Origin of the sequence: Lebetimonas natsushimae, from assembly GCF_002335445.1 — a bacterium.
GTDB lineage: Bacteria > Campylobacterota > Campylobacteria > Campylobacterales > Nautiliaceae > Lebetimonas > Lebetimonas natsushimae.
In genome coordinates this window covers 57,672-110,943 of sequence record NZ_BDME01000007.1, presented here as the reverse complement: position 1 = coordinate 110,943, position 53,272 = coordinate 57,672, and the positions used below count along the sequence as shown (strand labels likewise).

Sequence of the window (53,272 nt, the reverse complement as noted above, 5' to 3'; positions counted from 1 at the left end):
ACCAGGAAGTTAAGCCCTCCAGCGCTGATGATACTGCACCTTTCGGGTGTGGGAAAGTAGGTCCCCGCTAAGCTTTTATATGTTAACTTTATTATTAATTAAAGGTGTCTGGCGCTAATATCTACATTTTTTTATTTTTATCTGTTTTTAAACTTTTTTATTTTATTGTTTGGTTTTTAAATTATTTTTCAATTTAATTTTTGTTTTACTAAATTAAATCTATTTGGTTAAACTTTTTTAAATGTTTAGGAAAAACTGAAGTGTTTATTAAATATTTTAGAAAACAAACGTTATTAAAACATTTTTATTTGTTAAAAGACTTATTATAATTAGGAAAGTTTGAATTATTTCAAAAGAGAAAAAAATTAACGTTAACTATAATTCTTATTAAAAAATTTACCCAATGTATTGCAGGGGAGTTTTACGTAGCTTCTCTTTTATAAAATCCTGAATATTCATATGTGTAATGATTAAAAATAAATTTTTTTAAGATTTTCAATTTTTCTTGTGGCATTTAACATAAGCATATCAGCAATTACACAGGCAGCCATTGATTCAGCAACTACAGCCCCTCTTATTGCTACAATTGGGTCGTGTCTTCCTTTTAAGTTTACTTCTACTTCATTACCTTTAATATCTATTGATTTTTGTGTTTGAAAAATAGAAGGGGTTGGTTTAAAATAAATTTCAAGTTCAATATCTTCTCCGTTACTGATACCGCCTAAAACTCCGCCTGAATTGTTGCTTAGAAACCCGTTTTTGCCAATTTGGTCATTATTTTCACTGCCTTTTAACTTATGGGCATTTGTATTTCCAATATAAACACCTTTTACAGCATTAATGCTTATCATTGCACTTGCCATAATGTTATCCAGTTTGTAATAAATTGGTTCTCCAAGTCCAATTGGAGCGTTTTTTATTTTAAGTTTTACAACTCCTCCAAGGGAATCATGACTTTTTCTTGCTTCATCAATCAAATCCATCCATATTTTTTCTTTTTCTTTATCAAGTGCTAAAATAGGGGAGTTTTTTGCAAAATCAAAATCCAAATTTTGTGCTCTTATTCCCCCAATTTCAACAATTCCAGCTTCTATTTCAATATTGAATTCTTTTAATATCATTTTTGCAACAGCTCCGGCAGCAACTCTTGCTGCAGTTTCCCTGGCAGAGCTTCTTCCTCCACCTCTGTAATCCCTTATTCCGTATTTATTAAAATATGTAAAATCAGCATGTCCCGGACGGAATATATCTTTTATATTTGAATAGTCTTTGCTTTTTTGGTCTTTATTGAAAATTACTATTGAAATAGGGGTGCCTGTTGTTTTTCCCTCAAACACACCGCTTAAAACTTCAGGAAAATCATCTTCTTTTCTCTGGGTTGCAAATCTGTTTTGTCCGGGCCTTCTTCTTTTTAGCTCCTGAATTAAAAATTCTTCGTCAAAATCAACTCCCGCAGGAACCCCGTCAATTACAACCCCTATTGCTTTTCCGTGGGATTCTCCAAAAGTTGTAAATCTGAAGATTTCTCCAAAACTGTTATACATGAATTTCCTTTTATTTTAAATTAAGTTCTTTTTTTAAGATTTCAATAGTTTTTTTAGCACCTTCCTGCTGGGCTACTTTTTTACTTTTACCTTTTGCACTTGCATATTTTTTTCCCTGAATATATACTGCTATTTCAAACTGTTTTTTATGGTCCGGTCCGGTAGTATTTATAACCCTGTATTCAGGGACTTCCCCGAAATATGCCTGAGTAATTTCCTGAAGATTTGTTTTATAGTCTTTAAGTAATTCATCGGGATTGATTTCGGGATATACTTTTTTTAACAGATTAAGTGCAATTTCTTTGGTTTTATCAAATCCTGCTTCCAAATAGAGTGCTCCTATTAACGCTTCAAATGCGCTTGAGATAATAGAAGGTTTTTCCCTACCTCCGTTGTTTTCTTCTGCATTAGAAAGTTTTAGATACTTTCCTAAATCTAGTTTTTTTGCAAGTTTTGTAAAAGATTCCTCATTTACAAGAGCAGCCCTTAGTTTTGATAAAAATCCTTCTTCAGCCTCAGGAAAAAGAAAAAAAAGATATTCTCCTACTATTAAATCCATTACGGCATCGCCTAAGAATTCCAGTCTTTCGTTATTAAAATCTTTTGAGTAACTTCTGTGGGTAAGAGCCTCGGTTATCAATTTTTCATTTTTAAACTGATATCCCAAGCTCTTTTGCAGTTCTTCAGCTATCATTATTTATCCTTTCGTATGTTTTAGGTATATATTCAATACATTTTGGATTAAATTCAATTAAAGAATTTAAATCCATAAAAGTTGGTTTGCTTACCAAATAGAAAAAAATAAAATGAGTCAAAGCTGAAATTGGATTGTCACAAATTTCACATTCGCTTTTTTTTATTATTTCGCATTTTTCTTTCTCAAGTTCCCAAAGTTCCGCAATTGTTGCAGCTATACCAAATAAACTCTCTCCCGTTAATCTTTTAAGTAGTGTTCCATATTCCAATGGGGCCGAGTTTAATATAATATTTAGTTTTTCTTTTTTATCTCCAAGGAGGCTGTCGCAAACACAAACACTTGCCGGAATTATTGCTCCGATTTCAGAATATTTTTTGTAAGTTTCTTGACCAAATTCCAATGAGGCAAATTTTTTATAATAATTTAAAAAATCTTTTTGAAATTCACCAAAGTCTAATTTAAATATTTTCCATTCTTTTGGTTGCAGTAATGAAACTAAATATGAATAGACTATTGCTCTAACATTTTCCAAACCAAGCAAAGTAAATAATTGGAGAGTATTATCTACCTTGTTTCGGAGTGAAAATGCAGCAGAATTTACTATTTTTTCTATCTGTTTTTTTAATATCAAATCATTTTCAGCCGCATCAGCTGCTTTTTTTAAATCACCAATTTTAAGAGCATTTAAACATTCAAATGCATATTTTGGAATAGGAGGTATATTATCTAAGTATTTTTTGATTTCATCTTTGCTAATTAGCATTAATTTTCCTTTTTTCAGCTTCCTCTTTTGCAATTTTATCACAAATTTCATTTTCCCTATGGCCTGAGTGCCCTTTTATCCAATTGGTTTTTATAATATGATTTTGTTTTAGTTGGTATAATTCCTGCCACATTTCTTTATTTTTTACATTTTTAAAATTTTTTTTAATCCATCCTTCAAGCCAATTTTCAATACCTTTTAATACATAAGTGGAGTCGGAATATAAATTTATTATACAAGGTTCTTTTAGTAATTTTAAAGCTTCAATTACCGCTTTTAATTCCATTTTATTGTTTGTAGTTAAACTTTCTCCCCCGCTTATTATTTTTTCATGATTTTTATATCTTAAAATTGCACACCATCCGCCAGGTCCAGGGTTTCCAAGTGAACTTCCGTCTGTATAGATATCAACTTGTTTCATTAAGTAGCCTTCGATAATTTTTTTTAAGTAATAAAATACTAATTTTGTCTTTTTTTATTTTTTGTGTTATAATTTATTACAAATTTTAACAAAAGGAGGGCAAAATGCCAAAAATTCATCAAGTAGACGATTTATCAAAAGATTTGGTAAATAAGCACGCGCCATTTGTTATCTGTGAAGATAATGCAAAAAAAGGTGAACCGTTTAAAGTTACAGTAAAAGTAGGTCAAGATTTATGTCATCCCGCTGACGCCGACCATTATATCGCATATGTTCAGTTATGGGATGGGGAAGTGTTACTTGCGCAAACTAATTTGACTCCAAACTATGCTGGTGGGCAGTGTGAAAAAGTTCAAGTAGATTTTTACATTGTGCCTACAAAATCTAAATTAAAACTTACAGCTATGTCTTACTGCACAAAACACGGTCTTTGGGAGAGTGAAGCAAAAGAAGTCATTGTTAGCGAATAACTCTTCTTTCTTTTTTTCTTTTTAATAAAATTTACAATCAGGTTGTTGACTGAAGATTCATTTGTATAAAAAGAGTATTTTTGTTTGAAATTTTATTAAATTTTTATTAAAAACTATTGACACGATTTATTTTTTGATTTATAATTTTTATTAGCCTCGAAGGAGGGCTTTATGTTTAAACGCATCTTGTTTTTTTACATAGACGGGTTTAAAAACCTGTCGGACCTGGGGAAAAAACTCTGGGTCATAATTATTATCAAACTTGTTGTAATTTTTGTAGTGCTGAAAGTTTTCTTTTTCCCCACTGTTGATTCAAAAATAAAAGGGGAGAAAGGAAAAGCAAATTTATATGTAAATCAGCTTACAAAAATTACAAAGCAAAAAAAGGAGGAATAGAATGGATTATGCAATGTTAGAATGGGCGAGAGCCCAGTTCGCAATGACTGCAATATTCCACTTTTTCTTTGTACCGTTTACTTTAGGTATGTCATTTTTAGTGGCATTTTTTGAAACTATTTATGTAAAAACGGGCAAAGAAGAATGGAAAAATATTACACAATTTTGGCAAACTATTTTTGGAATTAACTTTGCTTTAGGGTTATCAACAGGTATTATTCACGAGTTTGAATTTGGGACTAACTGGTCTACTTATTCATGGGTTGTAGGTGACTTATTTGGAGCACCTCTTGCAGTTGAAGGTATTGTTGCATTCTTTATGGAAGCGACATTTGCTGCAATTTCTTTCTTCGGATGGAAAAGAGTTAGCAAAGGTGTTCACTTAGCATCATCTTGGTTACTTGCTATCGGATCTAATCTTTCAGCACTTTGGATTTTAATTGCAAACGGATTTATGCAACATCCAAGCAGTGAATTTTTAAGATTTTCACTAGATAATGCAAGAGCTGAAATGACTAATTTCTGGGCATTAATTACTCAACCGGTTGCTCAGGTTAAATTCTTACATGTTGTAAGTGCCGGTTATACCCTTGCTTCTGTGTTTGTACTTGGTATTTCAGCATTTTATTTACTTAGAAAAAAACATGTTGAATTTGCTAAAAAATCAGCTGCAGTCGCAGCAGCATTTGGTTTAGTAACTTCAATTTTTGTTGTAGTAATAGGTGATGAACATGCTTATGAAGTTGCTAATACTCAACCAACTAAAATAGCTTCAGCAGAAGGACTTTACGTTGGTGAAAAAGGCGCACCTATTGTAGCTATAGGAATTCCAAAAGATGTAGATGCAAGAAATGTAAGTTCAAATGAAGAAACATGGAGTTTTAAAATTGAACTTCCAGGACTTTTATCACTTCTTGGAAAAAGATCTTCAGATGCATTTGTTCCAGGATTAAAAGATTTAGTTAATGGAAATCCTGCATACGGAATTTGGTCTTTTGCAAAATTACATCAAGTAGGTAAAGAAGCGATTGAAGATTTAAAAGCTTATCATGCTGCAAAAGCTAAAGGTGATAAAGCTGCAATGGAAAAAGCTAAAGCAGATTTTTATGCACCAGTTGCAACAGTTGACGGATGGACAGTTACAAAAGCAGATTTAATGGGATACGGATATCTTGAAGATCCGACAAAAATTTATCCACCAGTATCACCTGTGTTTTATTCATTCCATATTATGGTTGCTTTAGGATTCTGGTTCATTATTCTATTTGCATGGGCTTATATTGCTATTCTTAAAGGTACATTTGAAAATAATGCTTTACTTCAAAAATTGGCGGTACTTTCAGTACCACTACCATGGATTGCAACAAGCTTTGGTTGGATTACAGCAGAAGTTGGAAGACAACCTTGGACAGTATTTGGATTGTTACCAACAAAAATTTCAGCAACACCTATTGCTTTGCAAAATGTTCAGGCAACATTTTTCTTATTCTTAGCAGCATTCGTTATTTTAGGTATTGCTGAACTTAAAATCCTATTTACGGTCGTTAAATCAGGACCAAAAGGAGCGCACTAATGACTTGGGCACCAATTACAGTGGACGCGACACACTTTTATTTACAAGTATATTTTTGGATTATTGTCGCGGTTTTAGGAGGACTTTTCTTATTTATGACATTTGTTCAAGGTGGACAAAGTTTAATGCATGTTGCTAAAGATGAAATGGAAGAGAGAGGTATTGTAAACTCTCTTGGTAGAAAATGGGAACTAACATTTACAACATTGGTTCTTTTTGGTGGTGCTTTATATGCAGCATTCCCATTGTTTTATTCAGTTAGTTTTGGTGGAGCTTATTGGGTATGGATGTTAATTCTTTTTGGATTCGTACTTCAAGCAGTTTCATATGAATATATGAATAGACCAAATAACTTAATTGGTAAAAATACTTACAAATTATTCTTATATTTTAACGGTATTGTTACAATGATTTTAGTTGGAGCAGCGGTTGGAACTTTCTTTACAGGAAGTAATTTTACATATGATCCTGTTACAAGAGTACTTCATTGGGGTACAGCGGCTGACGGGTTTAATTTAAGAGGTCTTGAAGCTGCGATTGATTTCAAACATGGTGCTTGGTTTAACTTGGCATTGGGTGTGGTTTTATTTACTGCAGCAAGAATTTTAGGTGCTTTATGGTTAATGAACGATTTAGATCAAAACGAATTTGCAGCTGTTCATGAAAGATTAAGAGGAATTTTAAAAAGATGTTTTGTATTGTTATTAATATCTTTAGGTATAGTACTTTTTGGTCTTTTAACAATGAAAGGATATTCTTACGATATACATGACCCAGCTGGAAAAGTAACATTAGTAGATGGTAAATATTTACAGAATTTACTTGCATTTGCAGCAATTCCTTTGATTTTATTCTTAGTAGGTGTAGTACTTTTTGTAATTGGTATTTTCCAAGGGATTAAAGGTTCAACAAAAGGTATTTGGCCAGCAGGTTTAGGGATTGTATTAATCGGGATTATTGTATTTGTTATTGCAGGGCTTAATGGTACACCGTTTTATCCAAGCTATGCGGACTTACAGAGCAGTTTAACTATTCAAAACAGCTCAGGTAGTAAATATACTCTTGAAGTTATGGCATGGGTTAGTGTTGCTGTACCATTTGTTTTAGGATACATTATTTATGTTTGGTATCAAATGAAAAAAAGTGGTCCTATTACTATTGAAGAAATTCAGGATCCAGAATCTCACGCATATTAAGGAGCGGATATGAAAAAATTTATAGCATTAATTACAGTTTTATTTACTTCTTTTCTTTTCGCTTCTGATAAATTATTACCAAATGGTATTAATCCAGAAGCGCAACATATAAACACAACATGGGGTACTATTCTATTTTTTATGTGGCCTGTTTTAATTATTATAGGATACAAATTTGTAGAATTTACGCTTAAAAAAACAGGTCTAGAAGAAGACCTTTAATCTCCTCTTTTTTTTCTTCATTTTTGTTATAATTACAATCCGTAAACCACACTTATTAGGAGAATGTTATGTTAAATTTAGAAGGTATTGATACCAGTAATAAAACAATTATTCATAATCCAAGTTATGATAAAATAATTGAAGATACTTTAAAAAAAGGTGAAGTTGTTTTAACTAAAAGTGGGGCGACAGCTGTTGATACGGGCGAATTTACAGGAAGAAGTCCGAATGATAAATTTTTTGTAAAACAGCCGCCGAGTGAACAGTATATTGCATGGGGGGAGATTAATCATCCAATAACTCTTGAAACTTTTAAAAATTTAGAAGCTTTTACCAAAGAAGAATTAAATAAAAAAAATGAAATTTATGTTATTGATGTATTTGTAGGCGCCAGTAAAAGCAGTAGAAGGGCTATCAGATTTGTAACACCAATAGCATGGCAGGCACATTTTGTAATGAATATGTTTATACTGCCTTCTGAAGAGGAATTAAAAAATTTTAAACCTGATTTTACATTTTTAGTAGCAGGGGAAGCAAGATATCCTAAATGGAAAGAAAATAATTTAAATAGTGATATTTTTGTTGCATTTAATATTGAAGAAAACAAAGCTGTAATGACAGGTACACTATATGGCGGTGAGCTTAAAAAAGGAATATTTACTATGATGAATTATTGGCTGCCGCTTGAGGGTAAACTTTCAATGCACTGTTCTGCAAATGTAGGAGAAAAAGGTGATGTAGCATTATTTTTTGGACTTTCTGGTACTGGAAAAACTACGCTTTCAACGGATCCAAATAGAAAACTTATAGGTGATGATGAACATGGATGGGATGATGAAGGTGTATTTAACTTTGAAGGCGGATGTTATGCAAAAGTTATAAATCTTGACAAAAACAGTGAACCTGAAATTTACAATGCTATTAAAAGAAATGCATTACTTGAAAATGTAAAAGTTTTAGAAAATGGAGAAGTAGATTTTACCGACAGTTCAAAAACAGAAAATACAAGAGTAAGCTATCCGATAGAACATATTGAGAATCATGAATGTACACTTAGGGGCGGACATCCTAAAAATATTATCTTTTTAAGTGCTGATGCTTTCGGTGTGTTGCCGCCTGTAAGCAAACTTACAAAAGAACAGGCAATGTATTATTTCCTAAGCGGGTATACTGCAAAAGTTGCTGGAACTGAGAGAGGAATTACAGAACCGGTTGCAACATTTAGCGCATGTTTTGGTGAGCCTTTCTTACCGCTTCATCCAACTGTTTATGCAAAACTTCTTGGAGAAAAAATCGATAAACACGGAGTTAATGTTTATTTGGTGAACACAGGTTGGACAGGTGGACCTTATGGTGTAGGTAAAAGAATGAGTATCAAAGATACAAGAGCATGTATTAATGCAATTCTTGATGGAAGCATTGAAAACGCCGAATTTGAAATTTTACCAGTGTTTGATTTAGCAATTCCAAAAGAACTTCCGGGAGTGAACACAGAAGTTTTAAATCCAAGAAATACCTGGGCTGACAAAGAGGCATATGATAAACAACTTAGAAAATTGGCTCAAATGTTTATTGAAAACTTTAAAAGATATGAAGATGTAAAAGAAGGAAAAGAATACGAAAAAGCAGGTCCTAAAATTTAATTCTTGCTTTTTTTTTCTTTTTTTTATATAATTTCAGTCCCTAAGCGGGCTTAGCTCAGTTGGCTAGAGCGCCACCTTGCCAAGGTGGAGGTCGCGGGTTCGAGTCCCGTAGCCCGCTCCAGTCGGCGCCATAGCCAAGTGGCTAAGGCAGGGGCCTGCAAAGCCCTGATCCCCGGTTCGAATCCGGGTGGCGCCTCCACTTGACTTTGTTTTTTAAATTTACTATAATTCCTCTCACATTGCCCGGGTGGCGGAAATGGTAGACGCAAGGGACTTAAAATCCCTCGGGAGTTTTTCCCGTGCCGGTTCAAGTCCGGCCCCGGGCACCACTTATAAAAATCAACTATCTTAATAATGTCTGGAGAGGTGGCCGAGTGGTTGAAGGCGGCGGCCTTGAAAGCCGTTGTACGGGCAACCGTACCGTGGGTTCGAATCCCACCCTCTCCGCCATTTTGATAATCTTCTAAATTTAAATAGCTTCTAAATGGGATTTCATTATTTTTCCTTGTGTTTTTTAAGAGAATATGTCAAATAAAAATTGAATAAGTACAAGCATTTTTAAAAATTATTTGAAATTAGATATAATAATATCAATGAATCAGTATTTACTAAAAGGTTTTTATGAAAAAAAAGATACTTATATTTTATTCTTCTATCGGGTATGGGCATATTAGCGCTGCATTAGCGGTAAAAGAATTTATTTTAAAAAAAAATCCTGATACTGTTGTTGTTTTAAAAGACATAAGAGATTTTATGAATCCTTTGTGGCGTAAAATAGATGAAAAATTATATTGGTATATTGCGGGAAATACAAATAAATTTTTTGATTTAATATTTTTTAATTTTATAAAAAAAGGTATAGGTACAGATTTTTTGTCATTACCTAATGATTATCCAGAAAAAAAAGTTTTAAAATTTATAAATGAAATGTCCCCTGATTCCATTTTGGCTACCCATTACGGGTCTGCACAAATTCTTGCAATGTTAAGGGAAAAAGGTTATTTAAAAGGAATCAAGATTGGATGGCTGCACACGGATTTTTTCAAAGGATATTTTCCACGTATATCTAAAAGGATAGATAAAACTTTTTTAGGGCATAACAAATTAGAAAATATGTGGCTTCTTTCAAATATCCCTAACACAAAAATAGAAACAACCGGTATTCCTGTAAATATTGAAAAAACTTCGATAAAAAAAATTATAAATAAATATAAATTAGATGAAACTTTGCCTACTGTATTAATTATTTCCGGGAAAGAAGGTGTTGGAAATTATGTTGAATTAATAAAAAACATTGTTGAAATTTGTGATTTTCCAATGCAGATAATAGCAGTATGTGGAAAAAACAAAATTCAACAGTTGAAATTAGAAGGATATAAATGTAATTTATCTAAAAATATAAAATTAAAAATTCTGGGATTAATACCTCATAGTGAATTGATGGGAATAATGTCTTTTAGTAATGTTTTAATTACGAAAGCGGGAGGAGTTACGCCAATAGAGGCTATTAAAGTAGGAATTCCTTTAATTCTTTTAAATGTAATTGCTGGACATGAGAAAAAAAATGCTCTTTTTTTAAAACGTTTGGGAGTTGCAAAACTCTCTGATAATATCAATGATACAGGTAAGTATGTGAAATCTATTTTATCTTCTGAGGAAGAAAAAGAAAAAATGTATAAAGCCCAGGAAAAATTTAGAAAAAATTTTAATGAGGATAAAATTGTCGATTTTCTATTGAATGAAAAAAAAGAGATATTACCCACAGATTTCGGGGCGGAATATGGTAAACCTGTAAGAAATATACATGTTATTCTGTCCAAATTAGATAATATATACCCATCAGATATAGAAATACTACTTTCATATTCCACTTCGATAATTCCACAGAGGATTATATGGGAAAATCCTTTCGGTCATATCGCAATACGTATAAATAAAACTGTTTACAGTGCTAATTATATTGCAAACCCTGAAGTTGATTCTAATTTTTTACAGCATATAAGTTTAAGTGAATATTTGTATGGGGTTTTACCGTTTTCCCCTTCACAAATTCATACAAATACGTATGGTATGGCTTATGGCAGAGAGACAATTGGATTAAGGGTACAAGGAATTTCTAATGAAAAAATTAATTTAATGTTAAAAGAAATTATTGAAATAGAAAATGAATTTAAATTAAAAAAAATAAAATGGGATAAAATAAAATTCAATTGTGCTGATGTGGTAGATAGAATTTTATCTGCGGGAGGCTATGGTGAATATAAACCAAAGAAAATAAAAATACCTGCAATGCCTCTAGATTCCTTTGAAAAAGCTAAAAAAATTTTTGAAAATGATAAATCTATAAAAACCGTTTTAATTAATTACCGTAAAATAACAGGTAGCAATGCTTTATATTCTTATTGTAAATTTCCACTTTCATTAAAACAGCCAATTAGGTCTATCGGATATATAATTACTGATTCCAAAACCAAGTTGGAATTATCTGTAAACAATTATGTACAAGTTTATTTTGATAATGATAGACTAGATTTAGAACGTTTAAGAAAAATTAATTTTTCAAGAAAATCGGTAAATTTATTAAATTATAAAATTTTAACTGAAAGTTTTAAATATAAAATACAACTTCCTAAAATGGATTTGTTAAAAATAAATATGTTAAATTTTATAAAAAGAGGATAGAGCATTTATTAAAATATTAGTTATATCAGGATGTTCATAAATAAAACCGTGTTTTACCCCATCTATATAAATAATTTTTTTAAGATTTTTAATATTTTTCAATAAATTTTGAAGAGACGTGTTTGGAATCATGTCGTCATTTTTGAGAGCTATAATAATTACAGGGGCATCTGTTTGTGATATAAATTTGGCTTCTTTAAATTTATGTTTTAAAAGCAATGAGATTGGAAAAATAGGATATCTCTTTTTTGCAATATTTTCAATGCTGTCAAACGGAGTAATTAAAATGATGCCTTTAACTTTTCTTTTGCTTGCCACATAACTAGCAACGGCAGTTCCTAAGCTTCTCCCTATTATTATATCCGGTTTGTATTTATCAAATATTTCAAGAGCGTATTTTTCAATACATTTTTCACAAGGTTTACCTTCACTTCCGGCGTATCCAGGATAATTAAATCCTATGAAATTAAAATTTTTTATTTTAGAAGCGATTTTATCTAAAAATTCAACGGCATTATTTGCATTTCCGCTGAAATATAAAACTAAAGGTAAGTTTTCGCCATTTTTTGTGATTGCACCTTCAAGTTTAATTCTGTCGCTTGTTGTAAAATAAATTTTTTTTGCAATACGCGGTTCATAAGGTTTGGCCCAAATTCTGTTAAATATTTTTTTATCTTGCATAAAATAAAGGTAAATACAAGAGAAAATATAAATAAAAAGAAAAAAAAGAAAGGAATATTTTAATAGATTCAAAATTCGATAAGCCCTTCAAGAGGTGAAGAGGCAGTTGCATAAGGTTTTTTCGGAATTCTGCCTGCCTTATAAGCCATTCTTCCTGCAATTACAGCATGTTTCATAGCCTCAGCCATAGCAATTGGATTGGAAGCCTTGGCAATAGCTGTATTTGTCAAAACACCATCTGCTCCAAGTTCCATTGCAACTGCGGCGTCGCTTGCAGTTCCAATCCCCGCATCTACAATTACAGGTACATTTACAGCGTCTTTTATAAATACAACATTATATCTGTTTTGAATTCCAAGACCGCTTCCAATTGGTGCAGCAAGAGGCATTACTGCGGCAGCTCCGGCATTTTCAAGCCTTTTTGCCATGATTGGATCGTCATTTGTATAAGCCATTACAGTAAAATCTTCTTTTGCCAAAGTTTCACATGCTTTTAAAGTTTCCATTACATCAGGATAAAGTGTTTTTGCAGTATCCCCAATGATTTCAAGTTTAATAATATCAATTCCTGTGGCTTCTTTTACCAGTCTAAACAATGTTATAGCTTCTTCCGCTGTTGTGCATCCTGCAGAGTTTGGCAGAATTTTTACGTCTGTATCTTTAAAATAATCGAGTAGATTCTCTTCATTCGGGTCGAGTATATTTACTCTTCTGACCGCAACTGTAATCATTTCAGCCCCGCTTGCAAGAGTCGCATCTCTTGTAGTTTTAAAATCCGGATATTTTCCGCTTCCTACTATTAGTCTGCTTGTAAATTCGTATTTACCTATTTTTAAAATATCGCTCATTTATTTCTCCTTATTTTTATATAATCCCAAATTTCTTTATCCCCTAAAATACCACGTCTTGCAAAAAGCATAATTAAAAGTAATATTAAACTAAATACAACCATTCTAAGACCAGGGATTCCATGAACCGGCCCCAATTGCCAGTTTGCATCATCAAGCGGTCTTAGTACTTCCATACCACCTATTAAAAGCAGTGTTCCAATAATTGCTCCGCTCATACTTCCAAGTCCGCCTAAAACGATAATAATCAGTAATTGGAATGTAAGCATAAACGTAAACTGGTCAGGACTGATTGATCCTATCGAACTTGCCAGAAGTCCTCCACCAACCCCTTCAAAAAATGCACTTGTCATAAAAGCGATGGTTTTTGTTTTAAAAGTATTAATCCCCATGGCAAGGGCAGCATCTTCATCGTCTCTTACCGCTTTCATTGCCCGGCCGTGTTTAGAATAAACAATATTATATACCAGAATTACGGTAATTAAGCAAACAACACCTATCCAGAAATAACTTGCAAATCCCGGGATAGAATCAAGTCCCATAGAACCGTTTGAAATAGACGGGTTGTTGATTAAGAAAATTCTAATAATAAAACCAAATCCCAGTGTTACGATTGCCAAATAATCCCCTCTTACCCTAAATACGGGGAATGCAAGGGTTAAAGCCACAAGAGCCGAAACAATTCCGCTTATTATTAAAGCTAAAAAAGGATTTGGCAGATAAATGTCTCTGATTATTGGGAGAGGATCCGCTATCATATACATATCTGCTTTTATATCGGGGCTTAGCATAAGCAAAGCGGTAACATAAGCACCGATCGCCACAAATCCGTTTGGCTCTAATGAAAACTGACCGGTAACTCCGTTTATAAGGTTATAGCTAATTGCTAAAATTATAAAAATATATACATTTCCCAAAACTGTGGTAGTGTAGTCACTGAATATTTTTGGTGAAACGTATAAAAATCCTATAAATATTAGTGTCACAATTCCTATTAATGTAAAATATTTTGCAGGTGTCAAATTTTTCATATTAAAACCTTTGTCTTTCAAAATCTATTCCCATAATTCCGGTTGGTTTAAACAATAATACAAAAATTAGGAAAATAAATGCAAATGCGTCTTTCCAGCCTCCAAGTTCCGGGAAAAATCCGGGAATAGCAACTTCGGCAAACCCTAGAATAAATCCTCCGATTACAGCACCTGTTACACTTCCGATACCTCCGACAACTGCAGCTGCAAATGCTTTAAGTCCTACCAGCATACCCATGTATGGATCGATACTCGGATACGCCATAGCATAGGAAATTCCACCTATTGCCGCAAGTGCAGAGCCAAGAGCAAATACAAAAGCAATAATTTTGTTCGCATCAGCCCCCATTAATTTAACTGTATTTATATCAAAAGCTATTGCCCTGATGGCAATTCCTATTTTTGTTTTATATAAAATCCATAATACAAGCAATAAAAGTAAAATTGTCATAATAGGAACTATTAATGTTAAAACAGGAATAGTGATTGAATCTATATGAATGATTTTAGAGAACCATTTTGGGAAATAAAAAGCCTGATATGTACCACCGAGATATTGATTAGCTATTACATTAAAAAGACTTTCAAGAAAAAATGAAATACCGATTGCAGTAATCAATAATGAAATTTTAGGAGCCCCTTTATCAAGTAAAGGTTTATATGCGGTTACATATGTGAGTATTCCCACAATAGCAGTTACTATTATAGATAAAGTGACAGCTACATAAAAATTTAGTCCAAGTATTTTGAAAAAAATAAAGGCCATAAATGCTCCGACCATCATAATGTCGCCGTGAGCGAAGTTAATTAATCTTAAAACACCATATACCAATGTGTATCCAATAGCAATTAAAGCATACATACTCCCGAGTGAAAATCCGTTTATTATCTGCTGTAAAATAAAACTAATGCTCATTTTATTTCCTTTTATAAAGATTGCCCTAATTATAACAAATGCATAATAAAAAATGACGGATTGTCAGAGATAAAAAACAGATTATTTATCATTTTTTATTATGCATTATTATTAATGAAAAATCCCAAAAAGGGATAAAAATTAAGGTTGTACTAATTCTTTAAACACTGTTTTACCGTCAACAATTTGTTCTACAACGGCCGGTTTGTTTACAGGGTTTCCTGTTTTAGGATCAATTGTAAGTTTTCCTGTTACCGCTTCAAGGTTTTTAGTGTGTCTGATTGCATTATTTACACATTGTTTGAATTGAAGGAAGTTTTTAGTGTTTGCAGGAGTGTCGCATTCTTTAATTCCATTGTAAATTAATAGATAACCGTCAGCTCCGGTTGCCGCAAATGCACTTGGAAGTCTTCCGTATTTAGTTTTGAATTCTTTAATAAATTCTTCAGATAATTTAGTTGGAGCTTTTGCAGGGTCAAAATGGTCTGTATACATTACACCATTTGCCGCTTTTCCGGCAAGTTTCATTAAAAGTCCTGGATCTGCAATACCATCTCCACCCATTACAGGAGATTTTACTCCAGCAGCTCTTAATTGTCTTAAGAATAGTCCTTCTTCCGGTGCATAAATTGGTGTATAAATAAATGCAGGATTTAATCTTTTAATTTGTGCTACTTGAGCGTTGAAATCTTTGTCACCTGAATTTATAAATAATTTTTTAAGAACTTTTCCTCCACCTTGTTTATAAGCTTTTTCAAACGCTTTTGCAAGACCTACTGAATAATCCTGTTTCATGTCAAATACAATTACAGCATTTTTAAGCCCATGTTTTAGAGCATATTTTGCGGCAACTGTTCCTTGAAAATCGTCTGTAAAACAAGCCCTTGTTATATATTTACTTCCTTTTGTAACTCTTGGGTTTGTTGCAATTTGAGTTACAGTAGGAGTTTTAGTAGCTCCGGCAAATCTTTTAATAGAAAGTGCCATTGATGATGCAAGAGGTCCTTCAATTGCAATAACTTTTTCACCACTAGCAAGTCTTTTGTAACCGTTTACAGTCTGAACTTTGTCAAATTGGTTATCTACAATTACGAGTTTAATTGTGTCTCCATTTGGCAGTTTGCTGTATTTTGAATGAATAAGTTTTATTCCATCAAGTGTTTTTTGACCGAAACTTGCAATCGGTCCAGTTAAAGGTTGAAGCACACCTACTTTAATTTCTTTTGCAAAAAGTGTTGAAGCAACTAATGCACTAAGCCCTATCGCCATAATTTTTTTCATTTATCCTCCTTTTTATGTTAAAATTCTTTTAATTATAACAAAAAATAACAAATTAATAATAAGTTAAAGGAATTTAATGATAGATTTGAAACTCCTTGAGAAAAATTTTGACACAGTTTCTCAAAAACTTAAATTAAAAGGTGTTGATGAGAATGTTTTAAATGAAATTAAATATCTGTTTTTAAAGAAAAAAGAACTAAAAACAAAACTTGACAAATTACTTGAGCAAAGAAATAAATTATCAAAAGAAATAGGAAAAGTTATAAAAACCGACAGGGAAAAAGCGGAGGAATTAAAAAAAGAAGTTTCTCTGTTAAAAGAGGAAATTGATAAATTGAACAATGAATTAAAAGCAGTGGAAGATGAATTAAATCAAAAAGCAATGGTTATTCCCAATATTCCTGACGATGATGTGCCTGTGGGAAAAGATGAAAATGATAATGTTGAAATTAAAAGATGGGGTGAAATTCCAAAATTTGATTTTGAAATTAAACCGCATGACGAGCTTGGAGAAAAACTGAACTGGTTGGATTTTGTAAGAGGAGTAAAACTTGCCAAAAGCCGTTTTACTGTGTTAAAAAGCGATGCTGCGAGGCTTGAGAGAGCTTTAATTAATTTCTTCTTGGAACACAACAGGGAGTATGGTTTTGAAGAAGTTTATGTGCCTTTTATAGTAAACAGGGAAACTATGACTGCAACAGGACAGCTTCCAAAATTTGAAGAGGATTTGTTTAAGATTGAAGGGGAAGAGCTGTTTTTAATTCCAACGGCTGAGGTTCCGTTAACAAATCTTTTTAGAGATGAAATTATTGAAAATTTGGATAAACCGATTAAACTTACGGCATATACCCCTTGTTTTAGAAAAGAGGCTGGAAGTTACGGAAAAGATACAAAAGGGATTATCCGTCAGCATCAGTTTGATAAAGTAGAACTTGTTGCTATTACTAAACCTGAAGAGAGTGACAGAGTTTTTGAAGAAATGGTAGAATGTGCAAGCAGGGCACTTGAAAAATTAAATCTTCCATACAGACAGGTAATGCTTTGTACAGGTGACCTTGGGTTTAGTGCGGCAAAAACAATAGATTTAGAGGTTTGGATTCCGTCTCAAAATAAATACAGAGAAATCAGCTCTGTATCAAACACTAGAGATTTTCAGGCAAGAAGAGGAAAAATCAGATTTAAAGACGGTAAAAAAAATAGACTTGTACATACTTTAAACGGCAGTAGTTTGGCTGTTGGCAGGACACTTGTAGCTATAATGGAAAATTATCAAACAAAAGATGGAAAAATTAAGATACCCGATGTATTAAAAAAATATTTGTAAATAAAGGCAATGGGTGGCTGAAGAAGAAAATGTTATTGTAATTGAAGAAGATGAAAATAACGATAAAAAGAAAAATAAACTTTTTTTAATTATCATAATTCTTCTTTTAATTGCTTTAATTTTACTGTTGGTACTTGTTTTTGCAGTTATAAAAAAGAAAAAAGAATCTTCAAATATAGAAAATAAAGAAATCACAGAAATTGCCAAAAAATTGGAAAAAAAACATATTCAAAAAGACACACTTCAGGCAATTATAAAAAAAGCCGCCATTCTTTATAAAAACGGACAGAAAGAAAAAGCACTCCAGCTTTTAAACAAAATTTCAGTTTTTTCCGAATCTCTTTCATATTATAATCTCGGCGTTATTAAAATGAAAGAAAAAAAATATAAAAAAGCGTTGGAATATTTTCAAAAAGCAATTAGCAATAAAGAAAACAGAGTTGTAAGTGCCATAAATGCTGCGGTCTGTGCATTAAAACTGAAAAATAAAAAACTTTTTGATTATTATATAAATCTTGCATATATTACCCTGCCTGAAATTGCCAATTCCAAGAGTTATCCTTATTATTATGCGCTTGTAATGTATTATATGGGTTATGAAAAAGAAGCCGGTTTTGCTTTAAACATTGATACGCCTTATAAAGATAAATCAAAAGAGCTTTTAAGCGCTATTTATGAATATTATAACAATTTTGTAAAAGCCCAGGAGATTGAACAAAATCCTTTTTATAAAGGAATGGATTTAGCCGAAATTGGAGAATTTTCTTTAGCAAAAAATTATTTATCCAAATCAGACAGAAAAGAGGCTCAGTTTGCACTTTCATTAGTTGATTTAAAACTTTCAAACTTTAAAGAGGCATCAATTATTTTAAAAAAATTTGAAGAAAATAATATTTATCCAATTAAAATTTATTTAAAACCTAGTCTTTTTGATATAAAGATTGCCCAGAGAGAATTTAAAGAAAGCTTTTTAAAGAAAAAAAGCGATTTTTATGATCTGTTTTTTTATTTCGCCCCGTATAAAGTTTACAGTCTGAATCAGACTATTGCATATTTAAAAAAGGGAATTGCCGGAATTCCGATAGGCGCTATTGAAGAGTCACATTCATATCTTTCAAAAAGTGCCGTTTATTCAGGTCTTAATATAAAAATTTCAAAAGCCATAAAACTGGCTTTAAACGGACATATATATTTGGCAAATAAACAATTTAAACAATTAATAAAAAAAAGAGACACTTCTTATATTCTGCATTATAATCTGGCCCTGACTTATGCTCAGCTCGGTGAATATAAAAACGCATATTTTCATTTTTTAAGGGCATATCATCTGAATCCTTCTGATATGTTAAGCGGTATTTATGCATTAATGGCTATTCAAAAACTTGGAAAAAATGATGATAAACTTTTAGCTTCCATCAAAGAAGATTTGAATGATAAAACTATTTTAGAATATGGTCTTGTCTCTCTAATTACAGATAATACCGTGGGAATGGCAGCATTTATTGAGAAAAGTGAGAAATCAAATCCTATTTGGATTTTAGCAAAATTAACTTCTAAAGCCGTATTAAATAAAGATTATTTGGACGAGGCTTTAAAATTAAAAAGTATGTTTAACAGGGATATTGTTGCAAATCTTTTGTATTTTTACGCAGAAAATAAAGATTTGGATGTAAAAAAATTAGCTCTTAATTTTCAGAGTCTCTTTTTGGAAAAAAACTGGAATATGAATGATTTTTATTACGGGGCAAAAATTGTAAGGGACTGGTATTTTGAATTTACTAAAATTTCAGGACTTTTAAACAAAGTAAGATTTGATTTAGAAAAAAAAGCTAAAACTGAAAATTTTGACATTATCCCGGTACTGAAAAGATTTGCTTTTTCTAATTTATATACCAAACATTTTGAAGAGGCATATATAATATATAATGATTTGATAAACAATAAAAAAGTTGAAGATCCGTTTACTCTCTATCAGGCGGCTGTTTCGGCAATAGGTGCGGGTCATCATTCAAATGCGGTGGCTTTAATGGAACTTGCCAAACTCAAAAATCCTTCATTTTACGAGGCGAGATATGGTTTGGGACTGCTTTGGCAGGAAGCCAATAATTTAAGGGCCGCAAGAATACAGTATTCTAAAATTCCTGATGGATTTGAAAGTAAATATTTTGATTTTAATATCAAATCTCCCAATTCATACTAAATTCATTTTATTATAATAAAATCTTATAAAATAAAAAACCTGAGGAGGTAAAATGAAATTTAGTTCTAATGATTTCAAAAATTCATATGTAAATAAAACTTATACAAATGAAGCATATAATTCTCATTCAATAGAAAATATTAATGTATTTGTTAAAAAAACATATCAATTATTGGCTGGCAGTTTGATTGCCGGGGCGGTAGGTGCTTATGTTGGAATGGGCTTTGTAAGTAATATGATTAATCCTGTGACAGGAGGACTTACATTTACATACTGGGGTGCGGTAATACTTGAATTTATTTTGCTTTTTGGATTATTTGCAGCAAAAGACAAAACACCGCTTAATCTAGTGCTTTTATTTGCATTTACTTTTATGACAGGATTTACTCTTGCCCCGACTTTAGCTGTTTTTGTCGCCAGAAATATGGGATATGTAATCGGTGAGGCGTTTGGACTTACAGCTGTAGCATTTGGTGCTTTGACAATTTTTGCAATGAATACAAAAAAAGATTTCACTACAATGGGTAAAATGCTTTTTATTACATTAATTGTCTTAATTGTTGCAAGTATTGCAAATATTTTTTTACATTTGCCGATGCTTCAGTTAATTATCGCATCAGTGGGGGCGGTGTTATTTAGTATGTTTATTTTATTTGATACTCAAAATATCATAAGAGGAAATGTAAGCAGTGAAATTGAAGCCGCAGTTGCTCTTTATTTAGATTTTCTAAATCTATTTATTTCACTTCTTCAAATTTTAGGCTTTTTAAATAATGAAGAATAATTTATATCGAACAATAGATGCAAATATAAACAGATTTAAAGAAGGTATCAGGGTAGTAGAAGATATTTTAAGATATGAATTTTCTTCTCCTCTTGCTTTTAAGCTCAAAGAACTCAGACATATTAAACTTCCAGAATATGAAAAATATTTAAAATACAGAGATTCAATAAAAGATATTTTAAAAAAATCCATAAAGGACGAATTGACAAGAGGAGATTTGAAAGATATTATCATTTCTAATTTAAAAAGAGCTCAGGAAAGTGCAAGGGTTTTAGAGGAAATTTTTAAATTAATGGATGTTAATCTTTCAGAAAAATTTAAAAAAGCAAGATATTTATTGTATAATTACGAAAAAGAAATACTTTCTTTAATTGATAATGAAAAATTAAAAATGGATAATTAAATAAGAAATAAAATTATCCATTATATATTTTCAATTTTACATTAAATATGGGGACATAGCTCAGCTGGTAGAGCACTACGCTGGCAGCGTAGGGGTCACGGGTTCGAGTCCCGTTGTCTCCACCAATTCTCCATAATCGCTGAAAATTCCGTAAACTCCCGTTGAAAACAATTTGTCGGCTTCTTTTTTAGAATTTACTGTATAAACTAAAACTCTGTAATCTTTTAATTTTTTTAAAAATTTTTTTGTGGCTATTTTTTTTGAAATATGAACGGAATTAATATTTAATATTTTTAGATAATCTATTTCAAAAGGTTTGTCAAAAAGAGCGGCAATGGATATAGTGTTTTCTTTAAAAAAATTTAAATAACTGTGCTCAAAACTAGAAATTAAAACTTTATTTTCTAATTTAAATTTTTTTACTGTTTTTAATACTTTTTCCAAAAAAATTTTTTCATTTTTAAACACTTTTTTAAGTTCAATATTTACAGGCATATTTATTTCTTTGCATAAAGTTAAAGTTTCTTCAAGGGTCGGTATTTTTTCATTTGGGTAAATAGTGAAATTTTTTAATTCTTTTAATGTAAAATTATTTACTTTTCCTTCTCCGTTTGTGGTTCTGTCTATCGTGTCATCATGAATTACAACTATTTCATTGTCTTTTGTAAGGGTCACATCAAATTCTATAAAATCGGCTTTTGCATTTTTAAATGCGGTGAGGGTGTTTTCCGGGTATTTTGCGCTGTAACCTCTGTGGGCGCCGATTATATGGGGTTTATCGAAATTGTCGAAAAAATTCATTATAATTCCTTAAAAAAGGTTTGGATTGCTCACTTTTAAAAAACTTTTAAAAGAAATACAAAAATACAAAAAAGAATTTATAACCGCTCAAATTATAGCACTAATTGCCACCATTATTTCTATACCTATTCCACTTTTAATGCCTTTGCTCATAGATGAGGTGTTGTTAAATAAAGGCGGACGGTGGATAGATTTTATTAACTTTATTTTTGGAAATTGCAGTGCTTTTTGTTATGTGGCAGTTACCTTAAGTGTAGTTATTGCTTTAAGGGGTCTGTTTATTTTGTTAAATGTTTCCCAAACTTATTTTTTTGAAAAAATAACAAAAGATATAACCTATAAAATAAGAATCAGGGTGATTGAACATCTAAAAAGAATATCTCTTAATGAATACGAAAATTTAAAAACGGGGGATATTGCAAGCAGGCTTATAAGCGATGTGAATACGGTTGAAGAATTTTTAATAAAATCCGTTTCAAAATTTGTTATCTCTTTTTTGACGTTAATTGGAGTTGCAATAGTATTGCTTAGTATTAATTTAAAACTTGGGCTTTTTATACTTTTGCTTAATCCTTTTGTGGTAGTTCTTTCAGGAAAGCTGGCCAGAAAAGTTAAAAAATATAAACTTTCTCAAAATAAAACTATTTCTATTTTTCAGGAAGCGTTAATTGAGACATTAGAACTATTTGATCAGATAAAAGCATATAATAAAGAAAGTTTTTTCTTTAAAAGGCTGTTTTTATTAGCGCAGGAACTTAAAGAAAAATCATTTGAGTTTAGTTACAAAAGCGAAGCTTTTAATAAAGTCAGTTTTTTAATGTTTTTGATTGGTTATGAAGTTTTCAGAGCCGCCGGAATTTTGGCGGTTGCATATGATAATCTCAGTATCGGTATGATGATAGCAGTTTTCAGTTATCTCTGGTTTATGATGACCCCTATACAGGAGATTATAAATATTCAATATTCATTTTTCAGTGCAAAGGCTGCACTTGAGAGAATAAATAAACTCTTTGAGCTTAAAAAAGAACCGATTTACCCCCATAAGAAAAATCCTTTTAATAAAGAAGTGGAGATTGAAACTAAAAATTTATATTTTAAATATAAAGATGAATGGATTTTAGAAGATGTGAATGTAAAAATAGAGCCTTTTAAAATTACTGCGTTAATTGGTGCAAGCGGTGGGGGAAAAACAACGTTTGCAAAGCTTATTGCAGGGCTTTTGGTGGTTGATAAGGGGGTTATTTTATATAATGGGGTCAGTTTCAGGGAAATAGGACTAAATGAAATAAGAAATCATGTTGCTTTGATTTTGCAGGAAACCAAGCTTTTTAATGATACTTTGTACTTTAATCTGACTCTTGGCGAAAATTTCACTGAAAAAGAGATAATGGAGGCTTTAAAAAAAGCGGAACTCGTGAAAGTAGTGGAAAAACTTCCAGACGGTCTTGATACTTATATAGGCAAAAACGGAGTAAAACTGAGCGGTGGAGAAAGACAGAGGGTTGCAATTGCAAGGGCACTTTTATTTAAACCGAAAGTCGTAATTTTGGATGAATCAACTTCAGCCCTTGATATAGATACAGAAGACAGGGTATTTAAAAATATTGAAGATTTTCTGAAATCCAGAACTTCAATTATTATTGCCCACAGGGCTGAAACTATTGCAAAAGCGAATGAAATTTTGATGGTTAAGAATAGGAAAATCTTAAAAATATCATAAATCCAGAAATTTTTTTGCCCCCTTGAGTCTTGCTGTGTGCTGTTTTATCCATTCATCAAAAAAGTCTTCCCCTTTTTTCTTGCAGGTTGCAAGAAGCTCATAATAAGGATGGTTGGCTAATTCTTTTTTAAATTCTTTTTTAGTCAGTTTCAAGGCTTTTTTTAAATCTTTTTTTAAAGAATTGTATTTTTTTAAAAATTTATTTTCAATTTCAGTGAAATATTGGTATTTTTCACTCTCTTTATTTAAAATATTTTTATATTCGTTTGCTTTATTATTTAAAATTGCATAAATAATATTATGGGGCTCTATTTTTCCAAGCAGTTTGTGTTTTTTTAAATAACTTTGGGTTTTTAATTTTAAAAACTGCATATCTTCAAAAATCACCACCCATCCTTCAACATCTTCTTTTGTTTTGGCTAAGTTTAATAATTTTTCAAATGAATAATTAAAAATTTTCGGAGTTTTAATTCCGTAATTTTCAGCTTCTTTTTCAAAATTAAGTTCATATTTTCCTGTTTTTAAATCCCTTATCTGAGTTAAATATAGCAGTTCTTCTTTATAATCCATTACAACCTGTGTTTTTGGAGAAAAATATTCAAAGAAAGGGATTTTCCCCTTTTTAAATGTTTTAATAATAAATTCTTTTAGTTTTTTGTTTTCTTTTAAAATTTCATTGCATCTTTTAGCCTGATATGAATCAAAATTAAGTTTTGTTTTAAAATAAATTTCCCCCTCAATTAATACCGGTTGGATAAAAGTCCCGTCTATTTTTTCCGTAATTTTTATTATTTTTTTGTTTTTTACATCATCATACATAAAGCCCGGGGCCTGATTTAATTCAAAAAATTTGTGAATTCCAAGAAAGCGTGTATTTTCTACAAATGTAAGGCTTCTTAGTTCATACGCTTTAAATTTTTCAAATTCTTCATAATTCCCCTGTTTATAATGATAAATTGAAATTTTATTATTTAAAAATTCTAAATCTTTTCTAAAAAATTGTTTCGAATTTTTAATAATATAATTACATTCATCCATGCTTGGTATGTCAAACATTAACTAAACCTTTTTTAGTGTTATTATATCAAATTTTGTTTTTGCTTTTTTTGTTTTAAAGTGCTAAAATACAGCAAAAAAAGGAAAAAAATGAGAAGTGATGAAGTAAAAAAAGGATGGCATAGAGCGCCTCACAGAAGTTTGTTTAGAGCTACAGGTCTTAAAGATGAAGATTTTGACAAACCTTTTATTGCGGTTGCAAACTCTTTTGTGGAGGTGGTACCGGGACACTTCTTTTTAAATAAATATGCGGAAATTGTAAAAGATGAAATTAGAAAAAACGGATGCGTGCCTTTTGAATTTAATACAATCGGTGTGGATGATGGTATTGCAATGGGGCATGATGGTATGCTTTATTCTCTGCCAAGTAGAGAAATTATTGCAAACAGTGTTGAAACAATGATGAATGCCCATAAATTTGATGCACTTATCTGTATTCCAAACTGTGATAAAATAACTCCCGGTATGATTATGGGAGCACTCAGGGTAAATGTGCCTACAATCGTGGTAACAGGCGGTCCAATGAGGGCAGGACATATGAAAGACGGAACCCCGATTGATTTAGCTACTGTATTTGAAGGTCTTGGTAAATTTGAAAAAGGTGAAATTGACGAAAATACTTTATATGAATTGGAATGCAACGCATGTCCTGGCGGTGGAAGCTGTTCTGGTATGTTTACGGCAAATTCCATGAATACATTGATGGAAGCAATGGGTATTGCGCTAAAAGGAAACGGGACTGTTTTGGCTTTGACACCTGAGAGGGAAGAGTTACTTAGAAAAGCTGCAAGAAGAATCTGTGAAATCGCAAAAGATGAAAAACTTTATGAACAGTACAGAATTAAAAACATTATAAATGAAAAAGCAGTTCATAACGCATTTGTAGTTGATATGGCAATGGGCGGAAGTACAAATACTGTGCTTCATATGATGGCAATTGCAAAAGAAGCAGGGGTTGATTTTGATTTGGCAAAAATTAATGAAATAGCAAAACATGTAAGTCATATTGCAAAAATTTCTCCTTCACTTCAAACTGTTCATATGGAAGATATAAATAGAGCCGGTGGGATAAGTGCCGTTATGAAAGAGATTAGTAAAAGAAGTGATGTAGCGCTTTATCTTGACAACCCTGTAATTGAGGGGGGAACTGTAGCTGAGAGAATTAAAGATGCCGAGGTTCTTGATTATTCTGTAATCAAACCTGTGGAACATCCATACAGCGAAGTCGGAGGGCTTGCTATTTTATTCGGTAATCTTGCAGAGGAGGGATGCGTAATTAAAACTGCAGGAATTGTGGGAAGCAGAAAATTTACAGGGAAAGCGGTTTGCTTTAATTCACAACAAGAGGCAATTGATGGAATTGTCGGAGGAAAAGTAAAAGAAGGCGATGTTGTAGTTATTAGATATGAGGGACCAAAAGGCGGGCCTGGAATGCAGGAAATGCTAGCTCCTACAAGTTTAATTATGGGAATGGGACTTGGAGATAAAGTGGCACTTATTACTGATGGTAGATTCTCAGGTGCTACAAGAGGTCTTAGTATCGGACATGTGAGTCCGGAAGCGGCTGAGGGTGGAATGATAGGTTTGCTTAAAGACGGCGATATTATAGAAATTGATGCGGATAATTTTTCCATAAATGTGAAATTAAGCGATGAAGAAATTGAAAAAAGAAAAAAAGAATTTACTCCAATTAAAAAAGATGTACCTGGTCGTTGGCTAAAACAATATAGAGCTCTTGTAACAAATGCCTCAAATGGAGCTATTCTTAAAGCTGATTAGTGAAAAACATAATAAACACGGCTTTAGTTATTCTAAAGCTGGTTATTCCCTTTTATCTTTTAGCAGATATTTTAATCTATTTTCATATTTTGGAGCATATTTCTTTTTTATTTGAACCTTTTACTTATATTTTGGGATTTGATGAAAAGCTGGCTTTGAGTCTGGCTGCCGGAATGCTTTTTAATATTTATGCCGGGATTGCATTTGCGGCTCCTCTTAATTTGACTCCTTATGAATGGACAATGCTTGGACTTTTTATGGGTATAGCACATGCCTTGCCTGTTGAAAATGCAATAATGAAAAAACTTGGTATTTCTGTCTGGTATTCTACAATACTAAGAATAACAGGGGGAATTTTGGCCGTTTATATTTTTAAACTTTTTAATTTTAATTTGAATGGCGAAACTGTTTTAAAAAGTATGGAAATAAATCATTATAACAGTTTTTTTGATATGCTTTCACATTCTGTTTATAACGCTTCGGTTCTTGCTTTAAAAATTATTATTTTAATTTCAGTAATTATAGTTTTTATGGATTTTATAAAGACAAAATTTTTTAAAAATAAAAATATAAGTGCCCATTTTTCTATATTGACAGGGCTTATTCTCGGTATTACGTACGGAGCCGGGATTTTAATTAAAGAAAAAGAAAAACTATCAAGAAAGGAGATAATTTTTATTGGTACATTTTTAATGATATGCCATTCTGTTATTGAAGATACTGCACTTTTTGCAATATTTGGAGCAAGTATATGGATACTTATTTCTATTAGATTAATTTTGGCAATAATAATTTCTTATTTGGTTGTTAGATTATACAAATAAATCAAAATTGTTATCATTATTAAATATTTTATCAAATAATTTTTTTGCCTTCTCTGTTTCTTCAAAGGTTGCTTTAATCTGTTTTAAAATTTTATCAAAAACATCTACTGTTTTATTTTTTATTGCATTTTCGTGATTAATATTTTTTGGTTTAGGCAAAAATGATTTAATAGAATGGGCAATGTTTGTCATAACTTTTTCATTTGAATTTTTTTCTTTTAAAAATTTTTCAATTAAAGGTTTCGCTTTTTTAAGAGCTTCTTTTATTTCTTTTATATCATTTTTATCAAGTCCGTTCCCTTCATAATGGAATTTGTATTCAAAAGTGTGTTTTAGGGTGAATTCTTCAGAAATTAAGCCTCTATTCTTTTTAAAACTTGAACTTGCTTCAATTGAATCTTTTAAACTCAAATCTATTTTATCGCCGCTGCTTGTGGTAAATGAGAGATTTAAACTTGCAGAATTTAATCCATATCTGTCAATACTGAACATTTATTGCCTTTTTATTTTAAATCGGCGAAAAAGAAAAAAAATTAATCTTTTGACAATAATTAAATATATACTTCAAAGATAAAAATATTGCAGTTTCGAGCTTTATTTTGCTATGCATCACTCAAATTTTGCTAAAAATTGCAAACAGGAGAGCTGTTAAAAAAAACGACAACTGCTTGTCGTTTTTAGGCTCGCACGGCGATGAATTTGTGCAAATTTGCACTTTATACGCCTGCATCCCTTATGGGTTAAATGAATTTTTTAACGCAAAATTTTCGTTAAATTTCGTAACACTGTAATATTTTTTCTTTTTCGTTATTAATTAAATAATATTAATCCTCTTTAACTTCTATTGCCTGATATGTATAAATTACCGGATGATACTGTAAGCAGTCTCCCGCAAGGCCGGCTTTTAGGCAAAGATGTGCAAAAAACAGATCAAAATTAGGAAGTTCCTCCCACACGCTTGGCAGAAAAGTCGCCTGATGGTTTGCAAGCTGAAGTATTACCCCGTCAACACCCGGTCTTATTTTTTGTCTTAAATCATTTACATCTTCATATTCAAGTTTTTCAGGAATTGTAAGAACACTGACTTCTATTTCTATTTCGTCAAATTCTTCAGGTCTTAACGGTTCAAATCTAGGGTCTCCAAAGGCTGCCGCTTTTGCATTTTCTATAACATCCTCAATTAACGGTCTGTATGGCAGGATTGAACCTATACAACCTCTGAGATTACTTCCTCTTGGCATATTTTTTTTCTTTAAAGTTACAAAACAGGCTCTTTTTTCAGCCAAAAACGGATATTTTTCTATCCATTCATCCTTATCAATTAATTTTTTACCTTCAAATTCTTCCAAAATTGAAAGCCTTGCGAGTTTTGGCAAAATTTTTAAATTTTCCATTTTCCCCTCCTTAAACTTTTATTAATTATATCATAAAAGTTTAGTTTAATCAACTTAAATTATTTACAATACTAACTAAATAGATACTTCAAAGATAAAAATATTATAGCTTCGAGCTTCATTTTGCTATGCACCACTAAATTTTGCTAAAAATTGCAAACAGGAGAGCTGTTAAACAAACGACAACTGCTTGTCGTTTTTAGGCTCGTACGGCGATGAATTTGTGCAAATTTGCACTTCATACGCCTGCAACCCTTACGGGTTAAATGCAATTTTTTTAACGCGAAAATTTCGTTAAATTCCGCTATGCTGTAATATTTTTACTTTTTTGTTATTTTTAGTCAATGTCATATTTTGCATTATCCATTTTTCATTATTCATTTACTAAGTTGGGCTCTTTCTTCAAGATTATACAGCCAGATAAAAACTTCCACAACCGCCTCATACATTTTAGGAGGTATTTCTTCATTTACTTGTACATTTAAAAGTGTATTAACAAGCTCTTCATTTTGAAAAAGGGGTACATCAAATTTTTTTGCTTTTTGTATAATTTTTTTTGCGATTTCCCCAGTTCCTTTTGCAATAACTTTTGGTACGTTTTCTTCGTAAACCTTATATTTTAGGGCCACAGCTTTAGTATTTGTAAATTTTTTCATAAACCGGGCCTTTTTTTGTAAGGGTTGATTTGTAAAGATATACTTCAAGAGGTACAACAAAATCAATATTTTGCCATTTTTTTATTTTTTCATTTAATTTGTCTTGATTTTTTATATTTTTAATCCTGCAGAGTGTTATATGTGGTAAAAACGGTTTATTGTCTGTAAGGTTAAATTTTTCATTTATTTCTTTATTAACCCTATCATCCATGTCGGTTTTCAAATATAGAATTTTTCCGTTTAATAAGCCCATTCCTTTAATTTTCCATTTTCCATTATCAATTTTCAATTTTGTTTTGTATTTTTCCGGGTTGTCCTCCCCTATGAATTTATGCGTTAAATGCAAATTCCACCCTTCCACCCATTTACCGTCGATAATGTCTTTAAAATCGTTTTTTATTGCCTGATAAACCGGTAAATTTACGGGAGTGGCGATAAAAAGTCTCAATGCATAATCCTTGATATGATATAAAAAACAGCGCTTAAAACAACTGAAATTAAAATTGACGAAGTTATAGGAAAATAAAAAGTGAAATTTTCTTTTTGAATTACAATATCGCCAGGCAGGTGAAAAAGCGGAAAATCTTTAAAAAAATATAAAATAAGCCCGATTATTATAAAAATTATGCCAATAAAAATAAAAATTTTAGCCATTAAAAGCCTTTTTCATTTTTTATATTATAACAAAAACTTTTCACTTTTCATTTTTCATTTTTCGCTTATTGATTTTGGTTATAATTCCAATAAAAAAGGATTAAAATGCCTATGACCATTACTGAAAAAATTTTTGCGGAACACATTGGAAGGGAAGTAAAACCCGGTGAAATTATTATGTGTGATGTAGATATGACAATAGGAAATGATATTACTACCCCTATTTCAATTAGGGCATTTAAAGAAAGCGGGGCAAAAAAACTTGCAAAACCTGATAATTTTGCAATAGTGCTTGACCATTTTATTCCCCCAAAAGATATAGCAAGTGCAAACCAGGCAAAAATCAACAGGGATTTTGCTTATGAGCATGATTTAAAAAACTTTTTTGATGAAAAAGATATGGGAATTGAACATAGACTTTTACCTGAAAAAGGGCTTGTAATTCCTGGGGATGTAATAATCGGGGCTGATAGCCACACATGCACCCACGGGGCGCTCGGGGCATTTTCCACAGGGATGGGAAGTACCGATATCGCTTTTTGTATGATTACCGGGAAAAGCTGGTTTAAAATTCCTGAAAGCATTAAAGTAGTTTTCACTGGTAAAAGAGGAGAGCATGTTTACGGTAAAGATTTGATACTTGAGCTAATCAGAAGAATAGGTGTTGATGGTGCATTATACAAAGCGCTTGAATTTACAGGCGATACAATTGAGGAACTTCCAATGGATGACAGGATGAGTTTGTGCAATATGGCGATTGAGGCCGGTGCAAAAAACGGAATTATCGCTTATGATAAGATTACGGAGGTGTTTTTGGAAGAAGTTAAAAAATACAATCCTTTGCGTGCTGAGCCGAAAATCCACTATTCAGACCCTGATGCCAAATATGCCAAAACTATAGAAATTGATGTTAGCAAACTTGAACCGCTTGTAGCTTATCCGTTTCTGCCAAGCAACGGAAAACCGATAAGCGAAGCGGTAAAAGATGATATTGAAATTCATCAGGTATATATAGGAAGCTGTACAAACGGAACTTTAAGTGACCTTAGAACTGCGGCAAATATTCTAAAAGGGAAAAGAGTCCATAGAAGAGTCAGACTAATTGTGACTCCGGCAACTCAGAGAATTTATAAACAGGCGGAACACGAGGGAATTATTGATACTTTAATTGATGCGGGTGCTGTTGTGGCAAATCCGACCTGTGGCGCATGTCTTGGAGGATATATGGGAATTTTGGGTGATGGTGAAAGAGCGGTTGCCACCACAAACAGAAACTTCCGTGGAAGAATGGGAAGCAGAAATTCCGAAGTGTATCTAAGTAACTCAGCAGTGGCGGCTGCAAGTGCGATTGCAGGAAAAATTGCCGATCCAAGGGAAATAGACTAAGTTAAAAATTAAGGTTATAAATGAATATAATTGACAGCGTAATTTTAGGGACGGTAGAAGGGATTACTGAGTTTTTACCTATCTCTTCCACAGCCCATATGATTATAGTTTCAACTCTTCTTGGTCTAAAACAGACTCTTAACAATGTTGCATTTGAAGTTATTATTCAATTAGGGGCGACTCTTGCTATTGTTATGATTTATCTTAATAAAATCAATTTTAAAGAGTTTGAATTATGGAAAAAAGTAATTTTGGCATTTTTACCCCTTGCAGTTATCGGATTTTTGTTAAGGCATCAGATAAAAGAACTTTTTACCGTTACAACCGTTGCCTGGATGTTTATTATAGGCGGTATTGTTTTTTTTATAGTTGAGAAACTATACAATGAAGAAAATAAAATAAACGAGGTAGAAAAAGTAAATTTCAAGCAGGCGTTTATAATAGGGGTTTTTCAGGTGTTTGCTTTGATTCCGGGCACCAGTAGAAGCGGGGCTACGATTGTAGGCGGAATGCTGGGGGGACTTACTAGAAAAACGGCGGCGGATTTCAGTTTTTTGCTTGCAATTCCTACAATGTTTGCCGCAAGCGGATATGAGTTTTTAAAAAATATCCATAATTTTAAAAACCAAAACGGGATAGTTTTAGCCGTTGGATTTATAATAAGCTTTATTTCTGCATATATTGCGGTTAAATGGTTTTTAAGGTTTGTTGAAAAATATACTCTTATTCCTTTTGGAATTTACAGAATTGTTTTTGGGTTTGCACTTCTTTATCTTATTCATATAGGATTTATTGCATGAAAAAAATAGGATTTTGGGAAGCGTATTCTATCGGTGTGGGGGGAATGATAGGAGGCGGTATTTTTGCCGTTTTGGGTCTTACCATTCTTCTTGCAAAAGGTGCTGCACCCGTTTCTTTTCTATTTGCTGGTTTTATCGCTTTGGTTACATCTTATTCATATGCGAAGCTTTCAGTGCGTTTTCCCTCAGAAGGCGGGACCGTTGAATTTTTAGTGAGGGCTTTTAAAAACAATCTTTTTACAGGTTATTTAAATACTCTTTTGCTTGCTTCTTATATTATAATGCTTTCCCTTTATTCCTACGCATTTGGAAGTTATGCATCGGCTCTTTTTATAGGAGGAGAAGTAGCTCTTGCAAAAAAAATATTTATAGTTATTGTAATTTCTTTTTTTACAATTCTTAATTTTTTGGGGGCGTATGTAAGCGGTAAAGCTGAAGATATAATGGTATTTATAAAAGTCGGAATCTTACTTCTTTTTTCAATGCTTGGATTTTTAACGGGGAATTTTTCAAAATTATCTCCTGAGCAATGGGAGAGTTTATTAAATATTATGACAGGCGGACTTATAATATTTGTGGCGTATGAGGGGTTTGAACTAATCGCAAATACGGCCCAGGATGTGGAGGATCCTGAAAGAACTCTTCCTAAAGCGTTTTATTGGGCTGTTTCAACCACTATTTTCATTTATGTATTGGTAAGTATTGTAACGGTTGCAAATGTTACTTATGAAGATGTGAAAAAATATCAGGATTATGTGTTGGCTGTTGCAGCTGAACCTTTTTTGGGAAAAGCAGGATTTACCCTTATAGGGATTGCCGCTCTTTTATCTACTTCATCCGCTATTAATGCGACTTTATACGGAAGTGCCAGAGTCAGCTATCTGGTTGCAAAATTTGGAGCACTTCCTAAAAATTTAACTAAAAATATATGGAATCACGGAACAGAAGGTCTTTTAATTTTAGCGATACTTACAATAATTTTTTCTCTTACCTTTAATTTAGAAAATATATCAATTGCAGGGAGTTTGGGGTTTTTAATAGTATTTGCCTTTGTTAATTTAGCCAATTTTAAGTTATCAAAATATACCGATTCAAATCCTTTAATTTCTCTATTTGGCTTTTTGCTCTGTTTGATTTCGATTATTACACTTATTATTTATAATTTAAAAACTAACCCTGATTCGCTGGCTTCATCATTTGTAGTACTTGTTTTGACTTTTTTATTTGAAGTCGGTTATAGGGTTTTTACAGATACAAGGCTTAAAGAAACTATTGATATAAAATTAGAAGAAAGGGAAAATCTGTTAAAAAACGCTGAAAAATATATTGATAAAATTTCATCTTCCATTAAAAACAATATTTCGGATTCTGAAATTTATCTTGTGGGCAAATATCTTTCCTCCGATAAATCTAAAGCGGGACATGTAAATTTTTATCTGTTTTCCGATGAAAATAAAGAAAAAATAAACAGTGTTGTGGAAAAAATAGAAAAAGATTTGAATTTACCCTCATACAGTCCTTTTAATATTAAAGTTTTTAATAAAGCTCAAAAAAATAAATTACCGAAAGAGAATAAAAAACTATGAACTGCTTAGTGCCTGAGTGGGAAAAACAGGAGTTTGTACAGCTTGTGTTTCCCCATAAAAATACAGACTGGGAATGCTGTTTAAAAGAAGCTGTTGAAACTTTCACTGAAACAGCTTATGCGATTGCGGGGTATCAAAAGGTTTTGATTTGTTATGAAGATGAAAATACAATAAAGCATCTGAAACATAAAAATTTTATATTTAAAAAAGTTAAAAACAATGACACATGGACCAGGGATTTTGGGGCAATAAGTGTAAAAATAGACGGAGAAGTGAAACTGCTTGATTTTAAATTTAACGGCTGGGGTTTAAAATTTCCTAGCAATTATGATAATTTAATAAGCAGAAAGATTTTTAAATTACATAAAAGTTATAATTTTGTGCTTGAAGGTGGAAGTATAGATACAAACGGGGAAATTTTGCTTACTACAACCCAGTGTCTTTTAGAAGAAAACAGAAATTATCCTATGAGTAAAGAGGAAATAGAAAAATTTTTAAAAAGTGAACTTTTTGTAAAAGAGATAATATGGTTAAATCACGGATTTTTAGAAGGTGATGATACGGATTCTCATATTGATACATTGGCAAGATTTGTAAATAAAGATACAATAGTTTACTGCAAGTGTGAAGATAAAAATGATATACATTATGAAGAACTCAAAAAAATGGAAAAAGAACTTAAAAAAACAAAATTTAATTTAATTCCCCTGCCTCTCCCGTCCCCCAAAATTTATGAAGGGGAGAGACTTCCTGCAACTTATGCCAATTTTTTAATAATAAATAATGCTGTATTGCTTCCTGTGTATGAAGATAAAAAAGATAAGTATGTTTATGATTTGTTTTGTGAAATTTTTCCCGAGAGGGAAATAATTCCTATAAATGCAAATGTGCTGATAAGACAGCACGGGAGTATTCACTGTATAAGTAAAGAGTATTTTAATGAACCTGAGCAAATTATCACTAAGTGAATTAAAAGAGCTTTTAGAAGAAGTAAAAGCGGAGATAAAAAAAAGAAAAAGTTATTGGTTTTCTTTTAAAACCCCAAAATGCTTTAATCCTGCAAAACATGGACCGGCTTACATTGCAAAACTATATCTTGTAGATGACAGGATTGAGAGGGAATTTTTTCTCGATAACGGTAAAGAGTGGTGTAAAAAGAAAAAATATTACAAAACTTCATGGGATATTGAACTGAATGAAGGTGATGTGATTGAATGCAGGCTGCAAGAAGGCGGTAAATTTGATAAAAGGGAGTGGTATACCGTGGAAAACGGGGAACTTTTGCCTCTTAGCGATTTAAGTGAAGCTATTGAGAAATTGAAAAATTAATAAATATGCACGGCAAGCCAGATAGCGATTTTTTTAGTTTTTAAAAGTGTATGGGGTGTATTTGCCGGAATAAAAAGTGTATCTCCGCTTTTTAGCTTTTTAATCTCTCCATTTATTTCTATTTTTGCACAGCCTTTTAATAAAACTACAAATTCATCCTCTTTTTGAATGAAAGTCTGGGGAGTTTTTAGTGTATTTGAAATTATTTTTTTAATTTCTACATTTTTGTACTTTAAAAGCGTTTCAAAAATTTCCGAATCAATTTCTGGCAGATTTTTTATTTCGTAAATATTCATCCGATTTTCTCCAAAAAAGTTTTAATGCCTTTTTTTCTCTCCATCCAAGGCGGTAATAAATAATATTGTCCAAATAATTTTTTGCCTCTTTTGTTGAAATTCCGAGTTTTTTAGCATATTTTTTAATAGTTAAGTAAGGGACTTTTTGTTTTTTTCTTAAAAATTCATTTATAAGTTTTTCGTATTGTTTAAAATTTTTATTTGCGCAAAATGTGGCAAAAACAAAAGGAAGTTTGTATTTTTCATACCAGACTTCAGCTAGATCTATGCAGTTTTTTTGTTTAAACGCTTTATCTCCTATTACAACCTGACCTTTTAAATTCAAAATATTTTTTAACATATTGGATGTGTCGCTTTCGCTGTCAAATCCTTCGCCGGGACATAAAAGGACTGTTTTAACTTTTCTCTTTACAGCAATTCCAGCGTTGAAGCATTTTTCGTTTTTACCTTTAATTGAAGATATAAAAGCGGCATCAATAATCCTTTTTTTGTATAATTTATTTATGTTTGATGGAACGCCTTTTATTATTGGGATATTCTTTTTTTTCAAAAATTGGTAAAATGGTAAAAGGTTTAAGTAATTAATATGACCTATTTTCATAACAGCCTTTTTTTGAAATTTTAGCATAAAGGATATAAATGGTAACAGTTGAATTTTTAGGACCTATTCAAATAGATAAAAAAGAGTTTGATGTAAAAAGTGTAAGAGAGTTAAAAGATGAACTGCATAAAATACCAGAACTTGAAGATTGGCTGGAAAGTTTGGCAATAGCGGTAAATGACAAAATAATTGATTCTCTTGATACTCCTTTAAAAGACGGGGACCATGTGGTATTGCTCCCGCCGGTTTGTGGAGGGTAAAAGTAAGTTAAAAATGAAAAGTGAAAAGTGAAAGGAATAAAATGGTTGAGATTTTTAAAGGCGGAATTCCTGTAATTGAAACACTTGAGAGGTGGTATGAGGATTTTAAGCTTGAAGGCTATGGGGCTATGATTCCTTTTATCGGAATAGTGAGACCTGATAACGGGATTGAGGGGCTTAGTTTTGATTTATATCTGCCCCTTCTTAATGAATGGTTTAAAAAATGGAATGAATTACCTGATGCAAAAATAAAGATGGCTCATAGTTTTGGTGATGTAAAAGTGGGGGAGACCAGTTTTTTATGTGCGGTTTTTACAAAACACAGACGTGAAGGGTTTAAATATCTTGAAGAGTTTGTAGAGGATTTTAAAGCGAATGCCCCTATTTGGAAATATGATTTGATAGATGGTAAAAGAATTTTTGCTGAAGATAGGGCAAAACCTCTGCCGCAGGCGGGAATACTTAAATAAATGTACAATGAAATATGGAGATTTGAAAATTAAGAATGAAAAGTTAAAAGTGAAAAATATAAGAAGGAGAGAAAATGGCTCATATAAGTTTTGAAGAGTCTCAACAAATTTTAAAAGAAAATTTACCTGGTAATAAAGATTCTGAAAAAGTATTTTTGGATACTGCCCTAAATAGGGTGTTAGCCGAAGATATTGTTGCAAAATACAATAATCCGTATATGCCTACAGCTTCAATGGATGGATATGCTATTAAATATGAAGATATGGATAAAGAGATAAAAATAATAGGTAGAAATCCCGCTGGAAGTTTTGAATTTAATAAAATAAATTCAGGTGAAGCTGTTAAAACTTTTACAGGCTCATTTATGCCGGAAGGCAGCGATACATTGGTGCCTATTGAAAATGTAGAAGTTAGAGGGGATAAGTTAATAGTAAAGGAAAAAGTTGAAAGAGGTTATTCGGTAAGGCCTGTCGGGGAAGATTTCAAAGAGGGAGAAGTTTTGATTAAAGAAGGAACTTTAATTAATGCCGGTGAAATAGGCGTTTTGGCATCTCTTGGAAAAAGCTGCGTTTATGTAACTCAAAAGCCTATTATTTCAGTTCTTGCAACAGGAGAAGAAATAGCGGATATTAACGATGAGGTTAAAATGGGGCAGATCAGAAGTTCAAACAATTATACTTTGACTGCTCTTGCTAGAAGTTTTGGTTATGATGTAAAAAATTTGGGAATAGCAGGGGATAAAAGGGATGAAATAAAAAATAAAATTTTAAATGCCCTTAATTCAAGTGATATTGTGGTTACAACAGGGGGAGTAAGTGTGGGAGATTTTGATTTTGTAAAAGAAATAACTGGTGAATTTGATGTATTGTTTCACGGGGTAAATATAAAACCGGGTCAATGGATAATGGTGGCAAAGGCAGGCGGTAAATATATCGTTTCACTTCCAGGATTTCCATACAGTTCGTTTGTAACGTTTCTTTTGTATGTTGTGCCTATTGCTGATGCATTTGAAAACAAACAATCAATCGAGTTTTTAACAGCAACTCTTAGAGATAATTTTAAAAAAGTTTTCAAAAAAACACAATTTGTTGCTGTAAATTTGAGCTTTGAAAATGGAGAATATGTTGTCGATACAAGAGGTAAAAAAAGTGGAAGTAGCGGGATACTCACTAATCTGATAAATACAAAAGCTTTAATGTGGCTTGACGAGGGGCTGTATGAATTAAAAGCAGGAAGTAAAGTTAAGATTATTAAATTCTTTTAATAAAAAAACTTGACAAGTGAATACTCAAATGATATAATTATAAAAAACTTAAGGAGAGGAAATGGCAAGAGTAGTGGGATTTAAAAAATTAGAAGCAATATTTAGAAAAGCTGCTGGAGTGGATTTAGATAAATCAAAAGCAGATGAAATACTCGATATAGTTGAGAAAAAATTTCACGATATGCTTTTAGTTGCAGTTGAAAAAGCTGGATATAATGGAAGAGATGTTATTATGGAACCTGATATGCCTGTAACAAAAGGTTTTGAAGAATCTCTTAGACAATTTAGAGAACTTGAAGAAGTAGTGGATTTACAGGATGTTTTAGCATATCTAGAAAAAATTCCGCCATTAAAATATCCGATTTCAGCAGATCTTGAAGCAAAACTTCCTGAATATATCGGGGCATTAATGCTAATTATTGCAAGAGTGTTAAAAGAGCTTGGAGCTGAGAGAAAACCGTCAAGTGAAGATATTAAAAAAGCAAGCAAAATTTTAGATTTAACTCTTTAATCTCTTTTTGCTACAATTCCTAAAAAAAGGAATTGTAGCATGATAAAAACTCCTGCATATGTAATAGAAGAAGAAAAATTAGAAAAAAATCTACAAATTCTTGACAATCTTCAAAAACAAGCCGGTTGTAAAATTTTAGTTGCCCTGAAAGGTTATGCTGCCTGGTCTACTTTTGATTTGCTTGAGAAATATTTAAGCGGTGCTACTGCAAGCGGGCTTTGGGAAGCAAAGCTTGGAAATATGAAACCGTGGGAGGTACATACGTATTCACCCGCATATAAAGATGATGAAATTGATGAAATTGCCGAGATTTCCCACACTGTTGTATTTAATTCATTTAATCAGCTTGAGAGATTTGAAAATAGGGTTAAAGATAAGGCATTAATAGGTCTTAGGGTAAATCCTGGAGTATCATCTGCCCCTGTAGCATTATATGACCCTTGCGCCCCTTTCAGCCGTCTTGGTATTACAAAAGAAAATTTCAGGGCCGATAAACTTAAAAATGTAAGCGGACTTCATTTTCACGCACTTTGCGAACAATTAGACACTGCGCTTGAGAGGACACTTGAAGGATTTGAAAAAAATTTTGGAGAATATTTAAAAGATATGGAATGGGTCAATTTTGGAGGGGGCCATCATATTACAAGAGCTGAATATAATGTAGAAAATTTAATTAAAATTATTAAAGAATTTAAAAGCCGTTATCCAAATATTAAAGATGTTTATCTCGAACCGGGTGAAGCTGTGGGACTGAATGCCGGATATTTAGAGGCTGAAGTTCTTGATATTATAGATAACGGAATGAAAATAGCAATTCTTGATACCTCAGCAGAAGCACATATGCCAGATGTATTAGCAATGCCTTATCGTCCGGAAGTCAGAAATGCCGGAAAATCGGGAGAGAAAAAATATACTTACAGATTGGGGGGAGTAACCTGTTTGGCCGGTGATGTAATAGGAGATTACAGTTTTGATGAATCTCTTAAAGTCGGAGATAGGATTATTTTTGAGGATATGGCGATTTACACTTATGTGAAAAATACTGCATTTAACGGGGTAAAACTACCGAGTATTGTAATAAAAAGAAAAGACGGAAGCTTTTTTGTATCCCGTGAATTTCATTATGAAGATTTCAGGGACAGATTGAGTTGATTTTTTAATAAAAAATTAATACAATACAAAATAAAAAAATTAAAGGAGAAAGAGATGAAAGGGAAAGTATTAGATTTTAATTTACAGGAAGGAAGAGGAATAATAAGCGGGGATGACGGAAAAAGATATGAATTTGAAATAAAAGAATGGAAAGAGCAGACCCCTCCCCAAAAAAACGATGTAGTTGATTTTGAGGTAAGTGAAGACGGTAAAGCGGCGGGAATTTATTATGATTCTGACAATTCTAATGTATCAGGTGAAAAAAGTAAAATTGTTGCATTTTTATTAGCGTTTTTCTTAGGAGGATTCGGAGTACATAAATTTTATTTGGGATGTACTAAAGAAGGTATCATAATGTTGGTTATTTTTCTTTTAGGTTTTATATTGGCCGGAATACCTTCTTTTATAATAGCGGTAATTGCATTTATTGAATCTTTAATTTACATATTTAAATCTGATAAGGAATTTGAAGAAACATATGTTAAAAATAAAAAATGTTGGTTTTAACAGATGAGAGGGAAAGTATTAGATTTTAATTTACAGGAAGGAAGAGGAATAATAAGCGGGGATGACGGAAAAAGATATGAATTTGAAATAAAAGAATGGAAAGAGCAGACCCCTCCCCAAAAAAACGATGTAGTTGATTTTGAGGTAAGTGAAGACGGTAAAGCGGCGGGAATTTATTTAATACAAAAAAATGATATAAAAATGTCTGAAAACATTAGAACATTCGGGGGCATAGGGGGTGTTTTATTATTAATTGCCGGTTTTGTTTCCCCTGTTCCTCATATAGGTCCGGCTTTTTCTTTTCTTTTAAGTATTGTGGGATTTATTTTAATAGCTATTGCTATTAAACAGTTAAGTGAATATAAAAAGGAAGAAAAAGCATTTAAAAATTTTATTATCGGTTCAATATTATATTTAATCAATTATTTTTTATTTTTATTTTTTATAATAACTATTTTTATTGCCATTTTGGCGGAAAGTGAAAATTACTCTTATGAAATGGATTCAAGTTGGTTAATTGTAGTAGCAATAGGAGTTATAGTATATATTTTGGGAATTATTAGTTCCTTGTTTTATAAAAAAAGTTTTAATTCTATATTTAAAATAACAAATGAGAAACTCTTTTCAATTGGCGGTAATCTTATTTTTATAGGAAGTATTTTATCAATCGTTTTGGTTGGTTTTGTAATTATTTTTATCGGCTGGATTTTTATTACTATAGGATTTTTTTCTTTAAAAGAAAATCGATAATTTGACTTTTTTTTCTTTCATAAATATAATACGGCCTAAAAAAGGCCTTATGTGAGTAAAAAATTAATAATAGTTGAATCTCCCGCAAAAGCAAAAACAATTAAAAATTTTTTGGGCAGGGATTATGATGTAGTTGCAAGTAAAGGGCATATAAGGGATTTGCCTAAAACTTCATTTGGTATAAAAATAGAAGATGATAAATTTATTCCTCAATACCGCGTTACAAAAGATCACCAATCAATTGCAAAAGAGCTTAAAGAAAAAGCGAAGAAAGCCGAGACTGTTTATATTGCCACTGATGAAGACAGAGAGGGAGAGGCAATAGGCTACCACATTGCAAATGTAATCGGTAAAAAACCGGAAGAACTTCCGAGAATTGTATTTCATGAAATTACAAAAACCGCTATCAAAAACGCTTTAAATAATCCCAGAAAACTTGATTTAAACAGGGTAAATGCCCAGCAGGCCAGAAGACTGCTTGATAGGATTGTTGGTTATAAACTCTCACCCCTTCTTAATAAAAAAATTCAAAAAGGACTTAGTGCCGGTAGGGTTCAAAGTGCAGCCCTTAAGCTTGTTGTTGACAGGGAAAGAGAAATTAGAGAATTTAAACCTCAGGAATACTGGAGCATAGAAGGGATTTTTAAGAAAAAAGAGGGCAGTTTAATCAAATATAACGGTAAAAAACTTGAAAAGTTTGATATTAAGACAAAAGATGAGGCCGAGAGTATTGTAAATGAATTAAAACCTCTTGAGTATACCGTCAGTAAAATAGAAAAGAAAAAAACAAAAATAAAATCCCCTGCTCCTTTTATGACTTCAACACTTCAGCAGGTAGCAAGCAGCGAGCTAGGGTTTTCTCCTAGAAAAACAATGCAGATTGCCCAAAAACTATATGAAGGTGTGAAAACACCAGTAGGTGAAACAGGGATTATTACATATATGAGGACTGACAGTTTAAATATTGCAAAAGAGGCCCAGGAAGCGGCAGTTAAGTTTATAAAGGAAAATATCGGCGAAAATTATGCAGAGCCTAAAACATATAAAACTAAATCATCAGCAGCTCAGGAAGCGCACGAGGCGATAAGGCCGGTTGATGTGAGACTGACTCCAGAGGATTTGAAGAATTATTTGAGCAAAGACGAATTGAAACTTTATACATTGATTTATAACAGATTTTTGGCAAGTCAAATGAAAGATGCTCAGTATGAAACTCAAAACATTTATCTTACAAATGAAAAAGGTGAATTTAAAATAAGCGGCAAAAAGTTAGTGTTTGACGGATTTTATAAAGTTTACGGGAAGCCTAGTGCCGATGAATTACTGCCTGAATTCAGTGAGGGTGAAAAGTTAAAACCGGAGGATATTAAAGCGACTCAGCACTTTACAAAACCTCCTGAGAGATATACGGAGGCTAGTTTAATTAAAAAACTTGAATCTCTCGGAATCGGCAGGCCTTCAACTTATGCACCAACCATTACACTTTTGCAAAACAGAAACTATGTAGAGGTTAAAGAAAAAAAACTTCATCCAACGGAAATTGCTTTTAATGTGATTGAAACGCTTGAGAGATACTTTCCCAATATTGTAGATGCCAATTTTACAGCAAATATGGAAGAGATGTTAGATAAAATTGCTGTTGGTAAAAAAGAGTGGCAGGAGATGTTAAAAGAATTTTATGGTCCTTTTATGCAACTTATAGATAAAGGATATAAAGAAATTCCATCTCAAAAAATAGCAAAACCTATTGATGAAACCTGTCCTCAGTGCGGGGCTCCTTTAGTAATTAGAAAAGGAAGATTCGGGGAATTTATTGCATGCAGCTCTTATCCAAAATGCAAATATACAAGACCTATTGAAGAAAAAGAAGAAAAAAAGGTGGATGTAAAATGTGATAAATGCGGAGCCGATATGGTTGTTAAAAGAGGTAAAAACGGTGAATTTTTGGCATGCAGCAATTATCCTGAGTGTAAAAACACCAAACCTTTAAACGAGCCTGAAGTGCTTGAAGACGTTAAATGTCCTGAATGCGGTGGGGACATTGTAAAAAGAAAATCAAGAAGAGGTGAATTTTACGGATGCAGCAATTATCCAGAGTGTAATTTTATTTCAAAATACAGACCGACTAATGAAAAATGCCCTGAATGCGGATATATAATGGCTAAAAGGACTTACAGGGGAAAAGAAGTACTTGAATGTATAAAATGTAAAACAAGGAAAGAAATTTGAGAGTAGGAATTATTTCTGATACACATAAAAAAGCGGGTAGGGCTAAAAAAGCAATAGACCTCCTTTTAAATCAAGGTGTTGAATTTATTGTCCATGCCGGGGATGTTGTAAGAGAGGAAGTTTTAGAATATTTAGAGGAAAAAATAAGATATGTGGCGGTCCTTGGAAATAATGACCATCATTTATATTCAGTCGTAGATAAATACAATCTTGTAACAGAACCGTATTATTTTAAGTTGGCAAATAAAACATGGAAACTTATGCATTATCCAAAATATATTTTTCCTCTTGATACCGATATTATTGTTTACGGGCATACTCACGATGTTGATATAAGTTTTAACGGTAAAAATTTAATACTCAATCCCGGGGAAGCGTGTGCAAGAGACCACGGATTTTCTACATGTATGAGTCTGGATATTGAACCAAACAAATATATTGTAACGTTTTATTACAGAAAAATAGGTGAAGATAATTGGAAAAGTAAGGTCAAGGAATTTGTATATTGAAAAACAAAACTCTTGAATATTATGAGAAAAATTTTGATAAATTAGTTGATAGATATGAAAAAGCAAATTTGGATTTTATTCATAAAATTATTTTAAATAATGTCAAAAAAGATGATTTTATCCTTGAACTTGGATTTGGAAGCGGAAGGGAGCTTAATTTTCTGTTTAAAAACGGATATAAAAATTTATACGGAATTGACGGAAGTAAGAAATTTGTTGAATTTGTAAAACATAGATTTGAAAGCGATAATTTTAAGGTCTCAATTCTTCCCGAAATAAATATAGATAAAAAATTTGATTTTATCTATTCCATTGCTGTAATTATGCATTTGCCAATCTCTTTTTATGAAAAATTAATAAAAAATATTTCTGACAGATTAAAACCGGGAGGCAGGGTTTTTATAAGTTTTTCATTGGGAAAAAGGGATGATAAAGAGAGGGATTTTTATGAAGTGGATGAGAATCTGTTAGAAGATTTTTTTAGAAAATATAATATTTACAAGCAAAATGAAATCTTAACTACTGATTCATTAAACAGAAATATAAAATGGAAAAATATTCTTTATCAAAAACAATGAATAATCTTGATTTAGATGCGGTTATTGAAATAAATAAAATTATTGAAAGAGATACACTTGAGAGCAGTTATAAACTTGCACTTTTAAAATCGATAATCCAGGTTATAAAAAAATATGACCATCATATTGAAACGGAAAATGATAAAGTAAAAATACCGTTTTATTTTGTGGTGGAAGAGTGGTTTTTTTATTATATCCCTTTTGAATATTTGGGTATTAATCAACACAGAAGTAAAAAAATGGTTTTAAATAATTCTGTTGATGTATTATATAAAAAACTTTTTGAAGAGTTTGGCTTTTGTAATGAAAAAGACTGGAAATGTATATATGCCAATATTTATAAAAAATATTTTAGTTTCGAATTAGATATTAGTTTGTTGTTTAGAGAACTTAGAAAACTGATTTATAACAATCCGATGAAATATATGGGAGATGAAAAATATCAGTTTTTTAAAGATATAGAAAAACCGAAAAGAAATTTTGAGAGAAAAAATTTTAAAAATTTTGGTTATTTTTCAATAGATAAAAAAATTTATAAAATTTTGAAATATTTGGGAGATAATTTTTATGGTCTAAATACTATAATTTTCAGGTGGGAAGAGTTGTTAAACAGGATAAATAAATTTTCTTATATTGAGGATATTAAGGAAATTTTAACTCATAATATTGATACTGTTATAAGAGATACATCTGAAATTCAAAAAATTTTTAAGAATAAAGAAGTTTATTGTATATGGAGCGGTAAAAAAATAAAAAAGTTTGATGTGGACCATTTATTGCCTTTTTCGGTTTTTATGAATAACGATTACTGGAATTTGTTACCTGCTATGCCGGAGATAAATAATAAAAAAAGAGATAAAATACCATCTCCTAGATTAATTGAAAATTCAAAAGATAGAATTTTGAATTATTGGTATATTTATAAAAAAGAGTTTAAAAATTTTGATTCTCAAATACAGATCGCATTGGGTTTATATGATAATGAAACTGAATATATTGGAGAATTAAAGAAAAAATGTGATTTTTTAATTAATAAACTCGGTTATCCGGCTTTTACGATTTAATGCTATAATTAATTAAAAATAATTAAAAAGAAAAATTATGGAATTAAGGTTAATAGAAGCGGTTTTACCTAAAGAAAAAAAAGAAGATATTCAAAATTTGCTTTCTAAAGAAACTGTTGTTGATTTTTGGCGGGAAGAAATTTTTGAGAATAAGGTTATTTTTAAAATTTTGGTGGATGCCACGCTTTCTGAAGAGCTTATCAATAAACTTTCAAGAAAATTTTCAAAAGATGAAAGATTCAGAATTGTAAGCATTGATGTTAAAACAACAGTGCCACTCTCTGAAGAGACTTCAAAAACAAAGCATATAAGGGTCAGTATTCCTGAACTTTATAACGCTATTGTTTCATCAATAGAAATTAATTATATTTTTATAACTATGATTATTCTCTCAACCATAATTGCGGCCTTCGGTTTGTATAAAAACAGCGGTACGATTATAATCGGGGCAATGGTTATAGCCCCTCTGCTTGCTCCGAATATTGCAGTCTCTTTTGCAACCGTTTTGGGGGATATAGAACTTGAAAAAAAAGGTGTTATGGCGTTTTTAATCGGGTGCATTATAGCTTTGCTTTTATCGATGGCACTCGGATTTTTTTTACATATTGATGTAAATAATTTTGAAATAAAAAGCAGAATTGCTGTAAATTATCCTGATTTGATTATAGCTTTTGCATCAGGAATTGCCGGGACTTTGGCTTTTACCACGGGTCAGATGATGGGGCTTGTGGGTGTAATGGTAGCAATTTCGCTTTTACCGCCTCTTGTAAATACAGGACTTTTGGTTTCTAATGGTTTTTTATTATATGCAACTGGAAGTTTTTTACTGTTTTTGGCGAACTTTGCAAGTTTAAATCTCGCCGGTGTTTTAACTTTTTTGTTTCAGGGGGTTAAACCTAGAAAATGGTGGGAAGAAAAAAAGGCAAAAGAGCATAGGATAAAAGCCATAATTTTATGGATGATATTAATTGTTATTTTGATATTTGCTATTTTTGCAGAAAAGAAAATTTTAGTAAAAAAAAGACTGTTTCAGGAGAGTAATATATATTATTTAAAAAAGTGACCCGTGTGGGAGTCGAACCCACAACCCTCGGATTAAGAGTCCGATGCTCTGCCAGTTGAGCTAACGGGTCTTTGGTATAATTATATCAAAAAAGAAGGTTTATGAATAAAGTATTTTTATGTGCAATTTCCAATATCAGAAGCGGGGCCTGCAAGGAGGATTGTAAATTTTGTACACAAAGTGTCAGATGGGGTGCTGATATAAAAAGGTTTAAAGAAAAAAGTATTGAAACTATAGTCAATGAAGCAAAACTTGCAAAAAAAAATAAAGCTGCCGGTTTTTGTCTGGTAACAAGCGGGAAAGGTCTTGATGATAAAACACTTGAATATGTATGCCGTGCCAGTAAAGCAATACTCAAAGAAGTAGATATTACCCTTATTGCCTGTAACGGAACAGCAACAAAAGAAGCTTTGATACAGCTTAAAAACTGCGGTGTTAAGATTTATAATCACAATCTTGAAACAAGCCAGGAATTTTATCCTCAAATCTGTTCATCCCACAGCTGGGATGAAAGATTTATTACATGTGAAAATATAAAATCGGTGGGACTAAAACTATGCACGGGTGGAATTTTTGGGATGGGTGAGAGTGAAAAGGATAGGGAGAGTTTAATTAATTCATTAAAAAAGCTAAATCCTGATGGAATACCTATAAATTTTTTTATAGAAAATGAGAAACTCCCTTTAAAAGCTACACATAATAAAAAATTTGCCATTAATATTATTAAAAAAATAAGAGCTACTTTTCCAAATTCTATTGTAATGATGGCTGGAGGCAGGGAAATTGTGTTTGGTGAAGATTGGATTGAAGGAATTAGAGCCGGGGCAAATTCTATTGTAATTGGGGATTATTTGACTACAAGAGGTGAAAGGCCGGACAGGGATATAGAAATATTAAAAAATTATAATATAGAGATTGCTGATGCATGCTGAATTTACTTTAATAATCACAATTTCACTGATTCTTCTTTTTTCACCGTTTATCAGTAACTTTTTTCGTTTTCCCATTTCTGCTGTTGAAATTATTTTAGGAGCGATTTTTGGGTTTATGGGGTTTTTGCCTGAAAATGAACTTTTTAATTTGTTGGCAGAAACAGGGTTTTTATATTTAATGCTTCTAGCCGGTATGGAGATTAATTTAAAAGAAATGTTTAATCTGGAAAAAAGAGTTTTTATATATGCTGTTATTTTTTTGCTGCTTATTTATATTTTAAGTTTTATTTTAGTCCATTTTTTTCATTACAGTAAGTTTTTTATAGTAATTTTTCCTTTAGTATCCGTAGGGCTTATTTTATCACTTCAGCAGGAAATCGGCAAGACTGATTGGCTTGAACTTACCATGAAAGTAGGGGTTATTGCGGAGGTTATTTCCATTATAGTTTTAACACTTCTTAGCGGATATTTTGAGTTTGGATTAAGCCCTGAATTTTTTATAAATTTTTCCATTTTGGTATTGGTGTTGATAGGTCTGGTATTCTTGTTTTTTATAATGAGGACACTTTTCTGGTGGTTTCCTGAGATTAAATTTTATTTAATGCCGGGAATTGACAAATATCATCAGGATGTGAGAATTGCAATAAGTCTATTTTTCATAGTTATTGTGCTGTTGCATAAAATCGGTATAGATGTGGTTTTGGGTGCATTTGTTGTCGGAGTTTTTTTAAAAACATTTTTTGAACACAATAAATCACTTGAACATAAACTCTCTCCTTTTGGATTTGGATTTTTGATTACCATATTTTTTGTGCATGTAGGATCTAGCCTTGATATAAAACTTCTTTCTTTTAAAATGCTGATAGACAGTTTATTAATTGTATTTTTAATGATTTTAATAAGGATATTGGCATCAGCTGTTTTTTACAAAATATTAAAATTAAAAAGCATTCTTTTTGGAATATCTCTTGCAATGCCACTTACATTAATGATTGCAGTTGCTTCCCTTGCATATCAGAATCATACAATAAGCAGTTATTGGTATAATGTTCTTGTTGTGGCGGCTGTACTTGAGGTTATTATTGTGATGGTTGGGGTGAAAATGTTGAATAAATTGATAATGAAAAATGGATAATGGATAATTTAAAAAGATTAATTGTAATTTTCCATTCTTCATTATACATTTTCCATTAATAAGAGTTGGTATAATTCCATAAAAAAGGAAAATAATGGTTGTTACAAGATTTGCGCCATCTCCTACGGGATATCTCCATATCGGAGGACTTAGGACTGCACTATTTAACTGGCTTTGGGCCAGAAAAAATAATGGAAAATTCAGACTTAGAATTGAAGATACAGATTTAAGCAGAAACAAAAAGGAAGCAGTTGATGCGATAATTAAAGCATTTCACTGGGTTAATTTAAATTATGACGATGAGGTGGTGTTTCAGAGTGAAAGATTTGATATTTATAAAAAATATATAAATGAGCTTTTAGAAAAAGGACTTGCCTATAAATGTTATCTGACAAAAGAAGAGCTTGAAACAATCAGAAATGCAAGAATGAAAGGTGAAACTCCTCCTATTGATATCAGAAAATACAGAGATTTTAAAGGTGAACTTGACAAACCTTATGTAATAAGATTTAAAGCACCACTTGAAGGTAAAATCTGTTTTGAAGACGGTGTTAAGGGATTGCAGTGTGTAGAAGCAAAGGAGATTGATGATTTTGTTATAGCAAGGAGTGACGGGACCCCTACATATAATTTTGTAGTGGTGATTGACGACCATGAAATGGGGATGACTGATATCATAAGAGGTGATGACCATTTAAGAAATACATTTAAACAGATTTTGATTTATAAAGCTTTTGGTTGGGATGTGCCTAAATTTTACCATGTGCCTATGATTCATAATGAAAAAGGCGGTAAAATGAGCAAGCGTGACGGTGCTGTGGATGTAATGGAATACAAAAGAGAAGGATATCTTCCGGAAGCTTTGCTTAACTTTTTAGTGCGTCTTGGATGGTCTTATGGGGACCAGGAAATTTTTTCTATAGAAGAGATGATAAATCTGTTTGACCCAAAAGATATAAATAAAGCGCCTAGTAGGTTTAATAAAGAAAAGCTTGATTGGTTAAATAGCCATTATATTAAAAATTCTTCAAATGAAAGAATAGAAAAACTGCTTAGAGATGATTTTGGAGTTGATATAGTAAATCATGATAGAAAAGAGATTTTAATAGATGAACTTAAAGAGAGGGTAAAAACCCTAAAAGAGATGGCTTTAGAGATTGAAAAAATATTAAATGCCCCAAGCGAATATAATGAAAAAGCGGTTAAAAAATTTTTAAAAGATGAAGTTTTAGCCAACTTAAGGGAATTTGTGGTGTTTTTAGAAGATAAAAATCCAAAACTTCCAACAGACTGGCATGATGTAATGCATGAATTTTTAGAAAAAAAACAAATTAAACCTAGAGAACTTATGCCTCCGCTTCGTATTGCAATGGTAGGGGATACCAAAGGAATTGACCTTGCTGCAATGCTAAGTGTTTTAGGACAAAAAGAGGTAATTAAAAGAATAGGCAAATTACTTGCGAGTTTTGAGGTTTTTTAAACCTCTTTTTTTGTAAAAGATTTTGACTAAATAACGGAAAAGTAAAAATATTACAGCGTAGCGGAAGTTAACGAAATTTTTACGTTAAAAAAATTGCACTTGACCCGTTAGGGCGCTTGCGTTTGCAATTTTTAGTAAAATTTGAGTGATGCTTTAGCAAAATGAAGCATTGAGCTGTAATATTTTTATTTTTGAAGTGTATATTTAGTCGTTGCTTTGTAAAATTATAAATATCAAAAAAGTTACTGCTGCATAAATCATATCAAATCCTATTGTAAATATAATTAAGCTCATTGAAACAACGGCAAAAAAAGATATTTTGTTTTTTAAAATTTTTAATGCCGACAGCGAAACTAAAAAAATAGATTAATACAAAAATCCGTTTGCGTAGGTGATAAGCAGATCTATTTTGAAATTGAGTTTAAATTTCAAAACACTAACAATAAAAATTATTCCCACAATAATAAAAAGAGCTTTTTTAAAGCCTTATATTCAGAGTGGTTGCCAGACGAGTGAGAGCTGCAACATATAAATTCAGGACCATTATGCATATGCTAAAAGCGATAAATGCTATTAATTTGTCTGTATAAGGTATGATTTTTGATGCAATTATTACAAGAGAGCGGAGGTTTTTTGATTCATTGCCGTATGCGTTGAATACCAAAACCGCAAAAGTTACGGCCATATATAAAAATGCAACTGTTGTTATTCCTATAATTACCGCTTTAAAAAAATCATTTTCTTTTTTAAATTCGTGTGATATATGGCTTAATGCTTCTATTCCTACAAAACACCAAAACACAATTGCGAAAGTTTTAATGATATGTAATTTGTGGTTTGTGATGTGGTAATTTTGAAAAAGTGCATATATAAAAAAGCAGATGATAATGGCTGTTATTGTAAATGTAATAAAGATATTTATATTTGATGAAATATTTAGTGATAAAAGATTTAATGTTAGAATTATTATGGTTGCAAAAACAATAAAATCAATAAGATATTTTTGTCCAAATGCTCCTGCAAGGTATGATGCCGCAGTAATTATTACAACCGGTGGACCGATAGGTATTATGGAGAGGTATAAAAAAGATGTTGCTTTTTCAAATTTTTTCTCGAAAGCCGCACCCACAAATGTTGCACTTTCTCCTGCACTTGGATATATTTTTCCAAGTTTTCCAAATACAAAAGCTACCGGTAAAATCATAAATGCCATTAAAAACCATACAAATAATGAAGCCCATCCGCTGTATGTTGCACTGATTGCTGGGACAATAAATACTTCACTTCCAAGAAGTGTGATTATAATTGTGGCAATTCCCTGAATTAAATTCATCAAATACCTTTTTTAAAATTATATTTGTTTTATTTGTGTTAGTCAATAAGAAACAAATATTTTGTTATAATTTCTTAAAAGAAACAGAAAAATTTATATGAGACTCTTTTGGCTTTAAAAAGGTTAATAGATGAAATTTTTTTTAATTATGTTTATATTTTTATTTTTAAATGCAAAATATTTTGAATTTAATTCAAAAAAGTATGAATACAGAGTTATTACCGCTTATGATGAAATATGTGATAAAAAAATTAAAACTAAATCTTATATTTGTTGTGGTATGAGATTTTATAGATTCAAAGATATGGTAAGTTTTATAAAAACCGGAAAATATTTCTCACCTTCTCCTTATGATATTAATCAAATAGTAAAAGAATGCAGGTTAAAAGAACTAAGAGAAAAAGAAAAATTTCAAAAGGCTTTAAAAGAGGGTGATTTTGAAACAGCTAAAAAAATTTATGAAAAATCTCATATAAAAAGTGTGTTAAAATCCATTGTGATGGATATGAATATAACTAGTTGCAAACTTAAATTTTTAAAGCCTGATTTAATTGATCTTGCAAATTCTAAAAGATATAAATTTTTTGATTGTTTTGTAAAAGATAAAAAGGCTTTTGCTAAAAAACATTGGAAAAATTTAGATAGAGATTTTTTTAAACATTACAAAATAACATTATGGGATATGTTTAGTAAAAAAGAGATAGATAGTTTTGAAGAATTTACTCTGGAGGGACTGCTTGAAAAGTTTGATAATGAGTATTTAAAAGGAAAGCTTTGTTTAATGTATATTTATTGGAGAAATTTAGAAGATTTAAAAAGGCATTTGGATTATTGTAAATATCTGCCGAAAAATTCTTTGTATTATAAAGTGATTTTTGAAAAAGAAAAAGCAAAAAAAGAACTTGAAAAAGTAAAATATAATCATTCTATAAGTAGTGATAATTTTAATTTAGGCGCTATTTTAATAAATCTTTATTTAATTGATAATGATGAAAAAAACGCAAAAAGAGTTTATTTAAAAATGCTCAATAAATGCAATAATTTAATTGATGCAATTAATTCTAAAATAATAATTTCAATTTTTGGACCATTTTTTGGAATAAATCCCTCAACTTATACTTTAAAAAAGGATTGTATTAAAGTAATTGATAATGACATTTATATGGAGTATGAATGGATTTCTTTATTTTATGATTATGAATTAAAGGATAGTAAAAAATTGGGAATTAAATAAGTAAGTTTAATAAAAAGGATTGAAATGACACTTGGAGAAAAAATAAAGTTTCTTAGAGAAAACAAAGGTCTAAATTTAAGCGAACTTGCCAAAAAAGCCGGAATTGCAAAATCTACTCTTTTTAAAATAGAAGAAAATAAAACAAATCCTACTATAAAAACAATATGGGCTATTGCTGAGATTTTGGGAGTGCCTTTTGGCGAGCTTGTAGGTGAAGGGGAGATAAAGGAAGAAGGGGTTAGTGTTACGCTGATTGAAAAAAATGAGGAGTTTGAAAGTTATAAAATGAATCTTAAAAAAAACGCTAGCTATATAGCAAAACCTCATTTTGCAGGAGTAAAAGAAAAAATTTTTGTTTTGAAAGGAAATGTAACAGTAGGAAGAGTGGATAATCCAAAAGAGATGAATCAAGGTGAGGTGTTTGAGTTTGATGCCGATACTTTTCATTTATACGCTGCTAAAAATAATTCAACGCTTATAGTTACCATTTATTATTCTAAAAAAAGATATTTTAGCGAAGATGTTTTTGTGGATGTGTTTGATAGGGATGTTTATGAAGAACTCAATAATTTAGTAGATTCAGGGGTTGAGGTTGTAAGGGTTATTGCTAAACACGATAAATATGACGCAGAAAATGTGGTTAAAAACGAAAACGGTATTTTTATTTATAAAAAAAGGGATTTAAAATTTTTTGAAATTAAAGAAATGGATTTTAAAGACGGGATTTATCATTTTCTGCCAAGTTTTTATTCTCAAAAAGAGTTAGATAGAAGCATAATTTTACATTTTACAGCATTCAAAGAAGAGCATATTTTTGAGAGGTATCTTGCATTAATTGGTGAA

The 53,272-nt window shown here is 31.5% G+C and carries 55 protein-coding genes and 6 tRNA genes (1 of these 61 running past the window's edge); 41 read left to right on the top strand and 20 right to left on the bottom strand.

Annotated elements, in window-relative coordinates; translation table 11 throughout:
• Positions 1-470: 470 nt before the first annotated feature.
• Genes aroC through rnhA form a run of 4 tightly spaced genes read right to left on the bottom strand, consistent with a single transcriptional unit; the run spans position 471 to position 3,425 of the window.
• Positions 471-1,544: a chorismate synthase gene (gene aroC, locus LNAT_RS08700; protein ID WP_096260214.1), complete on the bottom strand. Its 1,074-nt coding sequence runs from the start codon at positions 1,542-1,544 to the stop codon at positions 471-473.
• A 10-nt stretch (positions 1,545-1,554) separates the two neighbouring features.
• Positions 1,555-2,238, bottom strand: a complete 684-nt coding sequence (gene rnc, locus LNAT_RS08695; RefSeq protein WP_096260213.1) for a ribonuclease III — start codon at positions 2,236-2,238, stop codon at positions 1,555-1,557.
• Entirely contained in the window at positions 2,228-3,004 is a 777-nt protein-coding gene (locus LNAT_RS08690) for an HDOD domain-containing protein (protein WP_096260212.1), read from the bottom strand. Before LNAT_RS08690 ends, rnc begins: the two co-directional genes overlap by 11 nt.
• Positions 2,994-3,425, bottom strand: a complete 432-nt coding sequence (gene rnhA, locus LNAT_RS08685; RefSeq protein WP_096260211.1) for a ribonuclease HI — start codon at positions 3,423-3,425, stop codon at positions 2,994-2,996. Before rnhA ends, LNAT_RS08690 begins: the two co-directional genes overlap by 11 nt.
• A 104-nt stretch (positions 3,426-3,529) precedes the next feature.
• Here rnhA and LNAT_RS08680 point away from each other — a divergent pair, with 104 nt between their 5' ends.
• From LNAT_RS08680 to LNAT_RS08630, 11 genes are all read left to right on the top strand, one after another.
• Positions 3,530-3,895: a desulfoferrodoxin family protein gene (locus tag LNAT_RS08680; RefSeq protein WP_096260210.1), complete on the top strand. Its 366-nt coding sequence runs from the start codon at positions 3,530-3,532 to the stop codon at positions 3,893-3,895.
• Between the two features lie 171 nt (positions 3,896-4,066).
• Positions 4,067-4,291 carry a DUF4492 domain-containing protein gene (locus tag LNAT_RS08675; protein ID WP_096260209.1) on the top strand — a complete coding sequence of 75 codons (225 nt, stop codon included), beginning with the start codon at positions 4,067-4,069 and terminating at the stop codon, positions 4,289-4,291.
• Positions 4,292-4,304: 13 nt separating this feature from the next.
• Positions 4,305-5,864: a cytochrome ubiquinol oxidase subunit I gene (locus LNAT_RS08670; protein ID WP_238594024.1), complete on the top strand. Its 1,560-nt coding sequence runs from the start codon at positions 4,305-4,307 to the stop codon at positions 5,862-5,864.
• Positions 5,864-7,060: a cytochrome d ubiquinol oxidase subunit II gene (locus LNAT_RS08665; protein ID WP_096260207.1), complete on the top strand. Its 1,197-nt coding sequence runs from the start codon at positions 5,864-5,866 to the stop codon at positions 7,058-7,060. Before LNAT_RS08670 ends, LNAT_RS08665 begins: the two co-directional genes overlap by 1 nt.
• A gap of 9 nt (positions 7,061-7,069) precedes the next feature.
• Positions 7,070-7,282, top strand: a complete 213-nt coding sequence (locus tag LNAT_RS08660; RefSeq protein WP_096260206.1) for a hypothetical protein — start codon at positions 7,070-7,072, stop codon at positions 7,280-7,282.
• Positions 7,283-7,350: 68 nt separating this feature from the next.
• Positions 7,351-8,925 (top strand): phosphoenolpyruvate carboxykinase (ATP), encoded by a 1,575-nt coding sequence (gene pckA, locus LNAT_RS08655; RefSeq protein ID WP_096260205.1) that lies wholly within the window; start codon positions 7,351-7,353, stop codon positions 8,923-8,925.
• A gap of 44 nt (positions 8,926-8,969) precedes the next feature.
• Positions 8,970-9,046: transfer RNA gene (locus LNAT_RS08650), tRNA-Gly, on the top strand.
• A gap of 3 nt (positions 9,047-9,049) precedes the next feature.
• Positions 9,050-9,124 (top strand) — tRNA-Cys (locus tag LNAT_RS08645).
• 42 nt (positions 9,125-9,166) lie between these two features.
• A tRNA-Leu gene (locus LNAT_RS08640) sits at positions 9,167-9,254 on the top strand.
• A gap of 31 nt (positions 9,255-9,285) precedes the next feature.
• Positions 9,286-9,375 (top strand) — tRNA-Ser (locus tag LNAT_RS08635).
• Between the two features lie 171 nt (positions 9,376-9,546).
• Positions 9,547-11,607 carry an MGDG synthase family glycosyltransferase gene (locus tag LNAT_RS08630; RefSeq protein WP_096260204.1) on the top strand — a complete coding sequence of 687 codons (2,061 nt, stop codon included), beginning with the start codon at positions 9,547-9,549 and terminating at the stop codon, positions 11,605-11,607.
• Here the strand turns inward: LNAT_RS08630 and LNAT_RS08625 are convergent.
• The 5 genes from LNAT_RS08625 to LNAT_RS08605 form a co-directional block, all read right to left on the bottom strand.
• Positions 11,584-12,288, bottom strand: a complete 705-nt coding sequence (locus LNAT_RS08625) for an alpha/beta hydrolase (RefSeq protein WP_172413528.1) — start codon at positions 12,286-12,288, stop codon at positions 11,584-11,586. The genes LNAT_RS08630 and LNAT_RS08625 overlap by 24 nt on opposite strands.
• A 68-nt stretch (positions 12,289-12,356) precedes the next feature.
• Complete coding sequence (locus LNAT_RS08620; RefSeq protein WP_096260202.1) at positions 12,357-13,136, bottom strand: thiazole synthase; 780 nt, start codon at positions 13,134-13,136, stop codon at positions 12,357-12,359.
• Complete coding sequence (locus LNAT_RS08615) at positions 13,133-14,167, bottom strand: branched-chain amino acid ABC transporter permease (RefSeq protein WP_096260201.1); 1,035 nt, start codon at positions 14,165-14,167, stop codon at positions 13,133-13,135. Before LNAT_RS08615 ends, LNAT_RS08620 begins: the two co-directional genes overlap by 4 nt.
• A gap of 1 nt (position 14,168) precedes the next feature.
• Positions 14,169-15,083 (bottom strand): branched-chain amino acid ABC transporter permease, encoded by a 915-nt coding sequence (locus LNAT_RS08610; protein WP_096260200.1) that lies wholly within the window; start codon positions 15,081-15,083, stop codon positions 14,169-14,171.
• 141 nt (positions 15,084-15,224) lie between these two features.
• Positions 15,225-16,364, bottom strand: coding sequence for an ABC transporter substrate-binding protein (locus LNAT_RS08605; protein ID WP_096260199.1), 1,140 nt, complete (start codon positions 16,362-16,364; stop codon positions 15,225-15,227).
• Between the two features lie 76 nt (positions 16,365-16,440).
• Here LNAT_RS08605 and serS point away from each other — a divergent pair, with 76 nt between their 5' ends.
• The 5 genes from serS (at position 16,441) to LNAT_RS08580 (ending at position 21,200) form a co-directional block, all read left to right on the top strand.
• Positions 16,441-17,688: a serine--tRNA ligase gene (serS, locus tag LNAT_RS08600; protein ID WP_096260198.1), complete on the top strand. Its 1,248-nt coding sequence runs from the start codon at positions 16,441-16,443 to the stop codon at positions 17,686-17,688.
• A 13-nt stretch (positions 17,689-17,701) separates the two neighbouring features.
• A complete protein-coding gene (locus LNAT_RS08595) occupies positions 17,702-19,888 on the top strand; it encodes a tetratricopeptide repeat protein (RefSeq protein WP_096260197.1) in 2,187 nt (728 codons plus the stop codon).
• 52 nt (positions 19,889-19,940) lie between these two features.
• Positions 19,941-20,672: a Bax inhibitor-1/YccA family protein gene (locus LNAT_RS08590; protein ID WP_096260196.1), complete on the top strand. Its 732-nt coding sequence runs from the start codon at positions 19,941-19,943 to the stop codon at positions 20,670-20,672.
• Positions 20,662-21,075 (top strand): thiamine-phosphate pyrophosphorylase, encoded by a 414-nt coding sequence (locus LNAT_RS08585; protein WP_096260195.1) that lies wholly within the window; start codon positions 20,662-20,664, stop codon positions 21,073-21,075. The genes LNAT_RS08590 and LNAT_RS08585 overlap by 11 nt, the downstream gene beginning before the upstream one ends.
• 49 nt (positions 21,076-21,124) lie before the next feature.
• Positions 21,125-21,200: transfer RNA gene (locus tag LNAT_RS08580), tRNA-Ala, on the top strand.
• Here the strand turns inward: LNAT_RS08580 and LNAT_RS09035 are convergent.
• Entirely contained in the window at positions 21,151-21,876 is a 726-nt protein-coding gene (locus tag LNAT_RS09035; protein WP_096260219.1) for a glycerophosphodiester phosphodiesterase, read from the bottom strand. The genes LNAT_RS08580 and LNAT_RS09035 overlap by 50 nt on opposite strands.
• Before the next feature lie 25 nt (positions 21,877-21,901).
• On the opposite strand from LNAT_RS09035, the gene LNAT_RS08570 reads away from it, so the two are divergent.
• Entirely contained in the window at positions 21,902-23,596 is a 1,695-nt protein-coding gene (locus LNAT_RS08570; RefSeq protein ID WP_096260194.1) for an ABC transporter ATP-binding protein, read from the top strand.
• Here the strand turns inward: LNAT_RS08570 and LNAT_RS08565 are convergent.
• Entirely contained in the window at positions 23,591-24,652 is a 1,062-nt protein-coding gene (locus tag LNAT_RS08565) for a hypothetical protein (RefSeq protein ID WP_096260193.1), read from the bottom strand. The two genes, LNAT_RS08570 and LNAT_RS08565, sit on opposite strands and share 6 nt — an antisense overlap.
• 90 nt (positions 24,653-24,742) lie before the next feature.
• On the opposite strand from LNAT_RS08565, the gene ilvD reads away from it, so the two are divergent.
• Positions 24,743-26,431 (top strand): dihydroxy-acid dehydratase, encoded by a 1,689-nt coding sequence (gene ilvD, locus LNAT_RS08560; RefSeq protein ID WP_096260192.1) that lies wholly within the window; start codon positions 24,743-24,745, stop codon positions 26,429-26,431.
• Positions 26,431-27,255, top strand: a complete 825-nt coding sequence (locus LNAT_RS08555) for a nucleoside recognition protein (RefSeq protein ID WP_096260191.1) — start codon at positions 26,431-26,433, stop codon at positions 27,253-27,255. The genes ilvD and LNAT_RS08555 overlap by 1 nt, the downstream gene beginning before the upstream one ends.
• Here LNAT_RS08555 and LNAT_RS08550 read toward each other — a convergent pair.
• From LNAT_RS08550 to LNAT_RS08530, 5 genes are all read right to left on the bottom strand, one after another.
• Positions 27,244-27,747, bottom strand: a complete 504-nt coding sequence (locus tag LNAT_RS08550) for an ATP/GTP-binding protein (RefSeq protein WP_096260190.1) — start codon at positions 27,745-27,747, stop codon at positions 27,244-27,246. The genes LNAT_RS08555 and LNAT_RS08550 overlap by 12 nt on opposite strands.
• 332 nt (positions 27,748-28,079) lie before the next feature.
• Positions 28,080-28,649 (bottom strand): AmmeMemoRadiSam system protein A, encoded by a 570-nt coding sequence (amrA, locus tag LNAT_RS08545; protein WP_096260189.1) that lies wholly within the window; start codon positions 28,647-28,649, stop codon positions 28,080-28,082.
• 377 nt (positions 28,650-29,026) lie between these two features.
• Positions 29,027-29,305, bottom strand: a complete 279-nt coding sequence (locus LNAT_RS08540; protein WP_096260188.1) for an EscU/YscU/HrcU family type III secretion system export apparatus switch protein — start codon at positions 29,303-29,305, stop codon at positions 29,027-29,029.
• Positions 29,283-29,753 (bottom strand): 2'-5' RNA ligase family protein, encoded by a 471-nt coding sequence (locus LNAT_RS08535; protein WP_096260187.1) that lies wholly within the window; start codon positions 29,751-29,753, stop codon positions 29,283-29,285. The genes LNAT_RS08540 and LNAT_RS08535 overlap by 23 nt, the downstream gene beginning before the upstream one ends.
• Positions 29,750-29,959 (bottom strand): DUF2905 domain-containing protein, encoded by a 210-nt coding sequence (locus LNAT_RS08530; RefSeq protein WP_096260186.1) that lies wholly within the window; start codon positions 29,957-29,959, stop codon positions 29,750-29,752. Before LNAT_RS08530 ends, LNAT_RS08535 begins: the two co-directional genes overlap by 4 nt.
• A gap of 105 nt (positions 29,960-30,064) precedes the next feature.
• On the opposite strand from LNAT_RS08530, the gene leuC reads away from it, so the two are divergent.
• From leuC to LNAT_RS08505, 5 genes are read left to right on the top strand one after another with little or no spacing between them, the layout of a single operon-like run.
• Complete coding sequence (leuC, locus tag LNAT_RS08525; protein WP_096260185.1) at positions 30,065-31,345, top strand: 3-isopropylmalate dehydratase large subunit; 1,281 nt, start codon at positions 30,065-30,067, stop codon at positions 31,343-31,345.
• Positions 31,346-31,365: 20 nt separating this feature from the next.
• Positions 31,366-32,145, top strand: a complete 780-nt coding sequence (locus tag LNAT_RS08520; RefSeq protein ID WP_096260184.1) for an undecaprenyl-diphosphate phosphatase — start codon at positions 31,366-31,368, stop codon at positions 32,143-32,145.
• The gene (locus LNAT_RS08515) at positions 32,142-33,731 is read left to right on the top strand and encodes an APC family permease (protein WP_096260183.1); all 1,590 of its coding nucleotides are present in this window, start codon (positions 32,142-32,144) and stop codon (positions 33,729-33,731) included. Before LNAT_RS08520 ends, LNAT_RS08515 begins: the two co-directional genes overlap by 4 nt.
• Entirely contained in the window at positions 33,728-34,699 is a 972-nt protein-coding gene (locus LNAT_RS08510; protein WP_096260182.1) for an agmatine deiminase family protein, read from the top strand. Before LNAT_RS08515 ends, LNAT_RS08510 begins: the two co-directional genes overlap by 4 nt.
• Positions 34,671-35,060, top strand: a complete 390-nt coding sequence (locus LNAT_RS08505) for a hypothetical protein (protein WP_096260181.1) — start codon at positions 34,671-34,673, stop codon at positions 35,058-35,060. Before LNAT_RS08510 ends, LNAT_RS08505 begins: the two co-directional genes overlap by 29 nt.
• On the opposite strand, the gene LNAT_RS08500 is transcribed toward LNAT_RS08505, so the two are convergent.
• On the bottom strand, positions 35,057-35,356 hold the full coding sequence (locus tag LNAT_RS08500; RefSeq protein ID WP_096260180.1) for a cupin domain-containing protein: 300 nt from the start codon (positions 35,354-35,356) through the stop codon (positions 35,057-35,059). The genes LNAT_RS08505 and LNAT_RS08500 overlap by 4 nt on opposite strands.
• Positions 35,319-35,957 carry an MqnA/MqnD/SBP family protein gene (locus tag LNAT_RS08495; RefSeq protein WP_172413527.1) on the bottom strand — a complete coding sequence of 213 codons (639 nt, stop codon included), beginning with the start codon at positions 35,955-35,957 and terminating at the stop codon, positions 35,319-35,321. The genes LNAT_RS08500 and LNAT_RS08495 overlap by 38 nt, the downstream gene beginning before the upstream one ends.
• A gap of 38 nt (positions 35,958-35,995) precedes the next feature.
• Between LNAT_RS08495 and LNAT_RS08490 the strand changes: the two genes are divergently transcribed.
• The 12 genes from LNAT_RS08490 to LNAT_RS08435 all read left to right on the top strand — a co-directional run bounded on the left by LNAT_RS08490 (position 35,996) and on the right by LNAT_RS08435 (position 46,315).
• Positions 35,996-36,217: a MoaD/ThiS family protein gene (locus LNAT_RS08490; RefSeq protein WP_096260178.1), complete on the top strand. Its 222-nt coding sequence runs from the start codon at positions 35,996-35,998 to the stop codon at positions 36,215-36,217.
• 41 nt (positions 36,218-36,258) lie between these two features.
• Complete coding sequence (locus LNAT_RS08485; RefSeq protein WP_096260177.1) at positions 36,259-36,687, top strand: molybdopterin synthase catalytic subunit; 429 nt, start codon at positions 36,259-36,261, stop codon at positions 36,685-36,687.
• 74 nt (positions 36,688-36,761) lie between these two features.
• Positions 36,762-37,952 (top strand): molybdopterin molybdotransferase MoeA, encoded by a 1,191-nt coding sequence (locus LNAT_RS08480; RefSeq protein ID WP_096260176.1) that lies wholly within the window; start codon positions 36,762-36,764, stop codon positions 37,950-37,952.
• Between the two features lie 61 nt (positions 37,953-38,013).
• A complete protein-coding gene (locus tag LNAT_RS08475; protein WP_096260175.1) occupies positions 38,014-38,463 on the top strand; it encodes a DUF1931 family protein in 450 nt (149 codons plus the stop codon).
• Between the two features lie 39 nt (positions 38,464-38,502).
• A complete protein-coding gene (gene nspC, locus LNAT_RS08470; protein ID WP_096260174.1) occupies positions 38,503-39,615 on the top strand; it encodes a carboxynorspermidine decarboxylase in 1,113 nt (370 codons plus the stop codon).
• A 54-nt stretch (positions 39,616-39,669) separates the two neighbouring features.
• Positions 39,670-40,122, top strand: a complete 453-nt coding sequence (locus LNAT_RS08465) for a TM2 domain-containing protein (RefSeq protein ID WP_096260173.1) — start codon at positions 39,670-39,672, stop codon at positions 40,120-40,122.
• A gap of 3 nt (positions 40,123-40,125) precedes the next feature.
• The gene (locus LNAT_RS08460; protein WP_096260172.1) at positions 40,126-40,872 is read left to right on the top strand and encodes a DUF996 domain-containing protein; all 747 of its coding nucleotides are present in this window, start codon (positions 40,126-40,128) and stop codon (positions 40,870-40,872) included.
• Positions 40,873-40,923: 51 nt separating this feature from the next.
• A complete protein-coding gene (topA, locus tag LNAT_RS08455) occupies positions 40,924-43,101 on the top strand; it encodes a type I DNA topoisomerase (RefSeq protein ID WP_096260171.1) in 2,178 nt (725 codons plus the stop codon).
• Positions 43,098-43,610, top strand: a complete 513-nt coding sequence (locus LNAT_RS08450; protein ID WP_096260170.1) for a metallophosphoesterase family protein — start codon at positions 43,098-43,100, stop codon at positions 43,608-43,610. Before topA ends, LNAT_RS08450 begins: the two co-directional genes overlap by 4 nt.
• Positions 43,607-44,188, top strand: a complete 582-nt coding sequence (locus tag LNAT_RS08445) for a class I SAM-dependent methyltransferase (protein WP_172413526.1) — start codon at positions 43,607-43,609, stop codon at positions 44,186-44,188. The genes LNAT_RS08450 and LNAT_RS08445 overlap by 4 nt, the downstream gene beginning before the upstream one ends.
• The gene (locus tag LNAT_RS08440) at positions 44,158-45,252 is read left to right on the top strand and encodes an HNH endonuclease domain-containing protein (protein WP_096260168.1); all 1,095 of its coding nucleotides are present in this window, start codon (positions 44,158-44,160) and stop codon (positions 45,250-45,252) included. The genes LNAT_RS08445 and LNAT_RS08440 overlap by 31 nt, the downstream gene beginning before the upstream one ends.
• A 37-nt stretch (positions 45,253-45,289) precedes the next feature.
• On the top strand, positions 45,290-46,315 hold the full coding sequence (locus LNAT_RS08435) for a TIGR00341 family protein (protein WP_096260167.1): 1,026 nt from the start codon (positions 45,290-45,292) through the stop codon (positions 46,313-46,315).
• Here the strand turns inward: LNAT_RS08435 and LNAT_RS08430 are convergent.
• A tRNA-Lys gene (locus tag LNAT_RS08430) sits at positions 46,313-46,385 on the bottom strand. The two genes, LNAT_RS08435 and LNAT_RS08430, sit on opposite strands and share 3 nt — an antisense overlap.
• A gap of 31 nt (positions 46,386-46,416) precedes the next feature.
• Between LNAT_RS08430 and LNAT_RS08425 the strand changes: the two genes are divergently transcribed.
• The 3 genes from LNAT_RS08425 to gltX all read left to right on the top strand — a co-directional run bounded on the left by LNAT_RS08425 (position 46,417) and on the right by gltX (position 49,862).
• Entirely contained in the window at positions 46,417-47,247 is an 831-nt protein-coding gene (locus LNAT_RS08425; protein WP_096260166.1) for a biotin synthase, read from the top strand.
• Positions 47,237-48,382 (top strand): cation:proton antiporter, encoded by a 1,146-nt coding sequence (locus LNAT_RS08420; RefSeq protein WP_096260165.1) that lies wholly within the window; start codon positions 47,237-47,239, stop codon positions 48,380-48,382. Before LNAT_RS08425 ends, LNAT_RS08420 begins: the two co-directional genes overlap by 11 nt.
• Before the next feature lie 94 nt (positions 48,383-48,476).
• The gene (gene gltX, locus LNAT_RS08415) at positions 48,477-49,862 is read left to right on the top strand and encodes a glutamate--tRNA ligase (protein ID WP_096260164.1); all 1,386 of its coding nucleotides are present in this window, start codon (positions 48,477-48,479) and stop codon (positions 49,860-49,862) included.
• Between the two features lie 478 nt (positions 49,863-50,340).
• Here the strand turns inward: gltX and LNAT_RS08410 are convergent, their stop codons facing one another.
• Positions 50,341-51,195: an amino acid permease gene (locus tag LNAT_RS08410; RefSeq protein WP_096260163.1), complete on the bottom strand. Its 855-nt coding sequence runs from the start codon at positions 51,193-51,195 to the stop codon at positions 50,341-50,343.
• Positions 51,196-51,325: 130 nt separating this feature from the next.
• Here LNAT_RS08410 and LNAT_RS08405 point away from each other — a divergent pair, with 130 nt between their 5' ends.
• Complete coding sequence (locus LNAT_RS08405) at positions 51,326-52,429, top strand: hypothetical protein (protein WP_096260162.1); 1,104 nt, start codon at positions 51,326-51,328, stop codon at positions 52,427-52,429.
• Between the two features lie 24 nt (positions 52,430-52,453).
• Positions 52,454-53,272: the 5' portion of a helix-turn-helix domain-containing protein gene (locus tag LNAT_RS08400; protein WP_096260161.1), read on the top strand. Its footprint extends 195 nt past the window's final position; 819 of the gene's 1,014 nt are visible here — the first part of the coding sequence; its start codon is at positions 52,454-52,456; its stop codon lies off the right edge, out of view.

Bases quoted from the DNA above. Each gene is read 5' to 3' on its own strand.
- LNAT_RS08440 (WP_096260168.1), top strand. From the start codon at position 44,158: ATGGAAAAATATTCTTTATCAAAAACAATGAATAATCTTGATTTAGAT.
- LNAT_RS08590 (WP_096260196.1), top strand. From the start codon at position 19,941: ATGAAATTTAGTTCTAATGATTTCAAAAATTCATATGTAAATAAAACT.
- LNAT_RS08480 (WP_096260176.1), top strand. From the start codon at position 36,762: ATGGCTCATATAAGTTTTGAAGAGTCTCAACAAATTTTAAAAGAAAAT.
- LNAT_RS08515 (WP_096260183.1), top strand. From the start codon at position 32,142: ATGAAAAAAATAGGATTTTGGGAAGCGTATTCTATCGGTGTGGGGGGA.
- ilvD (WP_096260192.1), top strand. From the start codon at position 24,743: ATGAGAAGTGATGAAGTAAAAAAAGGATGGCATAGAGCGCCTCACAGA.
- LNAT_RS08420 (WP_096260165.1), top strand. From the start codon at position 47,237: ATGCATGCTGAATTTACTTTAATAATCACAATTTCACTGATTCTTCTT.
- LNAT_RS08660 (WP_096260206.1), top strand. From the start codon at position 7,070: ATGAAAAAATTTATAGCATTAATTACAGTTTTATTTACTTCTTTTCTT.
- LNAT_RS08505 (WP_096260181.1), top strand. From the start codon at position 34,671: ATGAACCTGAGCAAATTATCACTAAGTGAATTAAAAGAGCTTTTAGAA.
- LNAT_RS08665 (WP_096260207.1), top strand. From the start codon at position 5,864: ATGACTTGGGCACCAATTACAGTGGACGCGACACACTTTTATTTACAA.
- pckA (WP_096260205.1), top strand. From the start codon at position 7,351: ATGTTAAATTTAGAAGGTATTGATACCAGTAATAAAACAATTATTCAT.
- LNAT_RS08620 (WP_096260202.1), bottom strand. From the start codon at position 13,136: ATGAGCGATATTTTAAAAATAGGTAAATACGAATTTACAAGCAGACTA.
- LNAT_RS08405 (WP_096260162.1), top strand. From the start codon at position 51,326: ATGAAATTTTTTTTAATTATGTTTATATTTTTATTTTTAAATGCAAAA.
- LNAT_RS08565 (WP_096260193.1), bottom strand. From the start codon at position 24,652: ATGTTTGACATACCAAGCATGGATGAATGTAATTATATTATTAAAAAT.
- LNAT_RS08475 (WP_096260175.1), top strand. From the start codon at position 38,014: ATGGCAAGAGTAGTGGGATTTAAAAAATTAGAAGCAATATTTAGAAAA.
- LNAT_RS08585 (WP_096260195.1), top strand. From the start codon at position 20,662: ATGAAGAATAATTTATATCGAACAATAGATGCAAATATAAACAGATTT.
- LNAT_RS08610 (WP_096260200.1), bottom strand. From the start codon at position 15,083: ATGAGCATTAGTTTTATTTTACAGCAGATAATAAACGGATTTTCACTC.
- LNAT_RS08500 (WP_096260180.1), bottom strand. From the start codon at position 35,356: ATGAATATTTACGAAATAAAAAATCTGCCAGAAATTGATTCGGAAATT.
- LNAT_RS08530 (WP_096260186.1), bottom strand. From the start codon at position 29,959: ATGGCTAAAATTTTTATTTTTATTGGCATAATTTTTATAATAATCGGG.
- LNAT_RS08460 (WP_096260172.1), top strand. From the start codon at position 40,126: ATGAGAGGGAAAGTATTAGATTTTAATTTACAGGAAGGAAGAGGAATA.
- LNAT_RS08605 (WP_096260199.1), bottom strand. From the start codon at position 16,364: ATGAAAAAAATTATGGCGATAGGGCTTAGTGCATTAGTTGCTTCAACA.
- LNAT_RS08465 (WP_096260173.1), top strand. From the start codon at position 39,670: ATGAAAGGGAAAGTATTAGATTTTAATTTACAGGAAGGAAGAGGAATA.
- rnhA (WP_096260211.1), bottom strand. From the start codon at position 3,425: ATGAAACAAGTTGATATCTATACAGACGGAAGTTCACTTGGAAACCCT.
- aroC (WP_096260214.1), bottom strand. From the start codon at position 1,544: ATGTATAACAGTTTTGGAGAAATCTTCAGATTTACAACTTTTGGAGAA.
- rnc (WP_096260213.1), bottom strand. From the start codon at position 2,238: ATGATAGCTGAAGAACTGCAAAAGAGCTTGGGATATCAGTTTAAAAAT.
- LNAT_RS08550 (WP_096260190.1), bottom strand. From the start codon at position 27,747: ATGTTCAGTATTGACAGATATGGATTAAATTCTGCAAGTTTAAATCTC.
- LNAT_RS09035 (WP_096260219.1), bottom strand. From the start codon at position 21,876: ATGAATTTTTTCGACAATTTCGATAAACCCCATATAATCGGCGCCCAC.
- LNAT_RS08435 (WP_096260167.1), top strand. From the start codon at position 45,290: ATGGAATTAAGGTTAATAGAAGCGGTTTTACCTAAAGAAAAAAAAGAA.
- LNAT_RS08495 (WP_172413527.1), bottom strand. From the start codon at position 35,957: ATGAAAATAGGTCATATTAATTACTTAAACCTTTTACCATTTTACCAA.
- LNAT_RS08490 (WP_096260178.1), top strand. From the start codon at position 35,996: ATGGTAACAGTTGAATTTTTAGGACCTATTCAAATAGATAAAAAAGAG.
- LNAT_RS08675 (WP_096260209.1), top strand. From the start codon at position 4,067: ATGTTTAAACGCATCTTGTTTTTTTACATAGACGGGTTTAAAAACCTG.
- LNAT_RS08630 (WP_096260204.1), top strand. From the start codon at position 9,547: ATGAAAAAAAAGATACTTATATTTTATTCTTCTATCGGGTATGGGCAT.
- serS (WP_096260198.1), top strand. From the start codon at position 16,441: ATGATAGATTTGAAACTCCTTGAGAAAAATTTTGACACAGTTTCTCAA.
- LNAT_RS08410 (WP_096260163.1), bottom strand. From the start codon at position 51,195: ATGAATTTAATTCAGGGAATTGCCACAATTATAATCACACTTCTTGGA.
- LNAT_RS08615 (WP_096260201.1), bottom strand. From the start codon at position 14,167: ATGAAAAATTTGACACCTGCAAAATATTTTACATTAATAGGAATTGTG.
- LNAT_RS08510 (WP_096260182.1), top strand. From the start codon at position 33,728: ATGAACTGCTTAGTGCCTGAGTGGGAAAAACAGGAGTTTGTACAGCTT.
- LNAT_RS08680 (WP_096260210.1), top strand. From the start codon at position 3,530: ATGCCAAAAATTCATCAAGTAGACGATTTATCAAAAGATTTGGTAAAT.
- LNAT_RS08425 (WP_096260166.1), top strand. From the start codon at position 46,417: ATGAATAAAGTATTTTTATGTGCAATTTCCAATATCAGAAGCGGGGCC.
- LNAT_RS08485 (WP_096260177.1), top strand. From the start codon at position 36,259: ATGGTTGAGATTTTTAAAGGCGGAATTCCTGTAATTGAAACACTTGAG.
- leuC (WP_096260185.1), top strand. From the start codon at position 30,065: ATGCCTATGACCATTACTGAAAAAATTTTTGCGGAACACATTGGAAGG.
- LNAT_RS08670 (WP_238594024.1), top strand. From the start codon at position 4,305: ATGTTAGAATGGGCGAGAGCCCAGTTCGCAATGACTGCAATATTCCAC.
- nspC (WP_096260174.1), top strand. From the start codon at position 38,503: ATGATAAAAACTCCTGCATATGTAATAGAAGAAGAAAAATTAGAAAAA.
- amrA (WP_096260189.1), bottom strand. From the start codon at position 28,649: ATGGAAAATTTAAAAATTTTGCCAAAACTCGCAAGGCTTTCAATTTTG.
- LNAT_RS08690 (WP_096260212.1), bottom strand. From the start codon at position 3,004: ATGCTAATTAGCAAAGATGAAATCAAAAAATACTTAGATAATATACCT.
- LNAT_RS08520 (WP_096260184.1), top strand. From the start codon at position 31,366: ATGAATATAATTGACAGCGTAATTTTAGGGACGGTAGAAGGGATTACT.
- gltX (WP_096260164.1), top strand. From the start codon at position 48,477: ATGGTTGTTACAAGATTTGCGCCATCTCCTACGGGATATCTCCATATC.
- LNAT_RS08625 (WP_172413528.1), bottom strand. From the start codon at position 12,288: ATGCAAGATAAAAAAATATTTAACAGAATTTGGGCCAAACCTTATGAA.
- LNAT_RS08540 (WP_096260188.1), bottom strand. From the start codon at position 29,305: ATGAAAAAATTTACAAATACTAAAGCTGTGGCCCTAAAATATAAGGTT.